Origin of the sequence: Kitasatospora purpeofusca, from assembly GCF_034043715.1 — a bacterium.
GTDB classification, from domain to species: domain Bacteria; phylum Actinomycetota; class Actinomycetes; order Streptomycetales; family Streptomycetaceae; genus Kitasatospora; species Kitasatospora purpeofusca_A.
Map to the genome: position 1 here is coordinate 1 of NZ_JAXCLC010000031.1, position 57,671 is coordinate 57,671.

The following is a 57,671-nucleotide window of genomic DNA, read 5'->3' on the forward strand; positions in this document are numbered from 1 at the left end:
GGGGACCCTGTGGGAGAGTAGGACGCCGCCGAACAAATTTTCTGGAAGAGCCCCCGCCGGTAATCGGTCGGGGGCTTTTCTGTTGTAAGGTCGACGTGAAAAGTTGCCGTACGTGACAGGAGGCCCCCGGGTGGAGGTCCAGGAGACGCGGGTCCAGACCGATCGCGTCCTCACCATCCCCAACCTGCTCAGCATGGGCCGGCTGGTCGGTGTTCCGCTGTTCCTCTGGCTGATCCTCTGGCCGGTGTTCGACGGTCCGAACAACGACGGGTGGGCGTTGCTGATCCTGATGCTCAGTGGCATCAGTGATTATCTGGACGGGAAGCTCGCGCGCAGGTGGGGGCAGATCAGCCGGGTGGGGCAGCTGCTCGACCCGCTGGCGGACCGGCTCTTCGTGCTTTCCACCCTGGTCGGCCTGACCTGGCGTGAGATCCTGCCGTGGTGGCTGACGGTCATCCTGTTGGCGCGCGAGGTGTTTATCGCGGGGCTGCTGCCGATTCTCAACCGGCACGGCTACGGGCCGTTGCAGGTGAGTTTCCTGGGGAAGGCCGCGACATTCAATCTGATGTACGCGTTTCCGCTTCTGCTGCTCGGCGCCGGGGACAGCTGGATCGCCCGGCCGGCCGAGATCGTGAGCTGGGCGTTCATCTGGTGGGGCGCAACGCTGTACTGGTGGGCCGCCATTCTTTACGCGGTCCAGGTGCGACAGATCGTCCGCGGTGGCCCGGCCTCCTCGCCGTCCACGGTCTGAGACGTGATCTGAGAGAAGTACCACCTCGCGACGGTGCGTCGGACGATATCTTCCGGGTACACCTCCACTGGAACGGTTTGATGGACCTGAACGGTCCACCACCGCGAAGGAGGACGCACCCGTAATGAAAGCCGTTGTTATGGCAGGGGGCGAAGGCACTCGACTTCGCCCGATGACCTCCAGCATGCCGAAGCCACTGCTCCCGGTCGCCAATATGCCGATCATGGAGCATGTGCTTCGTCTGCTGAAGCGGCACGGTCTCTCCGACACCGTCGTGACCGTCCAGTTCCTGGCCTCACTGGTGAAGAACTACTTCGGTGACGGCGAAGAGCTGGGCATGCACCTCACCTATGCGAACGAGGAGACCCCACTCGGCACTGCGGGGAGTGTCAAGAACGCCGAGGACGCCCTCAAGGACGACTCCTTTCTGGTGATCTCCGGTGACGCTTTGACGGACTTCAACCTCACGGAATTGATCGAGTTCCACCGCAGCAAGAACGCGTTGGTCACCGTCTGTCTCACCAGGGTGCCGAATCCCCTGGAGTTCGGTATCACGATCACCGACGAGGAGGGCCGGGTCGAGCGCTTCCTGGAGAAGCCGACCTGGGGACAGGTCTTCTCGGACACGGTGAACACCGGTATCTACGTGATGGAGCCCGAGGTCTTCGACTACGTCGCGGCCGGCGAGTCGGTGGACTGGTCGAGCGACGTGTTCCCCCAGTTGCTCAAGGAGGGCAAACGGGTCTACGGCTACGTGGCCGAGGGCTACTGGGAGGACGTGGGCACCCACGAGAGCTACGGCAAGGCCCAGGCGGACATCCTGGACGGCAAGGTCGAGGTCGAGCTCGACGGTTTCGAGATCTCGCCGGGCGTCTGGGTGGCCGAGGGGGCCGAGGTGGACCCGGAGGCGATCCTCCGGGGACCGCTGTACATCGGCGACTACGCCAAGGTCGAAGCGGGCGTCGAGATCCGCGAGCACACCGTGCTCGGCAGCAACGTCGTGGTCAAACGCGGTGCCTTCCTCCACAAGGCGGTCGTGCACGACAACGTCTACATCGGGCCGCAGAGCAATCTGCGGGGCTGCGTCGTCGGCAAGAACACCGATGTGATGCGGGCCGCCCGGATCGAGGACGGCGCGGTGATCGGGGACGAGTGCCTGGTCGGCGAGGAGTCGATCATCGGGGCCAACGTCCGGGTCTACCCGTTCAAGACCATCGAGGCCGGCGCGGTCGTCAACACCTCGGTGATCTGGGAGTCCCGGGGGCAGGAGCACCTGTTCGGGGTGCGTGGCGTCTCCGGGATCCTCAACGTCGAGATCACCCCGGAGCTGGCTGTCCGGCTGGCCGGGGCGTACGCGACGACCTTGAAGAAGGGTGCGACCGTCACCATCGCGCGTGACCACTCGCGTGGCGCGCGGGCACTCAAGCGGGCGATGATCTCGGCGCTGCAGACCAGCGCGATCGACGTCCGCGACCTGGAGAACGTGCCGATGCCGGTGGCGCGGCAGCACACCGCGCGAGGCAGTGCCGGCGGGATCTTCCTGCGCACCACCCCCGGCGTGCCGGACTCGCTGGACATCCTGTTCTTCGACGAGCGCGGTGCCGATCTGTCCCAGGCCGGACAGCGCAAGCTGGACCGGGTCTACGCACGCCAGGAGTACCGGCGGGCGTTCCCGGGGGAGATCGGTGACCTGACCTTCCCGTCGAGCGTCTTCGACAGCTATGCGGGCAACCTGCTGCGGGCCGTGGACACCACGGGTGTGCGGGAGGCCGGTCTGAAGGTGGTCGTCGACACCGCGCACGGCAGCGCGGCACTCGTTCTGCCGAGCATCCTCGGCCGGCTCGGGGTGGAGGCGCTGACCGTCTCCAGCGGGCTGGACGAGGCCCGGCCGACCGAGGACGCCGAGGAGCGGCGGGCCGGGCTGGCCCGGCTCGGCGAGCTGGTCGCGTCCTCGCGCGCCGCGTTCGGTGTGCGGTTCGACCCGGTGGGCGAGCGGGTGGCCTTCGTGGACGAGCTCGGCCGGGTGATCGACGACGACCGGGCGCTGCTGGTCCTGCTGGACCTGGTCGCGGCCGAGCGGCGCAGCGGGCAGGTCGCGCTCCCGGTGACCACGACCCGGATCGCCGAGCAGGTTGCGGCGTACCACGGCACGCAGGTCATGTGGACCACGACGACGCCGGACGACCTGGCCAAGGCGGCCGCCGCCGAGGGCACGGTGTTCGGCGGCGACGGCCGCGGCGGCTTCGTGGTGCCGGAGTTCAGCGGGGTGCTGGACGGGGCGGCGGCCTTCGTCCGGCTGGTCGGCCTGGTGGCCCGGACCCATCTCACCCTGAGCCAGATCGACGCGCGGATCCCGCAGGCGCACATCCGCCGCCGGGACATCGCGACGCCGTGGGCGGCGAAGGGCATGGTGATGCGCTCGGTGGTCGAGGCGGCCGGCAGCCGACAACTGGACACCACGGACGGTGTGCGCGTGGTCGAGGCGGACGGGCGGTGGACGCTGGTGCTGCCCGACCCGGCCGAGGCGGTCACCCACCTGTGGGCGGAGGGGCCGGACGACGCGGCCACCGAGGCCCTGCTCGACGAGTGGGCGGCAGTGGTCGACAGCGCCGGGCGCTGAGCCCGCGGCGGGGCGGAGCGGCGGTGGCCGCCCCGCCCCGCTGTCCGTTTCGGGCAGTTGGATCGCATTCCACCATATTTGGCATACTTGCAGCTCAGGGGGCGTGCGCGGGGCCCTCGCACGACATGGGACGATGGTCGGCATGTCAGCGACGTCGGGGCAGGGTGCCAGCAGTGGACGGTACAACCGTCCGGATGCCTCGATGTCCCTGCTGACCAATGTGATGGACCACAGCCTCGACGAGGGGTACGCCGAGGCGGCCGCCGCGCGGGGCGGGGACGGTCCGTACCGGATACCGGGAACGGTGCGCGGGCTGGTCACCCTGGGGGCCGGCCTGGCGCTGGTCGGCGCGGTCATCACGGTCGGGGCGGTGAACGCGCACAAGGCGGAGCCGACGCTGGCCAAGGAGCGCGATGCCCTGATCCACCGGATCAACGACGCCAACGGCTCGGCGGACCACGTCCAGCAGCAGGTCCAGGACCTGCGCCGGAAGGTCGACAGCACTCAGCGGCAGGCGCTCGCCCCGGGCGAGGGCGACCCGGCGGCGCTGGCCGGCGCGGTCGGCCTCGCCGAGGTCACCGGCCCGGGTGTGAAGCTGGTGCTGGAGGACGCGGCCGGGACGGGCGCCGGCGGGAACGTCGACCCGCGTTCCGGGCAGGGCTTCTCCAACAGCGGGCGGCTGCGCGACCGGGACCTCCAGCTGGTGGTGAACGGACTCTGGGCCTCGGGTGCGGAGGCGGTCTCCATCAACGGGCAGCGGCTCACCGCGCTCTCGGCGATCCGCGCGGCCGGCGAGGCCGTCCTGGTGGACAACCGGCCGCTGGTGCCGCCGTACACCGTGCAGGCACTGGGGGACGGGCCGCGGCTGCTGGGCGCCTTCGAGAGCGCCATGGCCGGTCAGTACCTGCGGCTGCTGCAGGAGAAGTACGGCATCAAGTCGACCCTGTCGGCCCAGAAGAGCATGACGCTGCCCGCGGCCGTCGGGGTGAGTCTGCGGACCGCGCAGCCCGCCGTGCCCGAGACCGGGCCGACCGGCGTTCCGACGGGTGGTGCGAGCGGCTCGCCGTCCGGGAGCCCGTCGCCGTCGCCGTCCGCCCCGGCCTCCTCCGGTCCGTCCGCCGGGGCCTCGCCGTCGGCGAAGCCGAGCGGGTCGACCCCCGCCAAGCGCTCACCGAGTACGCCGGCCAGAACCACCGCCTCGCCGCCCCCGGCGTCCTCCCCGCCCGCCAAGGGATCCTCCCGCCCGTCCACCACGACCACCGGGTCGTCCTCCGCAGCGACTGGAGCAGCTACACCGTGATTGCCGTACTGGGTCTCGTGATCGGCGTCGTCGTCGGACTCTTCGTCCAGCCCGAGGTGCCCGATGCCGTGGTGCCCTATCTGCCGATCGCGGTGGTGGCGGCGCTGGACGCGGTGTTCGGCGGCGTCCGGGCGATGCTGGACGGGATCTTCAACGACAAGGTGTTCATCGTGTCGTTCCTGTCCAACGTGGTGGTGGCGGCGCTGATCGTCTTCCTCGGCGACCAGCTGGGGGTCGGCTCGCAGCTGTCCACCGGTGTGGTCGTCGTCCTCGGCATCCGCATCTTCTCCAACGCGGCCGCGATCAGGCGCCATGTCTTCCGCGCCTGAGCCGGGCCGCGGGCGCGCGGCGGAGGAGGAAGTGGACGGATCGGCGGGAGAAGTCGTGCGGGACGAGAAGCAGGCGGAGCGGTCCCCGGACGGGACGGTGACCGCCGGGGCCGAGGACGGGGCGGGGGCGGAGAGCACCGGGGAGCGCGCGCGGCCGGTGGCCGGGCGCTCGGCCGAGCCGGTGGAGCGGACCCCCGGGCCCGAGGCCGGGTCGGAGGCCGGGGCGGAGGTCGAGCCTGAGCCTGAGCCGGAGGGTGTCCACGAGCGCGTCCAGGAGCCCGAGCGGGTGCCCGGGCCCGTGACGCGGCCGGTACCCGGGGCCGTGGTCGCACGCGCCCCCGAGGTGGCGTCCACGCCCGGCCCGGGCCCGGCGGCCGAGTCGGCGGCGAGGCCCGCGCCGAAGCCTGGGTCGGAGCCTGGGTCGAAGCCCCTGGCGGTGCCCGCGCCGGAGCTTCCGCCGGTGTCCGCGCCCGGGTCCGGGCCCGAGTCGGCGCCGGAGCCCGTGCTCGCGCGCGAGCCCGAGGACGAGCCCGGGTTCGAGGAGGAGTCGGAGGAGGTCGAGCCCGCGCCGATGTCGGTGTCCGCGCGCGCGGTGGACCGCCACTCCGGACGCCGGCGGCTCAAGGCGGCGCTGTGGCCGCCGAGGATGTCGCGCGGTCAGCTGGTGGTGGCCGTGCTGCTGTTCGCGCTCGGTCTGGGGCTCGCGATCCAGGTCCGCTCGACCAACGACCACCACAGTCAGCTGCGCGGCGCGCGCCAGGAGGACCTGGTCCGCATCCTCGACGAACTGGACAGCCGTCAGCAGCGTCTCCAGCAGGAGAAGGCGGAGTTGGAGCAGTCCCTGGCCAAGCTGGAGAACAGCTCCAACCAGGCCAAGGAAGCCCAGGAGCAGACCAGGAAGAAGGTGACGGAACTCGGCGTGCTCGCCGGGACCGTCAAGGCCACAGGTCCGGGCATCGTACTGACGGTCGATGATCCCCAAGGGCAGGTGAAGGCGGATATGCTGCTGGACACCCTGCAGGAACTACGAGCGGCGGGGGCGGAGGCGATTCAGATCAACGATGTGCGCGTGGTGGTCAACACCTACTTCACGGACGTGTCCGGCGGCGGTGTGCAGATCGACGGCAAGAAGGTCTCGGCTCCCTACCGCTTCACCGTCGTGGGGAACCCGCAGGACCTCACCCCCGCGCTGAACATCCCGGGGGGTGTCGTCCGTACTCTGGAGAGCCACCAGGCGCGTGCGACGATCTCCCAGCAGCAGAAGGTGTTCGTCGACGCACTCGTCGATCTGAAGACGCCGCAGTACGCCAAGCCGGCTCCGAAGTGACCAGCACACTCGGAGTGCCACTCCCGCCGGCCCGATCCACGACCGGGCCCGCAGCCTGTCCGAGGTTCTCACCCTGCCCCACGGGCGGGTCTGTCACACGCAAGGGGATTCGCCCGTGAGTTTCTTCTCGAAGTTGTTCGGTCGTCACAAGGGCCGCGACGCGGCCGCCGCGGAGGCGCCGACCGCGCTGCACCGCAGGGACGACGAGCCCGGTGTGCCGGGCATGCGCTCCGCCCCGGAGGGCGCCGAGTACGCCGAGCGCCCCATGTTCCGGGACGGTGCCGGGACCCAGTACGCGGGGAATCAGGCGGGCTACGGCGCGTCGGTTGACCCCTCTGGCGGGCCGCGCATAGGTTTCCCGTCAGCACCCTCAACCTCTGGTGGAGGGTTTGCTCCGGACCCGTACGCCGGGCACAACCCGTCGGGTGTGCCGCGCCAGGAGGCTGTGAACATGGCTGGCCCCACTCCGTGCCCCAGGTGCGGCAACCAGAACCCGGCCTCGGCCCGGTTCTGTTCCAACTGCGGTACGGCGCTGCGTGGTGGGCTGCTGCCCGAGGGATCGGCCGAGACCACCTCGACCATCTCGATCTCCGGCCTGGAGTCGTACGACCCCAACACCACGACCGGGACCGGCACACCGGCGCTCTCGGCCGAGGTGCTGGCGGCGATCGACGCGCTGCCGCCGGGCTCGGCCCTGCTGATCGTCCAGCGCGGCCCGAACTCCGGCAGCCGCTTCCTGCTGGACTCGGACAAGACCACGGCCGGCCGCCACCCGCAGGGCGACATCTTCCTCGACGACGTCACGGTCTCCCGCAAGCACGTGGAGTTCCGCCGGACGCCCGGGGGCGGCTTCACGGTCGCCGACGTCGGCAGCCTCAACGGCACCTACGTCAACCGGGAGCGGATCGACGAGGTCGCCCTGAACAACGGTGACGAGGTGCAGATCGGGAAGTACCGGCTGGTCTTCTTCGCCAGCCACAACCGGGGGTACTGAAACCAACGTCGGCGGGAGCCCGAGTGAGTCCGAACACCCCTTCCTCTCCTCTCGGGGCGGCCACCCCCGCGTCGTCCGGTCCCAGGCCGGACCAGGGCGCGCGGGGCGTGGTCGCGGCCCCCAGGCAGCCGCTCCGTCCGGACCGGCCCGCCGGGCGGCGGCGCGGCGGCGACGAGCTGCTGAGCATCGGCGCGGTGCTGGCCTTCCTGCGTGACGACTTCCCCGAGGTCACCATCTCCAAGATCCGCTTCCTCGAGGCGGAGGGGCTGGTCGAGCCGCAGCGCACGCCCTCGGGGTACCGCAAGTTCAGCCCGGCCGACGTCGAGCGGCTGGCCTACGTGCTGCGGATGCAGCGCGACCACTACCTGCCGCTGCGGGTGATCCGCGAGCACCTCGACGCGATCGAGCGGGGCGAGGCCCCGCCCGCGCTTCCCGCCGCGGACACCCGGCCGGGCCCGCTGGAGGAGGCGGACCGCGAGCTGGCCGTCGCGGCCGAGGCCGCCACCGGGGTGCGGCTGGGCCGGGCCGAACTGCTGGCGGCCGCCGAGGCCGGCGAGACCGCGCTGGCCGAGTGGGAGGCCTACGGGCTGGTCGCCCCGGGGCCGGACGGCGGGTACGACGGCGAGGCGCTGCAGGTCGCCAGGCTGGTCGCGGAGCTCGGCCGGTACGGGCTGGAGCCCCGGCACCTGCGGGCCATGAAGGCCGCCGCCGACCGGGAGATCGCGCTGGTCGAGCAGATCGTGGCGCCGCTGCGGCGGCACCGGAACCCGCAGACCAGGGCGCATGCCGAGGCGACGGCCCGGGAGCTGGCGACACTCTCCGTACGGCTGCACGCGGCGATGGTGCAGGCGGGTCTGCGGGCCCGCACGTAGGGCGCCCGGACCCGGGCCGCGCGGGCCGCGTCCGGGACCGCGTCCACCGCCCTCGCCGGGCCTCTGACCAGCGCCGTCGGCGCTGCGCTTTCATATCCGGGTCGGGAGCCATAGGGTTGCGTGTGTGAATGAGCTCGACGTCGTGGGTGTCCGGGTGGAGATGCCTTCCAACCAGCCGATCGTGCTGCTCCGCGAGGTCGGGGGCGATCGGTACCTGCCCATCTGGATCGGCCCGGGCGAGGCGACCGCGATCGCCTTCGCCCAGCAGGGCATGACGCCGGTGCGCCCGCTGACGCACGACCTCTTCAAGGACGTCCTGGAAGCCCTCGGCCAGCAGCTCACCGAGGTCCGGATCACCGACCTGCGCGAGGGCGTCTTCTACGCCGAGCTGGTCTTCGCCGGCGGGGTGGAGGTGAGCGCCCGGCCGTCCGACGCGATAGCGCTGGCGCTGCGCACCGGGACGCCGATCTACGGGAGCGAGGAGGTGCTCGCCGAGGCGGGCATCGCGATCCCGGACGAGCAGGAGGACGAGGTCGAGAAGTTCCGCGAGTTCCTGGACCAGGTCTCGCCGGAGGACTTCGGCGGCAGCGGCCCGCAGTAGTTCCGCCGCCGCCCCGCAGTGGCTCGGTGGTAGCCCGGCGGCGGCCCGGTGACGGTGGCCGCGCTCCGGTTTCGGGCTCGCGGGGCTATGGTCGTTTTGCCAAAAAACGCGCACCTACCCACACTGGGGGCACGAAAAACCACCCGCCTGAGTGATGTGGTCTGTTCGGCTCGGCGTGGCGATCGTTGACGGGCCATAGGGGACTGCCTACCGTCAGGAGGGGCTGCCCGGGTGTCCGACGCCCGCGGCCCGGTTTGCCCGCAGCACGAGTGGACGGAGGTAGGCATGACCGGCACTGGCGACGAAGTGGCCACGGGAGGCCTGTGCACCGTGCACCTGCCGCGCACCGCCCGCACGGTGACCGAGCTGCCCCGGACGGAGCTGCCGAGGGTGGGCCGGTTCCCGGCCGTACAGCCCGGCCAGCCGGCGATCGAGCGGCTCCCGCCGACCTCCGAGCTGATCGGCTACCGCGGGCCGACCGCCTGCACGGCGGCCGGCATCACCTACCGGCAGCTGGACTACTGGGCCCGCACCGGACTGCTGGAGCCGAGCGTGCGCTCGGTGTACCCGGCGAGCAGCCAGCGGCTCTACAGCTTCCGCGACATCCTGCTGCTGAAGATCGTCAAGCGGCTGCTGGACGCCGGGGTCTCGCTGCAGAACATCCGGGTGGCGGTCGCCCATCTGCGGGCCGCCGCCGAGGTCGCCGACCTGACCGGGCTGACCCTGATGTGCGACGGCGCGACGGTGTACGAGTGCACGACGCCCCAGCAGGTGGTCGACCTGATGAAGGGCGGCCAGGGGGTGTTCGGCATCGCGGTCGGCGCGGTCTGGCGGGAGCTGGAGCTGACGCTGGCCCGGCTGCACGCGGAGCGGACCGACACCGGTGAGACGCTGGTCGGCCACGATCCGGCGGACGAGCTGGCGCAGCGGCGCAACCGCGCGGTGTAGGGACTCACCCGCGGACTTCCCGCGGGCTCTCCCGCGCGGCGCGGGGACTTCGGAATGACGCCGGGGGCCCGGACGGGGAACCGTCCGGCCCCCGGCGTCGTCGTGCCCGGTGAGCCGAGACGAGGGAGGGCACGTGCGGTTCGGTTCCGGCATCCCCGGGCTGGTGGCGCGCAGGGCGGTGGGGTTCGGCCGGCGGCTGCGCCGGCGGCCGGCCCAGCGGCGGCTGTTCCAGCTCGTGACGCTCGGCTGCTCACTGGCGCTCGCGCCGAGCGCCTGGCTCTGGCTCTCGGCCGGCGACCGGGTGGGGACGGTGGCGAGCGCGCCGTCGGCGCCGGTGGCGGTGGTCTTCGGCGCCGGGCTGTTCGACGGGAAGCCCTCGCCGTACCTGGCGCACCGTCTGGACGCGGCGGTGGAGCTGTACGAGCGGCAGAAGGTCCGGGCGATCCTGGTGACCGGCGACAACGGCCGGACCGGCTACGACGAGACCGACGCGATGCGCCGGTACCTGGTCGAGCACGGGGTGCCGGAGGTGCGGGTGGTCGGCGACTACGCGGGCTTCGACACCTGGGACTCCTGTACCCGGGCGCACCGGATCTTCGGGGTCGACCGGGCGGTGCTCGTGAGTCAGGACTTCCATGTCCGTCGGGCGTTGGCGCTCTGCGAGGCGGCGGGGATCGAGTCGTACGCGGTGGGTGTGCCGGAGGTCAGGGACCTCACCTGGCTGTACGGCGGCTTCCGGGAGGTCCCGGGGGCGGGGAAGGCGCTGCTGAACGCCTGGCTGCGGCCGGACCCGCTGTTCCTCGGGCCGCGCGAGCCGGGCGTTCCGAGGGCGCTGGCGGACGCGGGCGCGGCCGGTACGGGTGGTGGCACGGGCGACGGTGCGAGCGACGGTGCGGGCGGTGGCGCCGGGGTCCGCTGACCCCCGGCGGCCGGGTTCGGAGGCGTTGTCGGACCCGTGCGGGATGATCGGCGGGTGCGGTCACTGCCGAGCATCATCCACCTCGACATGGACGCCTTCTTCGCGGCGGTGGAGCAGGCGTCCAAGCCGAGCCTGCGCGGCAAGCCGGTGATCGTCGGGGGGCTCGGCGGGCGCGGGGTGGTGTCGACCGCGTCCTACGAGGCGCGGAAGTTCGGGGTCCACTCGGCCATGCCGATGGCGCAGGCGCGTCGGCTCTGTCCGAACGCGGCCTTCCTCGCGGGCCGGTTCGAGGCCTACCGGCGGGCGAGCGGGCTGGTGATGGGGCTGCTGCGGGAGCTGTCGCCGCTGGTGCAGCCGCTCAGCCTGGACGAGGCCTTCGTCGACCTGGAGGCCGGTCCTTACGGGCCCGTGCTCGCGCAGGCGGAGCACGGGACGGGCGAGCGGTTGCTGGTGGCGCTGGCCGAGGACCTGCGCGCGGACATCGTGGAGCGGACCGGGCTGACCGCCTCGGTCGGGGTGGCCGGATCGAAGCTGATGGCCAAGATCGCCTCGGAGCAGGCCAAGCCGGACGGCCTGGTGCTGATCGAGCCGGGGCAGGAGCGCGCGGTGCTCGGACCGATGCCGGTGCGGGCGCTGCCCGGGATCGGCCCGGCCACCGAGCAGGTGCTGCGACGGGCGGGGCTGAACACGGTGGCCGAGCTCGCGGAGGCGGGCGAGGCGGAGCTGGTGCAGCTGCTGGGCAAGGCGCACGGCGTCGGCGTCCACGCGATGTCGACCGGGCTGGACGACCGGCCGGTGGTGGCGGACCAGGACGCCAAGTCGGTGTCGGTGGAGGACACCTTCGAGGTCGACCTGGCCGACCGGGACCGGGTGCTGCGCGAGGTGGAGGCGCTGGCGCTGCGCTGTGTGCGCAGGCTGCGCGGGGCCGGGCGCTCGGGGCGGACGGTGGTGCTGAAGGTACGGCGGTTCGACTTCTCCACGCTGACCCGGTCGGAGACGCTGCGCGGGCCGACGGACGACGAGGCGGTGGTCGTCGAGACGGCGCGACGGCTGGCCTCGCAGGTGGACATCACGGGCGGGGTGCGGCTGCTGGGCGTCGGGGTGGCGCAGCTGGCCGACTACACCCAGGAGGACCTCTTCGCGCAGGCCGTCCGGGAGGAGGCGGCGGCCGAGGCCGAGGCCGAGGCCGGCGTGGAGGAGGAGCCGGAGCCGGCCGAGGAGCAGGCGGCGCCGGTGCGCCGCTGGCTGCCGGGGCAGGACGTGCGGCATGCCGAGCACGGACCGGGGTGGGTGCAGGGCAGCGGGGTGGGGCGGGTGACGGTCCGGTTCGAGACGCCGTGGAGCGGGCCGGGCCGGGTGCGGACCTTCCGGATCGACGATCCGGCGCTGGAGTCGGCCCGGCCGCTGCCGCTGCGCCCTGGGTGGCCCGGGGCCGAGGACGGGGACGGGGACGAAGCGGGGGCGGAGGGTGTCGGGGACGGTCCGGGGGAGGGCTGAGCGGCTCCCCCCGGAGGGTGCGGGAACGAAGCGGCCCCACCCGGCGGGGGAGCCGGGTGGGGCCGCTTCGTTTCCGGGCCGTGGACGGTCGCGATGCCCTCGGCGACCGTCCTGGTCCGGTCCCCGCGCCCTGTCCCTGGGCGCGGGGCGGGACGCCTCGTCAGGCGTCGGTCTTGACCGGCTCGCGGCCGGAGGAGAGGTCCGCCGTCGTGTTGCCGGAGGCCACCGGGGTGGTCGGCCTGACGGTGCGGATCAGGAACGGGACGGCGCCGGCCACGATGCACACCACGGCGGCGGTCCAGAACGCGTGCTTGTAGGCGTCCAGGGTGGGCAGCGCGATCGGGATCGGCAGCTTCATGGTGTCGCCGGTGAGGATGGCGGCCATGACGGCGGTGCCGATCGCTCCGCCGACGGTGCGCAGCACGGCGTTCATGCCGTTGGCGATGCCGCTCTGCTCGACCGGGACGGCGCCGTTGATGTAGGCGGGCATCGCCGAGAAGGCGAGGCCGATGCCGAGGCCGAAGATGGCCGAAGACAGGTAGATGTCCCCCTCGTGGCTGTGCCGCAGGGCCAGGTAGGCCATCGCGACGGCGCCGAGGACGCCACCGAGGACCAGCGGCAGTCGCGGGCCGCGGCGGGCGATCAGCATCGCGCCGAGCGGGGCGGCGACCATCGAGCCGAGCGCGGAGGGCAGCAGCATCACACCGGCGTGCAGCACGGTGGCGGTGAAGCCGTAGTGGGCGAACTTCTCCGGGGTCTGGGCGAAGTTGCTGATCACCATGAACGAGCCGTACATGCCGAAGCCGATGAGCAGGCCGGCCAGGTTGGTGAAGGCGACGGCCGGGCGGGACATCATCTTCATGTCGACCAGCGGGTGCTTGACCTTGACCTCGATGACGCCCCAGAGGAGGGCGACCACGGCGGCGACGGCGAACAGGCCGAGCGTCTTGGTGGAGGTCCAGCCCCAGTGGTTGCCCTGGCTGACCGCGACCAGCAGGGCGGAGAGCCAGCCGGCCAGGGTGATGGCGCCGAGCGGGTCGGCGCCGCCCTCCTTGTCGGTGACCGGGTCGCTGGGCACCCGGAAGGCGACCAGGGCGATCGCGAGCAGGCCGAAGGCCAGGCCCATCCAGAAGATCGACTTGTAGCTCCAGTGCTCCAGCAGCAGGCCGGTGGCCACCAGGCCGAGGCCGCTGCCGACGCCCATCGAGGCGCTGATGGCGGCGACGCCGCCGGTCACCTTGTGCTTGGGCAGCTCGTCGCGGACGATGCTGATGGCCAGCGGGAGCACGCCACCGCCGGCGCCCTGGAGGACGCGGGCGACGACCAGCCAGGTGAAGGAGTGGGTCGAGACGGCGAGCGCGGAGCCCGCGACCAGGCCGATGAGCGAGATCAGCAGCATCGGCTTGCGGCCGCGCAGGTCGCCGAAGCGGCCGAGCAGCGGGGTGAGCACGGCGGCGGACAGCAGATTGGCCGTCATCAGCCAGGTGATGCTGGAGCCGGAGACGCTCAGTTCCTTGGCGAGCGAGGGCAGGATCGGAACGACCGCGGTCTGCACCACACTGAACGACAGCATCGCCAGGATGAGGGCCGGCAGGACCCGGGCGCTGCTCTGCTTCTCGGCCGCGGTGGTGGGCTGTGGTGCCTCACTCACGGTTGCTTCCTCCCGTATATAGTGAATGAACTGAAGTAACCATGCAGGGAGATACTTCAGTGTGTCAAATATTCATTGGTTAAGCCTTGGTAAAAAGGAAAGACCCCGGCCATGATCGGCCGGGGTCCAACGGTTCCGGGCGGGTCAGGCGAGCGGCCGCAGCGGAGCCGGGCGGGCCTGGTCCTCGACCGCCGGGTGGGCGGCCTGGCGGGCCGGCGCCTGGGCGGCGGACGGCACCGCGGTCGAAGCGGCCGCCGTGTTGTCGTGTACCTCGACGTGCTCGCGCCGCAGCTCGTCCCGGACCACCTCCTCGGCGGTGTACCGCTCCACCACCAGGCGGACCCGCTCGATCGGCGCCAGGTACTTGCGGACCACCGGGCGCTCCTCGCGAAGGGTCACCTCCTCCACCGCCTCGGCGATCTCCTTCTCGCTGAGCGCGGCCCGTTCCGCGTCGCCGACCGGAATCCGCTCGACCCGGACCCGCTCGCGGACCACCGCGACCCGCCGCTCCACCGGCTCGCTGGTGACGTACTTGCGCAGCTTGGCGGTGCCCAGCACATGCCACTCGGTGGAGATGTCCAGGCGCTCCTCGCGGCAGGTGATCTCCACCGGGCCGCTGGGGGAGGAGGCGGCGGGGTCGGCCCGGGGGTGCGCGGTGCCCGCGGTGGGAGCGGCGGCCGGCGGGGCTGCCGGGGCCGCCGGGGCGTGCGGGCGCGGCTCGGCGGCGGGTGCCGTGGTGGTGGGCAGGGGCGTGGCGAGGGTCCGCACGGGGGCCTCCGGGGCGGGGTCGGACGGCTTGCCGAGGTCGGCGGCCGGGCTCGGGACGGGAGGGGGGGACTGGTGGAGGCCGAGCGGCTTGGCCGGATTCGCGGTGCCCGTGCCGTTGGTCGTGCCGGTGCCGGTGCTGGTGCCGATGCTCGTGGTGTTGCCGGTGCTCGTGGCGTTGCCGGTGCTCGCGGCGTTGGCGGTGCCCGTGCCGTTGGCGGCGGCCGCGCCCACCGCAGCCGTGCCGACCGCCGTGCCCCGGCCGGCGGTGGTGCCGAAGTCGAGGTCGGCCGGTTCCGAGCCCGAGCCGTCGCCCGCGGACGGCCTGCCGTCCACCGGGGTGTCCAGCCCGTAGTAGCGGTAGAGCTGGAGCTCCTGGGCGGGCGACAGGTGCTGGCCGACGCCGAAGTCCGGTGACTCTTTCACCAGGGACTTGTCGTACGGCACCCGCAGCTCGTCGCCGGAGAACTCGCTCGTGGTCAGGGGGACGAAGGCGTCCCGGCCGAAGATGCCGGTCCGCACGGCCGCCCACTCGGGCCGGCCGGTGGCGTCGTCGAGATACACCTCGTCGATGGTGCCGATCTTGTCCCCGTTGCGGTCGACCGCCTTGTGGCCGATGAGGTCCCGGGGGTCGATGTCGGTCTGCACTCTTTCCTCCAGTGCGGTGATCCTGCGGCACGCCCGCAGGACGACGGCCGGCCCGCCCGTCCGGTCCGCCACTTCACACCAAAAGCCATGAACCGGACCCACGCGACCGGGGCGGGTCCGGACGGGCGTGACGCTGGGCCGTCCGGGGAAGCCGGGCGAGCGGGCCCCGGCGGCGAAGTGACCGGACGCACCCGTGATCGCCGGGCCTCCCGCTGGTACCCTGGGCGCGACCGCCGAGCCCGCGCGGGAGAGTCCCCGGCAGTGGAAACGGCTGGTCGGGGCGCCGAAGGAGCAACTCCTCCCCGGAATCTCTCAGGCATCCGTACCGTGCGGGATAGGTCACTCTGGAAAGCAGGGCAGGAACGCGGGCGAGGGAGCCGGCGGACCCCACCCTCACCGACGGTGCAAGCCGGCGGGGCGTCCCACGGCGCTCCGCGCGGGCGAAGCTCTCAGGTCCCGATGACAGAGGGGGAGGCCTGTCGGGTTCGTCCGACCGGGTCCTCCGCTGTTGTCCGCAGCGGCGAGGCAGCCCGGCGTGCGCACCCCCGCCGGTCCGTGACCAGGAGGCCTCGACCACCATGAACGCCCAGCCGAACTCGGGACGCCCCACCACCCCCGCGACCCTCACCGAGCTCGAACAGGCCAGCCCCTTCGAGAACCGCCACATCGGCCCCGACGCCGCTGCGCAGGAGAAGATGCTGGCCCACATCGGCTACGGCTCGCTGGACGAGCTGGCCACCGCCGCCGTTCCCGAGGCGATCCGCTCGATCACCGCGCTGGACCTGCCCGCCGGCCGCTCCGAGGCTCAGGTCCTGGCCGAGCTCCGCGAGCTGGCCGACCGCAACTCCGTCCTCCGGCCGATGATCGGCCTGGGCTACTACGGCACCTTCACGCCGCCGGTGATCCTCCGCAACGTCATGGAGAACCCGGCCTGGTACACCGCCTACACGCCGTACCAGCCGGAGATCTCGCAGGGCCGCCTGGAGGCGCTGCTCAACTTCCAGACCCTGGTCGCCGACCTGACCGGCCTGCCCACCTCCGGCTCCTCGCTGCTGGACGAGGGCACCGCGGCCGCCGAGGCGATGGCCCTGGCCCGCCGTGTCACCAAGGTCAAGGGCGGTGTCTTCCTGGTCGACGCCGACACCCTGCCGCAGACCGTCGCGGTGATCAACACCCGCGCCGTGCCGACCGGTGTCGAGGTGGTCGTCGCCGACCTGTCCGAGGGCATCCCGGCCGAGATCGCCGAGCGCGGCGTCTTCGGCGTGCTGCTCCAGTACCCGGGCGCCACCGGCGCGGTCCGCGACCTCGCCCCGGTGATCGAGCAGGCCCACGGCCTCGGCGCGATCGTCGCCGTCGCCGCCGACCTGCTCGCGCTCACCCTGCTGAAGTCCCCGGGCTCGCTCGGCGCCGACATCGCCTGCGGCACCTCGCAGCGCTTCGGCGTGCCGATGGGCTTCGGCGGCCCGCACGCCGGCTACCTCGCCGTGCGCGCCGACTACGCCCGCTCGCTGCCCGGCCGCCTGGTCGGCGTCTCCGTCGACACCCACGGCAACCGCGCCTACCGCCTGGCCCTGCAGACCCGCGAGCAGCACATCCGCCGCGAGAAGGCCACCAGCAACATCTGCACCGCCCAGGTGCTGCTGGCCGTGATGGCCTCGATGTACGCCGTCTACCACGGCCCCGACGGCCTGGCCGACATCGCCCGCCGCACCCACCGCTACGCCGCCGCGCTGGCCGAGGGCCTGCGGGCCGGCGGGGTCGAGCTGCTGCACGGCGAGTTCTTCGACACCGTCACCGCGGTCGTCCCGGGCCGCGCCGCCGCGATCGCCGCCGCCGCCCGCGCCAACGGCATCAACGTCTTCCAGGACGGCGAGGACCGGATCTCGGTCTCCACCGACGAGACCACCACCCGTGAGGACCTGGCGGGCGTCTGGGCCGCGTTCGGCGTCGAGGCCGTCGAGGTGGCGGAGAGCGCCGACTCCCTGCCCGCCGGGCTGCTGCGCGAGGACGAGTACCTGACCCACCCGGTCTTCCACAGCCACCGCTCCGAGACCGCCATGCTGCGCTACCTGCGCCGCCTGTCGGACCGGGACTACGCGCTGGACCGCGGCATGATCCCGCTGGGCTCCTGCACCATGAAGCTCAACGCGACCACCGAGATGGAGTCGGTGACCTGGCCGGAGTTCGGTCAGCTGCACCCCTTCGCGCCGGTCGACCAGGCCGCCGGCTTCCTCACCCTGATCCGCGGCCTCGAGCAGCAGCTGGTCGAGGTGACCGGCTACGACGCCGTGTCCATCCAGCCGAACGCCGGTTCCCAGGGCGAGCTGGCCGGACTGCTGGCCGTCCGCGCCTACCACCACGCCAACGGCGACACCCAGCGCGACGTCTGCCTCATCCCGTCCTCCGCGCACGGCACCAACGCCGCCTCCGCGGTCATGGCCGGCATGCGGGTGGTCGTGGTCAAGACCCTGGTCGACGGTGACGTCGACGTCGAGGACCTCAAGGCCAAGATCGAGCAGCACCGCGACAACCTGTCCGTGCTGATGGTCACCTACCCGTCCACCCACGGCGTGTACGAGACCCAGATCACCGAGATCTGCGGCCTGGTGCACGAGGCCGGCGGCCAGGTCTACGTCGACGGCGCCAACCTCAACGCCCTGGTCGGCCTCGCCAAGCCGGGCAAGTTCGGTGCGGACGTCTCGCACCTGAACCTGCACAAGACCTTCTGCATCCCGCACGGCGGCGGCGGCCCCGGCGTCGGCCCGGTCGGGGTGCGCGCGCACCTCGCGCCGTACCTGCCGAACCACCCGCTGCAGGCGGAGGCCGGCCCGGCCACCGGTGTCGGCCCGATCTCGGCCGCCCCGTGGGGCTCGGCGGGCATCCTGCCGATCTCCTGGTCCTACGTCCGGCTGATGGGCGGCGAGGGCCTCAAGCGCGCCACCCAGGTCGCGGTGCTGAGCGCCAACTACATCGCCAAGCGGCTGGCCCCGCACTTCCCGGTGCTCTACACCGGCCCCGGCGGCCTGGTGGCGCACGAGTGCATCATCGACCTGCGCCCGCTCTCCAAGGAGACCGGCGTGACGGTGGACGACATCGCCAAGCGCCTGATCGACTACGGCTTCCACGCGCCGACCATGTCGTTCCCGGTCGCCGGCACGCTGATGATCGAGCCGACCGAGTCCGAGGACCTGCACGAGATCGACCGGTTCTGCGACGCGATGATCGAGATCCGGGCCGAGATCGAGAAGGTCGGCTCGGGCGAGTGGGCCGCCGAGGACAACCCGCTGCGCAACGCCCCGCACACCGCCGCCACCCTGGCCGGCGACTGGGCGCACGGCTACTCGCGGCAGGAGGCGGTCTTCCCGGCCGGCGTGAACCCGGCGGACAAGTACTGGCCGCCGGTCGGCCGGATCGACGGCGCGTACGGCGACCGCAACCTGGTCTGCTCCTGCCCGCCGATGGACGACTACGGCGTCTGATTCCGGCGCGCCGTCCGGAGTGGACGGCGCACGGAACGGCCTGTGACAGGGTCCCGGCGGTGCTTCCGCCGGGGCCCTGCCCTGTTGTGCCTTGGGGTGCTCGGTTGTGGCCGTGGCTGCGGCGAGTGCGGCTGGTGCTGCCGGGGTGCGGCCGGTGCGTCGCCCCCCGGGTCGGCCCGGCGGCTCAGACCGCGCTGGCGGCGGGGCGGCGCGGGGCGATCACCCGGCCGTCGGGCAGCAGCTCACCGGTGTCCTCGAAGAGCAGGACGCCGTTGCAGAGCAGGCTCCACCCCTGTTCCGGGTGACAGGCCACCGGGACGGCGGCCTCGCGGTCCTCGGACTCGGCCGACGGACACTCAGGACGGTGCTGGCACATACGTACCCTCGCTTCGCTCCGCGATCTCCCCGTGATGCGGTGCCGCCGGATGGCCGTCGGGCGCCGCCGCGGCGGTCGGATCCTGTCCGGCGCCGGGCCAGGTGTGGACCGGCGCTCCAGTGGGTAGGACAGGAGGTCCTTCCACGCTGGTTCCCAGTGTCGGCATCCCGGGACCCGCGCGCAGCGATTTGGTGACACGCGCCACAACCCCCGGCCAGAGATCACCCGTTCAGGTGGTGAGTGGCCGGAATCGATGCCGTACGGGCCATGGGTCGGGCGGTCCGTCCGGGCCATGCCGGATGGCCTGGACGGGTGGGTCCGGACGGGTGACCGGTGAGGGTGGTCGGCGACGGGTGGTCGGCGACGGGTGGCCGCCGACGGGTCAGAGCGCCCCGGAGGCGAGCCGTGCCGGATCGGCGGGGGTGCCGAGCAGCACCGGGCGGGTGATCGCCGAGCGGGCGATCGGACCTCGGGCCAGGACTGGCAGGAGTTCGGCGGCCGGGTGGGCGCGGTGCGCGGTGACCCCCATCGGTGCCGGAGCCAGTGGGATCAGCAGATCGGCGCCGGGACCGCCGTCCGGACTGTGCAGCCACAGCGCCGTCGCGTACTGGCCGGGGAAGGTCAGCAGTCTCGGCTGGCAGCGGGTCCGGGAGGACTGGGCGAGCTGCCACGCCTGGCGCAGTGCTCTGACGGTCGAGTCCAGGTAGGGGCCGGCGGTGAAGTGCGAGAAGGCGTGGCCCTCGGGCCCCTGCACCACCTCGGCCGCTGCGGCGACCTCGGTGCCGTCCTTGATCAGGAAGCGCCATCCGGTCCGGCGGGCGGCGGCGAGTTCGGCCCGCGGGCCGTCCAGGACGTGGACGGCGAGCGGGTGAGCGGGGAGGAGCGGCCCGGTCGGACGGCGCAGCGCGGCGGCGGCGGGTTGGCGCAGCGCTGTCTCCGAGTCGAGCGCGGCGAGCACCGCGCGCAGGGCACTGGGCGGGGGCTGGGGGGTCTGCAGAGTCATGGCAAGGTCGCCTCTCCGTGCGAGATCGGCGTGCGAGTGCGGCATACCGGCATGGCGGGTGCGTCGGCGGTGACGGAACCTGGGCCTTGTCCGGTTGGGCAGGATCGCGGTGCCGGCGCGGCGACCGTCCTCGGGTCTCGGCGATGGCCGGCCGCGCCGTGGGCAGTGCGAATTCTACTCGAACAGGTGCGCAGGGTGACCTGTTTATCACAGGCGGTGGCGCCGGGCAAGTCGGCAGTTGAGCTGAAACAGCGTCAGTTCCCTTGCATTGCAAGCCATTCGAAGCATTCGGGTATCGATCTTCGGGGTGGGCATGATGCTTGCACGGTCGAGGGCCGGCCGGCTCAGGAGGAGGGGACCATGGGCGAGAAGGTCGTGGCGACTCGCGCGGAACTGTCGGACCGGCAGATGTACCGCCGCAAGCTCCAGTCCTGCCTGGAGGCCCTCGGCCGGATGCTCCGCGAGGACCGCTTCGACCGTCCGAAGGCCGTGATGGGCCTGGAGATCGAGCTCAATCTGGCCGACGAGCAGGGCCTTCCGGTGCTGAACAACGCACAGGTGCTCACCTCGATCGGCTCCGCCGACTTCCAGACCGAGCTCGGCCGCTTCAACATCGAGGTCAACATCGCGCCGCACCGGCTCGGCGGACACGTCTTCGAGGAACTGCGCGAGGAGATAGACACCGGCCTGCGCTACGCCGACCGGAGGGCCGTGGAGGCCGGGGCACGGATCGTGATGGTCGGCATCCTGCCGACTCTGGAGCTCGACCACACGGGGCTCGACGCGATGTCCCACAACCAGCGGTACAGCCTGCTCAGCGACCAGATCCTGGCCGCCCGCGGCGAGGACATCACCCTGGACATCGAGGGCGTGGAGCACCTCGAACTGGACTCGATCACGATGGTCGCCGAGGCCGCCGCGACCTCGCTCCAACTCCACCTCCAGGTGACCCCGGAGCGGTTCTCCTCGGTGTGGAACGCCGCCCAGGCGATCTGCGGGCCGCAGCTCGCGCTGGGCGCGAACTCGCCGTTCCTGTTCGGCCGGGAGCTGTGGCGGGAGACCCGGCCGGTGCTGTTCCAGCAGGCCTGCGACACCCGTTCGGCGGAACTCAAGGCCCAGGGCGTGCGGCCGATCACCTGGTTCGGCGAACGCTGGGTGGACTCGGCCTACGACCTGTTCGAGGAGAACCTGCGGTACTTCCCGGCGCTGCTGCCGATCTGCGACGACGAGGACCCGGCGAAGGTGCTGGCCTCCGGCGGAGTGCCGCGGCTCGCCGAGATGCGGCTGCACAACGGCACCATCTACCGGTGGAACCGGCCCGTGTACGACGTCAGCGGCGGCGTCCCGCACCTGCGGGTGGAGAACCGGGCGCTGCCCGCCGGGCCGACCGTGGCCGACACGCTCGCCAACGCCGCCTTCTACTACGGCGTGGTGCGGGTGCTGGCCGAGCAGTCCCGGCCGATCTGGACCAGGCTGCCGTTCGAGCTGGCCGACGAGAACTTCCGGCAGGCCGCCCGGTACGGCATCGACGCGGTGTTCCAGTGGCCCCGGTCCGGCCGGACCGGGCGCGGCGGCGGGACGACCACGATCTCCGCCGTCGACCTGGTGCTCAACGAGCTGCTGCCGATGGCCCACCAGGGGCTCGACGCGTGGGGCGTGGAGCCGGCCGACCGGGACCGCTACCTCGGCATCATCGAGCAGCGCTGTCTGCGCCGGACCAACGGCGCGGCCTGGCAGAGCGCGACCTTCCACCGGCTGCGCGATCAGTACGGGACGGACCGGCCGAGCGCGCTCGCGGCGATGACCCGGCGCTACATGGAGCACATGCGCGGCGGCGAGCCGGTGCACACCTGGCCGGTCGGCTAGGGCCCGCCCCTGACGCCTCCCGACTCCTCCCGGGCTCCTTCCCGGGGGCCGTGCGGCGGGCTGTGGAAGGATGACCGCTCCGGTCCGCCGCCGTCGTCCGCCGGCGGCCGGAGCACCGTCCGCCCGCCGCCGTCCGCGCTGGAGCACCCCCGTGACCACCGTTCCGACCGCACCGGAGACCGCGAAGCCGACCCGGCGGCTGCTCGGTGTGGAACTGCTGACCGTCCTCGGACTCTCGCTCGGGGCGAGCGGTGTCGGCGCGCTGATCAGTTTCACGGGCTCGCTCACCGAGACCCTGGAACTCGGCCGGCAGGTGGCCACCCTGAACGGCTCGCGCGCGCCCGGCCGGCCCTGGCTCGACCTGGTCTGGCAGCTCTACTACATCGGCCGCGGGCTGATGCCGGTCGTGCTGGTCGGGTACCTGCTGGTCCGCGAGGACGTGTCGCTGCGGGTGCTGGGCTTCGACCTCGGGCAGAAGCTGCGCGACCTCGGCCGGGGCGCGGCCGTGGCGGCGGCGATCGGCGGTTCCGGACTGGTGCTCTACCTGGGCTCGCAGGCGGCCGGCTACAACCTGACGGTCGCGCCGTCCGGGCTGCCGGACGTCTGGTGGCGGATCCCGGTACTGGTCCTCTCGGCCTGGCAGAACGCGATCCTGGAGGAGGTCGTCGTCCTCGGCTACCTGCTGCGCCGGGTGACGCAGCTGGGCTGGACGTGGCCGGCCGCGCTGGCGGCGAGCTCGCTGCTGCGCGGTTCGTACCACCTGTACCAGGGGGTCGGCGGGCTGGTCGGGAACATCGTGATGGGTGTGGTGTTCTGCCTGCTCTACCGGCGGTGGGGGCGGGTGATGCCGCTGGTGGTGGCGCACGCGCTGATCGACACGGTGGCGTTCGTCGGGTACGCGCTGCTGGCCGGGCACGTCGGCTGGCTGCCCACCGGCTGAGGGCTGCGCACCGGCTGATGGCTGCGCACCGGCTGACCGGGGAGGGCACCGCGGGGCCGCGACCGTCAGTCGGCTGCCCGGTACTCGACCCGGGACATCGCGCCGGGGCGCGGCGGGCGGGCCAGCAGTCGGTCGACGTGGCGCCGTTCGAGCCCCTCGCCGGGGTCGATCGGCAGCAGCACCCGGTCACGCCGCCAGAGTGAGCCGCGGACCAGACGGGGCGGAATGACGTCGTCGATCCAGGCGAACGGGCGGCCCGCCGCGTAGCGCAGCAGGGGTGCCCACTTGCGGGCGGAGAACAGCTCCATCAGCGGGACGCGCGGGTCGCCGGGCTGCGGGAGGTAGCCGGTGAAGCGGACGAAGGGCAGCTCGGGCAGGCCGATCGCCGGGGCGATGTGGACATTGGCGAGTTCTTCCCACGTGGTCGCCCAGACGAGTTCGTACGTCCCGGCCAGTTCGCGCAGCCAGCTGCCGTGGCGGTCCGAGAGAGCACGGTGTAGCCGAGCAGGGTGTGGGCGTCGAATCCGGCCCCGGGGTGGGGGCAGACCGGGTTGAGCACGCCGTCGACGTCCAGGAACAGCAGTGGCTTCGGCATCGGGCGCCCCCCAGGTCTCGTGCGTCGTCACCTGGTCGGACGAGCCGGGGCCCCCGGCGGTTGCCCGTCGGAGGGCGCACACGGGGGCGCACCGGGGGCGCTGGGAGTGAGGCCGCGATCCGGGCTCACTGCGCCGGGGCGGGCTCCGGGAGGATGTCGGCGGGCGGGGCGGCGGCGGGCGGCGCGGCGGGGCGTCGGGAGAGCCGGCGGACCTGCGGTTCCAGCAGGACGGCGGCGCTGAGCACCAGCGAGACCACCGCGCAGGTCCAGAGCGCGCCGGACAGGCCGAGCAGGTCGGCGGCCGGGCCGGCGAGGGCGGTGCCGAGCGGTGCCAGTGAGAGCGAGCCGAGCTCGTCGTAGGCGGCGACCCGGGAGAACGCCTCGGCCGGGATCTCCTGCTGCAGCGCGATCATCCAGTTGACGCCGAAGACGGTCACGCCGACGCCGGAGAGGAACATCGCCCCGCAGAGCACCGGCAGCGGGGCGGACACCGCCAGGGCCAGCGCGGGCACGCCGAACAGGAACACGCCCCAGTTGCCGACCAGCAGGATCCGGCGCGGCTGCCAGCGGACCATCAGCACGCCGGTGGCGACCAGGCCGACGCCGTAGGCCGCCATCGCCAGGCCCCAGTCGCGGGCGCCCCCGAGCCGCTCCTTCGCCACGGCGGGCCCGTACACCGCCTCGACCGCGCCGACGCAGGCGACCAGCACCGAGAACTGGAGCACGATGACCCAGAGCCAGCGGCGGGAGGAGAACTCGTGCCAGCCCTCGCGCAGGTCGCGGAGCATCCCGCCGCCCTCGGCCGGGGCGCTCGGCGCCTGCGGTTCGAGCAGGAAGCGCAGCGCGGCGGCGGCCAGGAAGCAGGCGGCGTCCAGGGCGAGCACCCATCCGGCGCCGACCGCCGCGGTCAGCGCGCCGCCGAGCGCGGCGCCGCCGATCTGCGCGCCGTTGAAGCCCATCCGGTAGACCGAGAAGGCCCGGGCGGCGTGCTCGGGGGTGACGCTCTCCAGCATCATGCCGCCGGAGGCGGGGGAGTAGAAGGCGTAACCGGCGCCGGCGCCGGCCGAGAACAGCATCAGCTGCCAGAGCGTCGGCTCTCCGGTCAGGACCAGGAGGGCGAGGGCGCCCTGGGAGACGGCGCTGAACAGGTTGGCGCCGACCATCACATGGTGGCGCGGCAGCCGGTCGGCGAGGGCGCCGCCGATCACCAGCAGCAGGACGGTGGGCAGCAGCCGGGCCGCGGTGACGTAGCCGACGTCGGCGGTCGAGCCGCCGCCGTCGAGGATCGCGAAGGCGGTGGCGATGGGGGCGCCGGCGTTGCCGAGCCCGCTGACCACGGTGGCGGCGGTCTGGATCCGGAAGTTGCGGCTCGCCCAGGCGAAGCGGCCGGTGGGCGGGGGCGGGGGTTGGCTCTGCACTCCGCGACTATGCCGGGGCGGGTGGTCGGTGTCCATCCGATAAACGGACCGACGCCGGGGCGCCCTCGGGGGCTCAGCCCAGATGGCCCCAGAGGAAGGCCGACGTGCGCTTCCAGGCGATCGCCGCCTGGAGCGGGTCGTAGGTGCCGAGCAGGTTCTCCTCGTTCATGAAGGCGTGCCCGGCCGGGTAGAAGTGGAACTCCGGGCGGATGTCGGTGGCCTCACCGATCCTGGTCGCGGCCTCGTCGACGGCGGCCATCGGGAGGGACCGGTCGTGCTCCCCGTAGTGGCCGAGGACATGGGCGGTCAGGCCCCGGTACTCGAAGTCCGGGTCGGGCGGCAGGCCGTAGAACGGGACGGCCGCCGCGACCCGGTCGCCCTCGGCGGCGGCCAGCAGCAGGGCGAAGCCGCCGCCCATGCAGAAGCCGGCCACCCCGACCGCGTCGCCGACCACGCCGTCCAGGCCGAGCAGCAGGTCGACCGCGCCGCCGAGGTCCCGCACCGCCCGCTCGACCGGCAGCTCGCGCTCGAGCCGGGCCGCCTCGGCGCGGTCGTGGGTGGTCGCGCCGCCGAAGAGGTCCGGCGCGAGGACGGTGAAGCCCTCGGCGGCGAACCGGTCCGCCACGCCGGCCAGGTACGGGGTGAGGCCCCACCACTCCTGGACCAGCACCAGGCCGGGGCCGACGCCCTGGGGAGGACGGGCCAGGTAGCCGTGGGCCTGGTGGCCGCCGCTGGGGAAGGTGACGTTCTGCCGGGAGCCGCCCTGCTCAGGCATGGCTTCCTCTCGGGGGACGGGCCGCCGGGCGCGGCGGCGGGCCGGTGGCCGGTGGGCCGGGGGTCTGGTGGGTCGGCGGGGCCGGTCGGTGACGGGCCGACGGGTGGTCGGGCGGGCGGTCGGGCGGGCGGTCGGTCAGCCCATCTCCTCCAGGGCGCGGCCCTTGGTCTCCTTGATGCAGAAGGCCACGAACGGGATGGAGAGCAGGGCGAAGACCGCGTAGATGACGTAGGTGGCCGAGAGGTTCCAGTCGGCGAGGTCGGGGAAGCTGACGGTGATCGCCCAGTTGGCGATCCACTGGGCGGAGGCGGCGACCGACAGCGCGAGCGCGCGGATCCGGTTGGGGAACATCTCGCCGAGCAGCACCCAGACCACCACGCCCCAGGAGAACGCGAAGCAGAACACGAAGACGTGCGCGGCGACCAGCGCGACCGTGGCGTGGGTGTCGTCCAGGGTGGCCGAGTCGCCGGTGCCGTGCCGGTAGGAGAACGCCCAGGCGGCGGTCGCCAGGGCGGCGGCCATCCCGGCCGATCCGGCCAGGGCGAGCGGCTTGCGGCCGATCCGGTCGACCAGGGCCATCGCGAGCACAGTGCCGATCACGTTGACGATCGAGGTGGAGAGGCTGATCAGCAGCGAGTTCGACTCGTTGATACCGACCGACTGCCACAGGAAGGACGAGTAGTAGAAGATCACGTTGATGCCGACGAACTGCTGGAACACCGAGGCGCCGATACCGACCCAGACGATCGGCAGCAGCCCGAACCGGCCGCCCAGCAGGTCCTTGGGCCGGGGCTTGTGGGTGGACGCCAGCACCGCGCGGATCTCGGCCACCCGGGCGTCGAGGGCGACGCCCTCGCCCTCGACCTCCAGCAGCACCTTGCGGGCCTGCTCCTCGCGGTTGTCGGCGATCAGATAGCGCGGCGACTCCGGGATGGACATCGCCATCAGTCCGTAGACGAGGGCCGGGATCGTCTCCACGCCGAGCATCCACTGCCAAGCCTGGATGCCGCCGAGGTGGCCGGTGGACTCGCCGCCGGCGGCCTGGTTGAGCGCCCAGTTGGCGAGCTGGGAGACGGTGATGCCGAGCACGATCGCCATCTGCTGGAACGAGGCCAGCCGGCCCCGGTACGCGGTCGGGGCGACCTCGGCGATGTACGTCGGCGCGATCACCGAGGCGATGCCGATCGCCATGCCGCCGAGCACCCGCCAGGCGGCGAGCACCTCCAGGTTCGGCGGGAACATCGAGCCGAGGCCGCTGACCGCGAACAGGGCCGCGGCCAGCAGCATGGTGCGCACCCGGCCCAGGTGGTCGGCGAGCCGCCCGGCCACGACCGCCCCGACCGCCGAGCCGAGCAGGGCGATCGCGACCACGAAGGCCGTCGTGCCGTTGCCGACCCCGAAGTGCTTCTGGATGCCCGTCACCGCGCCGTTGATCACGGCGCTGTCGTAGCCGAACAGGAACCCGCCCATCGCGGCGGCGGCCGAGATGAAGACGACGTGCCCGAGGTGCGCCTCGCCGGATGCGGGATGGGTCTGGGTCCTTGACACGCACGCTCCCCGGGTCGACGGTCCCGTCCGCGCGGCCGAGCGGGCAGGGTTCGCCTCACATTCGACCAGTGCCGGGGTGCCGGCGCCTCGATGAATGGGCCGAACGGGTGACGCGGCGTCAACTGCCGACGCGGTCCGGGGGGACGGGGCCGGGGCGCGCCGTGCGGATCACGCCGGAGCGGCGGGCGTTGCGGCGCAGCAGCTGGGCGCGGGCCCCGGCATCCGCGCCCCGGTCCCGCTCGGCCAGCCGGTCGGCCATCGCGTACTGCTCGGCGGCGGGCTTCTTGTCGTCGTACTTGAACTTGGCGCGGACCTCGCGGACGGTCAGGCGCAGCGCGGTCAGGCCGGGGAGCAGCCGGGCGAACTCCCCCTCGCCGGGGGTGACCCGGACGTCCGGGCGCTCCGGCTGGAAGTGGGCCAGCTGGCGGTTGAGGATCTCCGCCTTGCCGGTCGGGTCCGTGACGAGTGACGCGGTGGCGTGGAAGTGCACCGAGGCGTAGTAGCTGGTCGGTGTGCCGGGCTCGCCGCGCCAGTGGCCGGGGGCGAAGGCGTAGTCGTCGGTGACCGCGAGGGTGACCTCCGGGTCGGCCCGGACGGCCGCGAGCAGGGGGTTGGGGGCGGCGAGGTGGAGCAGGATCTCGCCGCGGTCGGCGTCCAGCAGGAAGTGGGTGGGGACGAGCACCGGGCCGTGGCCCGGTCCGCCGTTGGCGGCGAGCAGGCCGAAGTCGCGGCCTTCGGCGAGCCAGGCGCGCCATTCGGCTTCGTCGCCCCGGTCCCAGGAGCGGATCAGCATCGGGGCCTCCGGTCAGCCGGCGGAGTGGGTGGAGTCGTCGCCGCCGTTCCTCGGCTCGGGGGCGAGGTGGGGGGCGGGAGCCGGGTCGGGCTCGGTGGCGGTGGCGGGGTCGGGGTTCGGAGCGGTGAGTGCGCGCAGGTTCGCGGGGAGCGGCACGGTGGTGGAGGCGTCCGGCCGGGGCGTGCCGTAGCCGCTGGTGACCGGGACCAGGCCGGCCCAGTACGGCAGGTCGAGGTCCTCGGCGTCGTCGTCGGCGAGGTCGGCCCGGCTCTTGGCGGAGACCTCGTCGAGGTCGAGCCGGATCACCGCGGTGGCGGCGAGTTCCTTGGCGTTGGCGGGGCGGACCTCGGCGGAGCGGCCGGGCACGACCTGGTCGACCAGGGCGTCCAGCGCGATGCCCAGCTCCTCGGGGTCGGTGACCTGGTGCGCGGTGCCGTGCGCCACCACCGAGCGGAAGTTGACCGAGTGGTTGAACGCCGACTTGGTCAGCACCAGTGCGTCGACCAGCGTGACGGTGACGCAGACCGGCAGACCCTGCTCGCCCCGGGCGCCGCGCAGCGGCCGGCTGCCCGTGGAACCGTGCACGTAGAGGCGGTCGCCGACCCGGGCGTAGATGGTGGGCAGTACGACCGGCGCGCCGTCGACGACGAAGCCGAGGTGGCAGAGGTAGGTGGCGTCCAGGACCGCGTGGATCGCCTCCCGCTCCCAGGTGGCCCGGTCCTTGTAGCGGGTGGGGGTGGTGCGCGGGGTGCGGGCGTAGGACGTGTCGCTGTCCGGTACGGTCGACATGACAACCTCTATGTACTAGTGCATACTCTGTTTTGTGCTAGGAGACTATCGGATCACCGGTCGGCGAGCCAGCGAGATCGCGGCCGAGATCGAGCGGGGCGTCAGCGGCGGACAGCTCGCCCCCGGGACGCCGTTGCCGCCGCTGCGCGACCTCGCGGCCGAACTCGGCGTCAACCCCAACACCGTGGCCGCCGCCTACCGGCTGCTCCGCGACCGGGGAGTGATCGAGACCGCCGGCCGCAAGGGCAGCCGGATCCGTCCGCGCCCCGCCCACACCCCGCGCGACGAGATCCGGCTGGCCGTCCCGGCGCACGCCCGCGACCTCTCCCACGGCAACCCCGACCCGGCGCTGCTGCCCGACCTCACCCCGGCCCTCGCGGCCGCCGCCGAGGCCGCCCGCCGCGAACCGGTCCGCTACGGCGACCCGGCCGCCGACCGCGGACTGCTCGCCCTGGCCGGCGCGGCCTTCGCCGCGGACGGCCTGCCCCCCGGGCCGATCGCCGTCGCCTCCGGCTCGCTGGACACCATCGAGCGGATCCTGGTCACCCGGCTGCGCCCCGGTGACGCCGTCGCCGTCGAGGATCCGGGCTGGGGCAGCCTGCTGGACCTGCTGGCGGCGCTCGGCCTGCGCGCGGCGCCGGTCCGGCTCGACGACGCGGGCCCGCTGCCGGGAGCGCTCGCCGAGGCGCTGGACGGCGGCGCCCGGGCGGTGGTCGTCACCAGCCGGGCGCAGAACCCGACCGGCGCCGCGGTCACCGCCGCGCGGGCCGAGGAGCTGCGCGCCGTCCTGTCGGCCCGCCCGGACGTGCTGCTGATCGAGGACGACCACGGCCACGGCATCGTCGATCAGCCCTACCGCCCGCTGGCCGGCGCGGGCTCGCGGCACTGGGCGGTGGTGCGCTCGGCGGCCAAGGCCTACGGGCCGGACCTGCGGCTCTCGGTCGCGGTGGGGGACGAGGACACCGTCGGACGGGTGCTCGGGCGCCAGCGGCTGGGGGCCGGGTGGGTCAGCCATCTGCTCCAGCACACGGTGGCCGAGCTGTGGCGCACGGACGCCGCGCCGGTGGGGCGGGTGGCCGGCGCCTACCGGTCGCGCCGGGAGGCGCTGATCGGCGAGCTGGCCGCGCGCGGCGTCGCGGCGCACGGGGCGAGCGGGCTGAACGTCTGGGTGCCGGTGCCGGACGAGGCCGTCGCACTCGCCGCCCTGGTGCAGCGCGGCTGGGTCGTGGCGCCGGGCGCGCGCTACCGGCTCCAGTCGCCGCCCGGGCTGCGGGTCACGGTCGCGCAGCTGGACCCGGCCGACGCCGGGCGGCTGGCGGAGGACCTGGCGTCCGTGCTGAGCGGATGGCACGGGATCACGGGGGCGGGGGCGGACGCGGCGCCGTCGCGGTCGATCTGAGGCTGATCCGATTCGGCCCGGCTCCACCCGGGGGAATGGAACGGCCCTTTATTCCAGGTCAATGGCTGTGCCAATTTCGATTCGATCCGGATCGAATCGAAATTGGCACAGCCATTGCTGAGTAAAAATGATCCGAGCCGATCAGTACCGATTGGTAACAAGCCGAGAAATTCACTGCAGATACCTAGCGGTAACAAGCGTGGGCGTGTCATGTTCATCGCGCCACCGGCCGGCGGCCTACCCTCACCCCGTGTCTCCCCGCCCCCACCTGCGGGCGAGACCGATCGTTGGAGTTCCGTCGTGCCCGAAAACCGTTCGAGCATTTACCGCACCACCGCCCGGTGGCGCGGACGGCTGCTCGCCGCCGCGCTCGCCCTGCCGCTCGCCGCCACCGGACTGGTGGCGGGAACCGCCGCCCCGGCCCGGGCCGCCACCCCGAGCGGCCCGACCGCCAGCGTCAGCCTCGGCGACAGCTACATCTCCGGCGAGGCCGGCCGCTGGAAGGGCAACTCCGTCACCAGCGGCGGCAACCGGGCCGGCACCGACCGGGCCTGGACCGGCAGCGGCTACGACCCGAGCCGGATCTACGGCGCCACCTACGCGAGCGGGTGCGACCGCTCGGACGTGGCCGAGGTGCGCAGCGCGCCGAGCGTGGCCCAGACCCAGATCAACCTGGCCTGCTCGGGCGCCGTCGCCGCCAACGTCTTCCGCGCCGCCAACGGCGGGCAGTCGTTCAAGGGCGAGGCCCCGCAGGCCGACCAGCTCGCCGCCGTGGCCCGGCAGAACAACGTCAAGCTGGTCACCCTGTCGATCGGCGGCAACGACCTCGGCTTCGGCGACGTGATCTCGACCTGCGTCCAGGACTACCTCGTCTGGTACTCCTACTGCAACGACGACCAGCAGAACGCGGTCGACGGCCGGATGCCGGCCGCGATGGCCGGAGTCGGCAAGGCGCTCGACGAGATCCGCGCCGTGATGGCGGGCGCCGGGTACGCGGCCGGGGACTACCGGATCGTGCTCCAGTCCTACCCCTCGCCGATCCCGCGCGCCGCCGAGATCCGCTACCCCGAGAGCGGTTGGAGCCGCTCGGACACCGGCGGCTGTCCGCTCTGGAACGGCGACGCGGACTGGGCGCGGGACTCGCTGGTGCCGCAGATCTCCCGGGCGCTCGCCGGGGTCGCCAAGGCCAAGGGCGTGCAGTTCCTGGACCTGAGCGACATGCTCCAGGGCCGTGAGGTCTGCTCCAGGGCGACCCGACAGGCCGGCTCGACCAGCGCGCCGTCCGCGACCACCAGCGAGTGGGCGCGGTTCCTGGACGGCGGGCTTAACACCTCGCAGGGCACTCTCCAGGAGTCGCTGCACCCCAACTACTACGCGCAGCAGGCGCTCGGGCGCTGCCTGACCCTGCTGTACGGGCGGACGAGCGGCGACTGGGGATGCCGCAACACCGCCGGACAGGACGAGAGCGGGATGTACCTGACGGCGAAGTAGCCGCCGGAACGGGACGTCGCCCTGTCCCTCGCCCGTGCGGCGGGGCAGGGCGACTCCTCGTCCCCTCAGCCCTTGGCGAGCAGCGCCTGGGTGTGCTCCTTCACCTGGTCCCGCGTCAGGTAGGCGTCGGTGTACTCGAAGTCACGGAGCCGGGCGGGCTGGCGGGCGAGGAACCCGGTGCGCACGAAGTCGTCGCCGGCCGTCGCGTTGAGCAGCCAGTTCGCACCGACCCGGAACTTGGCGACATTGGTGCGCATCGCCATCAGGTGGTAGCCGCGCGCCACCAGTTGCGCGGGCACGCCGCGCAACTCCACCCCGACCGGCTTGGAGACGGCGTCCTTGCCGCCCAGGTCCACCACCAGGCCCAGGTCCTTGTGGTAGTAGGGCTCCAGCGGCTGGTGGCGGAGCGCGGCGATCACGTTGTTGGCCACCACCCGGCCCTGGCGGGCCGAGTGCTGGGCGGTCGGCGGGCACATCGCGCCGTCACCCTTGGCGAGGTCGGGGACGGCGGCGGCGTCGCCGAGCGCGAACACGCCCTCGAACGGGGGCACCCGCATCTCCGCCGTCACCGCGATCCGCCCGCGCACCGTCTCCGCGTCCAGGGTGGCGATCAGCGGGCTCGCGGCGACGCCGGCCGTCCAGATCAGGGTCCGGCAGGGAAGTACCCGGCCGTCGGTGAACTTCACCGACTCGGCGCCGACCTCGGCCACCGACACGCCCAGCGAGACCTCGATGCCGCGCTCGCGCAGTACCTCCAGGGCGGCGGTGCCGAGGGCGTCGCCGAGCTCGGGCATCAGCTTGGGCGCGATGTCGATGAGGTGCCACTTGATCTGCCGGGCGTCCAGCCTCGGGTAGCGGTGGGCGGCGGCCGTGGTGAGGCGCTGGAGGCAGGCGGCGGTCTCGGTGCCGGCGTAGCCGCCGCCGACCACCACGAACTGGAGCCGGGACTCGCGCTCCCGCTGGTCCGGGGTGGCCGAGGCGAGGTCCAGTTGGGCGATCACATGGTCGCGGACGTACGCCGCCTCGGCGAGGGTCTTCATGCCGCGCGCGTAGTCGGTCAGCCCGGGGATGTCGAAGGTGCGGGTGACGCTGCCGGGGGCCAGCACCAGGTAGTCGTACTTCTGCGCCACCACCTCGTCGGTGATCTTGCGCACCACGCAGACCTTGGCGGCCGGGTCCACCCCGATCGCGCCGCCGGGGACGATGTGGGTGCGGCGCAGCGAGCGCCGCAGCGAGACGGCCACCGACTGCGGTGTGAGCACGCCTGCCGCCACGTGCGGCAGCAGCGGCAGATAGAGCTGGTAGCTGAACGGGGTGACCAGGGAGATCTCCGCCTCCGCCGGCGAGAGCTTGCGCTCCAGCCGGCGCGCGCACTCCAGTCCGGCGAAGCCGCCGCCCACGATCAGGATCCTGGCTCGTTCCATCGTGCGTCCCTCACAGTGCAGGTCGTTCCGCCGCGGATCGTGGCGCCGAGGGCCGTTCCGCCACGGCGCGGCCGGGTGGGCGCGGAGGTGGCGGTGCGGACGCGGCGGTGCGAGTGCGGTGGTGCGGGTCATGGCCGATGCGGGTCGTGGCCGGTTGCGGGTCGTGGCCGTAGCGTGCCCCGGCTACTGTCCGCCACGCTCGCACGGAGTGGCGGGGTCTGCCACCGGAGCGACCCGGGCGGGCCAGCGACCCGGGTGGGCGAGCGGGCCGGCGGGTGGGCGAGCGGGCCGGCGGGCGGGCGACCCGGGTGGTCGGGCGGGCGACCCGGGCGGTCGGGCGGGCCGGGCGACACCCGCCCCGTGCATATGCCCGATAGGCTGTCGGCCGTGCTCCCCGAGGTGACGGCGGTCCGATATGTGACGCCACTGCGAGAAGGCGGCTCGATGCCGGGCCTGGTCGAGGCCGACGACCGGCGGCTGTACGCGCTGAAATGGGTCGGCGCGGCACAGGGCCGCAAGGCGCTGGTGGCGGAGGTGCTGGCCGGGGAACTCGGCCGGCGGCTCGGCCTGCCGGTGCCCGAGCTGGTGACCGTCGATCTCGATCCGGTGCTGGCCCGCAGCGAGCCGGACCCGCAGATCCAGGACCAGATGCGCGCCAGCGGCGGGCTCAACCTGGGGATGGCCTTCGTCAGCGGCGCGCTCAACTTCGACCCGCTCTGCTTCGAGGTGGACGCCGGGCTGGCCGGGCAGGTGCTCTGGTTCGACGCCCTCATCGGCAACGTCGACCGCTCCTGGCGCAACCCCAACCTGCTGGTCGCCACCGGTGGACTGCGGCTCATCGACCACGGCGCGAGCCTGATCTTCCACCACCACTGGGCCGGTGCCGCCGCCTGGATCCGCCGGCCGTACGACGCCTCCGACCACGCGCTGCTGCGCGCCGAGCCGGACCTGCCGGCCGCCGACAAGGCACTCGCGCCGCTGGCCGAGGCGGCGATCGAGGAGGCGGTGGCGCTGATCCCGGACGTCTGGCTGGTGGACGAGCCCGGCTTCGACTCGCCCGAGGCGGTGCGCGCGGCGTACCGCGCCCAGCTGACCGGGCGACTGGCCGGTCCGCGCGACTGGCTGCCGGAGGTGTCCGCATGACCGAGTCGATCCGGTCGGCCCTGCCGGCCGTCGCCGAGTTGCACGACTACGAGTACGCGGTGATCCGGGCGGTGCCCCGGGTGGAGCGCGGTGAGTGCGTCAACGTGGGCGTGCTGCTGTACTGCCGGCAGACCGCCCACCTGGCCGCCCGGACCCATCTGGACCAGGCGCGGCTGCTGGCGCTGGACCCGGTGGCCGACGTGTCCGGGGTGCGGCGGGCGCTGCAGGGGATCGAAGCGGTCTGCGAGGGCGGACCGCAGGCCGGTCCGGCGGCGTCGGACAATCCGGGGCAGCGGTTCCGCTGGCTGACCGCGCCGCGCAGCGCGGTGGTCCAGCCGGGGCCGGTGCACACCGGGCTGACCTCGGACCCGGAGGCCGAGCTGCGCCGGCTGTTCGACCAGCTGGTGCTCTGAGGGTCCGGGCTCCGAGGGTTCGGGCTCCGAGGGCTCGGGCGGCGGTCGGGGGGTCGGGCGTTTCCGGCCGGCTGTCGGGTGCGGCGGTTGACTGCCGGATCTTTGCTGTGATCAAAGCTTGAGTTACTGAAGCACTCGGTCGTAGGCTGACCTCATGGGTTCCACAGCGACCACGACCGTACCGACCAACGCCGAGCTGATGGAGGCGCTGGCCGCCGTCGGTGCCGCGTACTTCCAGGACTTCGCGGCCGCCGCCGCCAGGCACGGTCTCTCCTCCTCGCAGGCCAAGGCGCTCGGCGCCGTCCAGGAGCCGGTGCCGATGCGCGCGCTGGCCGGGCGGCTCGGCTGCGACGCCTCCAACGTGACCGGGATCGTCGACCGCCTGGAGGCCCTGGGCCTGGCCCGCCGGGAGGCCTCGGCGGGGGACCGACGGGTCAAGATCGTGGTCATCAGCGAACAGGGCCGGGAGATCCTGGCGCTGGTCCGTGGCGAGATGAGCCGCACCCACCAGTCCTTCGAGACCCTCAACGACGAGCAGCGCGGCGCGCTGCACTCGATCTGCCTCCAGGTGCTCCCGGTGCTCAGCGGACGGCAGTAGGACCGGCCCCCGTCCGGGGGCCCCGTCCGGGGCTCCGCACGGGTGTTCCGGGTGTTCGCCGGCTGCCCCCGCCGTCCGCGTGTCGCGCTGGGCCGATCCGGCGCAGTTCCGGCTGACCTCGGCTGTTAGGCTTGCGAAGCGTGAGCGCGAAGCCCCAGATCCCCAATGTCCTGGCCTCCCGGTACGCCTCGGCGACCCTGGCCCAGCTGTGGTCCCCCGAGCACAAGGTGGTCCTCGAGCGCCACCTGTGGCTCGCCGTCCTGAAGGCCCAGCAGGACCTCGGCGTCGAGGTGCCCGCCACCGCCGTCGCCGACTACGAGCGGGTGATCGACCAGGTCGACCTCGCCTCCATCGCCGCCCGTGAGCGGGTCACCCGGCACGACGTGAAGGCCCGGATCGAGGAGTTCAGCGACCTCGCCGGCCACGAGCAGATCCACAAGGGCATGACCTCCCGGGATCTGACCGAGAACGTCGAGCAGTTGCAGATCCGGCAGTCCCTGGAGCACGTGCGCGACCGCACGGTCGCCGTGCTGGTCCGCCTGGGCCGGCTCTCCGCCGAGCACGCCGAGCTGGTCATGGCCGGCCGCTCGCACAACGTGGCCGCGCAGGCCACCACCCTCGGCAAGCGCTTCGCGTCGGTCGCGGACGAGCTGCTGGTCGCCTTCCGCCGGCTGGAGGAGCTGATCGCCCGCTACCCGCTGCGCGGGATCAAGGGCCCGGTCGGTACCGCCCAGGACATGCTGGACCTGCTCGGCGGCGACACCGAGAAGCTCGCCGAGCTGGAGCGCCGGGTCGCCGGCCACCTCGGCTTCGACAACGTGCTGATCAGCGTCGGCCAGGTCTACCCGCGCTCGCTGGACTTCGAGGTGCTGACCGCTCTCGTCCAGCTGGCCGCCGCGCCGTCCAGCCTGGCCAAGACCATCCGTCTGATGGCCGGCCACGAGCTCGTGACCGAGGGCTTCAAGGAGGGCCAGGTCGGCTCCTCCGCGATGCCGCACAAGATGAACACCCGCTCCTGCGAGCGCGTCAACGGCCTGGCCGTGATCCTGCGCGGCTACGCGTCGATGACCGGCGAGCTGGCCGGCGACCAGTGGAACGAGGGCGACGTCTCCTGCTCGGTGGTCCGCCGGGTCGCGCTGCCGGACGCCTTCTTCGCCTTCGACGGTCTGCTGGAGACCTTCCTGACCGTCCTCGACGAGTTCGGCGCCTTCCCGGCCGTGGTCGAGACCGAGCTGGACCGCTACCTGCCGTTCCTGGCCACCACCAAGGTGCTGATGGGCGCGGTGCGCGCGGGCGTCGGCCGGGAGACCGGGCACGAGGTCATCAAGGAGCACGCCGTCGCCTCGGCGCTCGCGATGCGGGCCGGGGCCCGGGAGAACGAGCTGCTGGACCGGCTCGCGAACGATGACCGGATCCCGCTGGACCGGGCCGGGCTGGACGCGCTGCTGGCCGACCGGCTGTCCTTCACCGGTGCGGCCGGCGCCCAGATCGCCGAGGTCGTCCGCCAGGTCGAGGCCGTCGCGGCCGCGTACCCGGAGGCCGCCAAGTACGCGCCGGGCGACATCCTCTGACGGTCGCCCGACCCCGGTTGCCGGGCCCCGTCGCCGTCGAGGCGGCGGGGCCCTCGGCGTGTCCGGGGGTGGTTGCGGGTGGTCGCGGGCCTGATTCCGGTCGGTGGCGGTCGCCGGTGGGGTTCTGGTCGATGGTGGTCGCCGGTGGGGGGTTCTGGTCGGTGGTGGGGCGGCTCAGCCCTGTTCCGGGGCGGGGTGGCCCGGGTCGAGGGGTGGGGCGTTGGTGCCGCAGGCGTAGCGGCAGTCCGGTTCGGCCACCGGGTGGTGGTCCTCCGGGGCCAGGATGTTGCCGTGGACGGTGGCCAGGGCCGTGAGTCCGCCCGCCACGAGCAGCCCGGCGCAGATCAGCATCGCGGTGTGGAAGGCGGAGTCGACCGCCGCCGGCACCCGGTAGGCGTCGCCGCTCAGACCGGCCAGCGAGGGCAGTGCGGCGACCGCCAGCAGACCGGCCGCCCGGGCCGCCGCGTTGTTGACCCCGCTCGCGATGCCCGCGTGCCGCACCTCGACCGCCGCCAGCACGGTCGCGGTCAGCGGTGCGACCAGCAGCACCATCCCGCTCCCCATCACCGCGACGGCGGGCAGCACGTCCGCCCAGTAGGAGGCGTCGGGCCCGATCCGCAGCATCAGCAGCACGCCCGCCGCGCACAGCAGCGGGCCGACGGTGAGCGGCAGTCGCGGGCCGATCCGTTTGCCCAGCCGGCCCGCGCGGGCGGAGAGCGCCAGCATGATCACGGTGATCGGCACCAGGGCCAGTCCGGAGACCAGCGGGGAGAAGCCGGAGACGATCTGCAGTTGGACGACCAGGAGGAAGAACACCCCGCTGAACGCCGCGTACACGGCGAGCGTGACCAGGTTGACGGCGGTGAACAGCCGTGAGGAGAACAGGCCCAGCGGCAGCATCGGCTCCGGGGTGCGGCGCTCGACCACGACGAAGGCGGCGCCGAGCAGGAGGCCGGCCGCGCCGGTGACCCAGACCGTGGCGGAGAGGCCGTTCCCGGCGGCGGTCAGCGCGTAGGTGATCGAGCCGAGCGTGAGGGCGGCCAGCACCGCGCCGAGCACGTCGAAGCGCCCGGTCGAGCTCTCGTCCCGGCTCTCCGGGACGTGCCGGGCGGCCACCGCGATCACCATCGCGGCCAGCGGCAGGTTCAGCAGGAAGATCCAGCGCCAGCCCGGGCCGTCCACGAGCCAGCCGCCGAGGAAGGGGCCGACCGCCGCCGACACCCCGCCGAAACCGGACCAGAGGCCGACCGCGGCCGAGCGGTCGTCCGGATGGAACACCGCCTGGAGCATCGCCAGTGAGCCCGGGGTGAGCAGCGCCCCGCCGACGCCCTGCACGGCGCGGGCTGCGATCAGCACCTCGATGGTCGGCGCGGCGGCGCAGGCGGCCGACGCGGCGGCGAACCAGACCACGCCCAGCAGGAAGATCCGGCGCCGCCCGTACCGGTCGCCGAGCGCGCCGCCGAGCAGGATCAGACCCGCCAGGGTGAGCAGATAGGCGTTGAGCGTCCATTGCAGGGCGTCGAGTTGGGCGCCGAGATCGGTGCCGATCCGCGGCAGGGCGACGTTCACGACGGTTCCGTCGAGCATCGCCATGCTGGAGCCGAGCACCGTCGCCAGAAGTACCCAGCGTCCCTGGGCGGTGCTCAACCGCAGAGTGCCGGCATGGGTGGTGGTCACGGCCCATGGTGGGGCTCCCGGGGCCGAAGTGACAAGGGTCACCGGGGGTGTGTCGGAGATGTCCGTTCCGTGAGTGATCGTGTGCGCACTGATGTCGACATCGGCGGAGGGTGGTGGATCACGTGCGCGCAGTGAATGGATTGTGTGCGTACTGTGCATGCCCCTCATGCGGAGCGTCACGGTGTTCCGGACTTTGGTCCCGGGTTTCGGAGATCGACATTGCTTCACCCGAACGGATGGGTTTTAGTTCAGCGACCGCCCGGCGTCAGCCCGGGTGGCCACCGGGTGGAACGCCTAGTCCTGCCGCTGCCCGGTGGTTCGCAACGAACTCTGTACGGCAGGAGCGGGGGACCCACAGGTAAGTCGCCGGACCCGAATTGACGGTCCGGCTTGGGGTGAAGCCGTATTTCTCTACGGCCGGGCAACTCCAGCCCGAACCCGACAGCTCACCTCGCAGGCGTCGGAGAGGACAGCTTCCATGCCCGCACAGGCTCGTCGTATCGCCATGCCCCGCGCCGTCCGCATCGGCATCGCCACCGCCGTCACCGGCGCCGCCTTCGCCCTCCCGCTGGTGACCACCGTCACCGCCCAGGCGCACGAGGCCCCGGCCGCCGGCCACGCCCAGCAGAGCAGCACCTGGACCGGCGCCACCAGCGTCGATGCCGCTCCGGCCGCCGCCGAGAACGCTCCGGCCGCCCCGGCCGCTCCCGCCGCCGAGGCCGCTCCGGCCGCCCCGGTCGACTACAAGGTCGTCGGCGGGGACACCCTGTCGAAGATCGCCGACGCGAAGAACGTCGAGGGTGGCTGGAAGGCGCTGTTCGAGCACAACCGCTCGGTCATCGGCGCCGACCCGAACCTCATCTACCCGGGTCAGCAGCTCGCGCTCGGCGCCAAGGCCGCCGAGGCCGCCAAGCCCGCCGCCCCGGCTCAGGCTGCCAAGCCGGCCGCCCCGGCGCAGGCTGCCAAGCCGGCCGCCCCCGCTGCCAAGGCGCAGACCTCCCAGGACTCGGTGAAGCCGGCCGCTCCGGCCGCTCCGGCTGTGAAGCCCGCCGCCAAGCCTGTCGCCAAGCCCGCGGTTCAGCCCGCCGTCCAGGCCGTCGTCGCCCCGGTCGCGAAGCCGGCCGCCGCCACCTCCGGCTTCTTCGCCCCGCTGGCCAACCCGAAGCTCGGCACCGCCTACGGCGTGGCCGGCTCGATGTGGGCCTCCGGCCACCACACCGGCGCGGACTTCGTCGCTGCCACCGGCACCCCGCTGCGCGCTGTCGCGGCCGGCACCGTGGTGAAGGCCGGCAACGGCGGCGCCTACGGCAACGAGGTCGAGATCAAGCTCGCCGACGGCAAGTACGCCGAGTACGCGCACCTGTCCTCGATCGGTGTGTCCATCGGTCAGACCGTCACCGCCGGCCAGCAGATCGGCCTCTCCGGTGCCACCGGCAACGTGACCGGCCCGCACCTGCACTTCGAGATCCGCACCGGCTCGGAGTACGGCTCGGACATCGACCCGATCGCCTACCTGCGGGCGCACGGCGTCGCGATCTGACCCTCGGTCGGATCATCTGCCACCGCTGGGTGCGGGGCGAAACGACCTCCCGGGATGGTCATGTCGGGTGACCGCTCGACCGGGTGGACGCCGCACCCCAGTGGATCGACGGGCGCGGGACACGCCCGTCCTGCCGGCCGGCCCGGCTCGCGAGATCACTCTCGTGGGCCGGGCCGGCCGTCGTCGTATCGGGGGGCGGAGTTGGTCGGCGGAGTTGGTCGGCGGAGCTGGTCGGGGGAGAGCTGATCAGGAGTCAGTGATGGTGGGGGACCGGCTGGTTCGGGCTGATGTGGGGATGGCCGGCTCGGCTGCCGATGGATTCAGGACCGGTGGACGGCCGGCTCCTGCTCGGCGGCGGACAGCAGTTGGTGCACCCGGTGGCCGAACTCGTCGGCGTCGCGGGCCGGTTCGAGGAAGACCAGGCGGACGTCGCGATGGCCGTGCGGTTGGTCCAGGCGGAGCACCAGGCCGTACCGGTCGAGGGCGAGCGGGCGGATGTCCGGACGGTCGGCGAGCAGTGCCGGGTCGAGCAGCCGGGTGAGCACGGCCAGCGCGTCGGCGTGGTCGTCGGCGAGGTGGGTGAGCAGTCCGGCCTCGTACCGGGCCAGCGGGTCCGGGGTGGCCGCCGCGAGGTCGGCGTCGGTGATCGCGGTGGTGCCGTACGGGGTCGAGAGCACGGCGTGCGCGACGTCCAGGCGGAGGTGCACGCTGAGGCCGTCGTCGGCGAGGTGGGCGAGGTGGAGCCGGCCGGCCAGGGTGAGACGCCCGCGGACCCGGTCGCGGACGGCCACCGGGGCGATGTCGGTGAGGTCGAGCACGACGGCGAGTCCGTCCTGCTCGCGCGCGGCGGCGGAGGTCACCGGGGAGTCGAGCGGCGCGCGCAGCCGGAGCCGGGAGCCGTGCACCGAGACGGGGGTGGAGAGTTCGTGGCGCTCGCCGCCGACGCGGAGGACCACGGAGGAGGTGGCCGTCAGCAGGCTGCCGATCCGTTCGGCGGCGGTGGGCTCGGGACTCCCGGCATCGTGCTGCGGGTGCGGGCTCATGGGATCGGGACCTCCGGCGGACGAGCTGAGGATGTAGTTAGGTGAGCCTAACCTAATGACCTGAGGCGGCGACGGCAAGGTGTCGTCGCCGGGCCGGGGCCGGACATGCGTGAAGGGCCCCGACGCGGAGTCGGGGCCCCTCTGGTACGGATGGTGGGTGCGGGTCAGGCGACGACCGCCTGGGCGTCGATCTCCACCAGCATCGGCTCCTGCGGGAGCTCGCAGAAGATCGTGGTCCGGCAGGGCTTCACGCCGCCCGGCGGGATGTTCTCCTCGATGAACGCGGCGTAGACCTCGTTCATCAGCGGGAAGTCGGCGCGCTTGGTGAGGTACACGCGGAACATCACCACGTCCTCGACGGTCGCGCCGCCCGCTTCGACGATCGCCTTGACGTTCTCCAGCGTGCGGCGGGTCTGCGCCTTCACGTCGCCGTGGTGGAGGTACTTGCCGGTGGCCGGGTCCTGCGGGCCCTGGCCGGACACCTGGAGGATGGGGCCCTTGCGGACGCCCTGGGAGAACATCCACGCCGGGGCGGGGGCGCCGTCGGTACGGATCTCGGTCTTGCCGTGCTGGACGCTCATGCGTGCTCACTTCGTCGGGGGGAAAGGCGGTCGTGATGGTGAGGGGGTGAGGCGGTGAAGTGGTAGGGGCTGGTCAGTGGCGCGGGGGCTGGCCGCAGTCGGCGGAGATCGCCCGTGCGGTGGCGAGCAGTTGGGGCAGTAGCTCCATCACCTGCTCGTAGGGGAGCACGACGTCCGGCACGGAGATCGAGGCGGCGGCGACCACTCGGCCGCTGGCGTCGCGGATCGGCGCGGCCACGCAGTTGATGAACGCCTCGTGCTCGGCGTGGTCCTGTGCCCAGCCCTGGGCGGCGACCTTCTCCAGCTCGGCCAGCAGCGCCTCGGGCGTGGTGAGGGTGCGCGCGGTGTGCGGGGTGAAGTCGATGCCGGCCACCACCCGCCGCCGTTCGGGCGTGGGCAGGTCGGCGAGCAGCACCTTGGACACCGCGGCGCTGTGCAGGGCGGCCCGGAGGCCGATTCGCGAGTACATCCGCACCGGGTGCCGGGAGTCGTACTTGTCGATGTAGACCACCTCGCCACCCTCGTACGCGGCCAGGTGCACCGTCTGGCCGGTGCCGGCGTTCAGTTCGGCGAGGTGCGGCGCGGCGATCCGGCGGATCCCGCGCTGTTCCAGGGCGAGCCCCGATAGCGCGAACAGGCCGGCGCCGAGGTGGTAGCGGTATCCGGCGTCGCGGTAGACGAATCGTTCCTCTTCGAGGCTCTGGAGCAGCCGGAGCACGGTCGTCTTGTGCACACCGAGGACCTCGGCCAACTGGTCCAGGGAGCGCTCGCCCTCGCCCAGTTCGGCGAGGATGCGCAGGGCGCGGGTGACGGTCTGGCTCATGGCGCTCCAAGGGCCGGGGTGGCGGCCGGTCGAGGGTCGGGCGCACCGCCCCCCGGTGCGACGGGTGCGGAGCGGTGGGTGGGGGAGGCGTGTGTGGGGGCGGGGGAGGGCAGGTCGATGAGGGGCGGGGAGGGCAGGTCGGTGGGGGAGGCGTACATGCTGGTGGGTGCTGCGGGGAGAGCAGGGGACACGATGCCATCCGCCGACACCCGGGTGGCCGCCCAGGCCTCGGGTGAGGCGTCGAGCAGGGCGTCGACCACCGAGTCGGGCGGCAGCTCGGCCTGGTCCCCGGGGGTGGTCAGCGCGCAGGCCGCGCTCAGATGGCCCAGCCGCAGGCGGCGCCGCTGGTCGAGGCCGCGCACGGTGCCGGCCAGGTAGCCGGCGGCGAAGGCGTCACCCGCGCCGGTCGCCTCGACCACCTCGACCGTCAGCGCCGGTTCGGCGACGGTCGTGCCGTCGCGCCCGATCGCGGTGACCAGCCGGGCCTCGTCCTTGACCACAACGGTGGCGGGCGACGGGAAGAGGCGGCGCAGGGCGTGCGGCTCCCCGGTGCCGAAGGCGGCCTCGGCCTCGTCGGCGCCGAGCAGGAGCAGGTCGGCCGCGTCGAGGAGGGGCGGCAGCACCGAGAGGTCACGGTCGCGCCAGAGCGCCGGGCGCCAGTTGAGGTCGAAGCTGACCAGTCGGTCGGAGCGGCGCTCCGCCAGCAGTGCGCGGAGTAGGGCGAGGCAGTCGTCGGAGAGTGCGGCGGTGATGCCGGACAGATGGAGCAACCGGGCACCGGTCAGCAGGCGGGCGGCCGTCGGGTCGTTCAGCAGCTCGGGGGAGAGTGCGGCGGCGGCCGAACCGCGCCGGTGGTAGTGCAGCCGGCTCCGCCCCGGGCCGAGGTCGTGGCGGTCGCCGGTGGTGCCGCCGACCTCCTTGAGGTAGACGCCGGTCGGGCGGTGCGGGTCGACCGCGACGGCTGAGACGTCCACGCCTCGGGCGGTCAGTTCGCCGAGGAGGCGGCGGCCGAAGCCGTCGTCACCGACCCGGCTGATCCAGGCGCTCGGCACGCCCAGGGCGGCCAGGGCGCCGGCCACATTGGATTCGGCGCCGCCGACGGAGAGCCGGAAGTTCTCCACGGACTCCAGCGGGCCCGCGCGGTCGGGGAGGAGCACGGCCATCGACTCGCCCACGCAGACGGCCAGGGGGGTGGGGGGTGGGGTGGGCGTGGCGGCCGTCGATGCCTGGGGCGCGGGGAGTGCCCGGGGCGGGGTCGGTGTCGGGGTCGGTGTGGGGGAGGGCGTCGGAGGCGGGGAAGGTTCCGGGGCGGCCGGTGTGCGGGGCGGTGCGGCCGTCGGATCGCCGGGCGACGGGGTGGCCTCGCTCGCGGCGGCGTCCTGGCGTGGCATCTGCTGGGCTCCTCGGAGTACTGCGGCCCGGCCGGGGTGGGGGTGCTGCGGCGAGCCTGGCTGACCCGCGTGCGGCGGGCGGCTGTCGTTGACCTTCGTCCGGCGCCGATGCTAGAACCGTGTTGCCAGCATGTGCAACCCTCGTTGCACATGTTGCAATATGGCAGATGGAGGAAGACGGTGGACCAGACCTTCGCGAGCAGTGGCAGTGGCAGCAGTGGCAGCAGTGGCGGTAGTGGCAGCAGTGGCGTTGATGGCAGCGGCAGGGGTGGCGGTAGCCGTCCCGGTGGCGGCGGTCCCGGCATCGATGCCGACGCGGTGGCGGAACTCGCCGAGGAGGTGCTCGACTGGCGGTTCAAGGCCCTGCCGTCGGCCGCCACCGGCCTGACCGTCAGCCAGTACCTGGCCACCGAACCCACCCTGGCCGACCTCGGCACTCCGCTGCTCACGCTCGACGAGGGCGCGCTCGACCACAATCTGCGCACCATGGCCCGCTGGTGCGCGGACGCCGGCGTGGCGCTCGCCCCGCACGGCAAGACCACCATGGCCCCCGCGCTCTGGCAGGCCCAGCTGGACGCGGGCAGCCACGGCATCACCCTCGCCAACCTGCCGCAGCTCCGGGTGGCCCGAGCTTTCGGTGTCCGGCGGCTGCTGCTCGCCAACTCCCTGCTCGACCCGGCGGGCCTGCGCTGGCTGGCGGGAGAGCTCGCCGCCGACGCCGACTTCGCCTTCGCCTGCTGGGTCGATTCGGTGGAGAGCGTCCGGCTGATGGACGAGGCACTGCGCGCGGCCGGTGCCGAGCGTCCGGTCGAGGTGCTGGTCGAACTCGGCGGCCCCGGTGGCCGCACCGGCGCCCGCACCGTCGACGGTGCGGTGGAGATCGCGGATGCCGCCCGCCGCGCGCCGACCCTCCGGCTGGCCGGCATCGGCGGGTACGAGGGGGCGTTGGCCCACGACGCGAGCGAGGGCGGGCTCGGCGCCGTACGCGGGTACCTGCGGTCGCTGGCCGAGTTGCACGGGCGGCTGGCCGGTCGGTACGCCGAGGATGCGGCGCCCGTGGTCACGGCCGGAGGCAGCGCCTACTTCGACCTGGTGGCCGAGGAGTTGGGGTCGCTGCCGGAGGCCTTCGTAGTGCTGCGCTCGGGTGCGTACCTCGCGCACGACGACGGCTTCTACCGGGGGATCTCGCCGCTCGCCCGGGGTGCGGAGGAGTCGGGGGCCGGCGGTGGGGGTGCGCTGCGTGGGGCGTTGCACGGGTGGGCGCGCGTGGTGTCCCGGCCGGAGCCGCAGTTGGCGCTGCTGGACGCGGGCAAGCGCGACCTGCCGTTCGACGAGGGCCTGCCGGAACCGCATCTGGTCCGGGGCGGGGCGGAGTTGACGGGTACGGCTGCGCGGATCACCGCGCTCAACGACCAGCACGCGTTCCTCCGGGACGCGGGCGACCTCGCGCCGGTCGGCGCCGTGCTGCGGCTCGGCATCTCGCACCCGTGCACCGCCTTCGACAAGTGGACGCTGATCCCCGTGCTGGACGATGCCTCGGCGGCCGAGCCGAAGGTGACCGGGCTGGTCAGGACGTTCTTCTGATGAGCGCCAGGGGCGGCGGGAGCGTGCTGTTCCGTGGCGCCACGGTGGTGGACGGCACGGGGGCGGGACGGTTCCGGGCGGACGTCCGAATCGCCGGCGGGGTGATCGTCGAGGTCGGAGCGCCGGGGGGTGCGGTGGTGCCGCGTGGTGCGGGTAGCGGCCGTGCTGGTGGTGGCGTCGGTGGCGGTGGCGGTGGCGGTGGCGGTGGCGTCGGTGGCGGTGCCGGTGGCGTCGGTGGCGTCGGTCGGTCGGGTGCTGGTGCGACGCGGACGGTCGACGCGGACGGGCTGGTCCTGGCGCCCGGGTTCATCGACATGCACGCCCACTCCGACCTCGCCCTGCTCCGCGAACCGGAGCACCCGGCCAAAGTCACCCAGGGCGTGACCTGCGAGGTCCTCGGCCAGGACGGCCTGTCCTACGCGCCGGTCGACGACACCACCCTGCCCGCGCTACGCCGCCAGATCGCCGGCTGGAACGGGGACCCGGACGACCTCGACTGGGACTGGCGTACCGTCGGCGGCTACCTGGACCGGCTGGACCGAACCGGCCCCGCCGTCAACGCCTGCTACCTGGTGCCGCACGGTTCGTTGCGCATGCTCGCCATGGGCTGGGAGAACCGGGCCCCGAGTGTCGCCGAACTAGACCGGATGCGCGAGCTGTTGGCGCAGGGGCTGGTCGAGGGCGCGGTCGGGATGTCGAGCGGCCTGACGTACACCCCGGGGATGTACGCCGGAACGGCCGAGCTGGTCGAACTCTGCCGGGTCGTCGCAGGCTTCGGAGGCTTCCACGCCCCCCACCAACGCTCCTACGGGGCAGGTGCGTTGGAGGGTTACGCGGAGATGGTCGAGATCGCCCGGCGGTCCGGCTGCCCGCTCCATCTGACCCACGCCACCATGAACTTCGGCGTCAACGAGGGCCGCGCCGGGGAACTGCTGGCCCTGCTCGACCGGGCCCTCGACGACGGCGTCGACCTCACCCTGGACAGCTACCCCTACCTGCCCGGATCCACCACCTTGGCGGCCCTGCTGCCCAGTTGGGCCACCGAAGGCGGACCGCAGGCCACCCTGGAGCGGCTCGGCGACCCGGTGGCGCGCGAGCGGATCCAGTACGAGGTGGAGGAGAAGGGCAGCGACGGCTGCCACGGCGTGGTCACCGACTGGACCACCATCCAGCTCTCCGGCGTCCGGGCCCCCGAACTCGCCGATGCGGTCGGCCGGACCATCGCCGAACTCGCCGCCGAGCAGGGCCGGAGCGGCACGGAGCTGTTCCTCGACCTGCTGCTCCAGGACGAGTTGGCCACCACCATCCTCCAGCACGTCGGCCACGAGGCGAACGTCCGGGCGATCATGCGCCACCGCGTGCACACCGTCGGCAGCGACGGACTGCTGGTCGGCGCGCGCCCGCACCCGCGGGCCTGGGGCACCTTCCCCCGCTACCTGGCCCGGTACGTCCGGGAGTCCGGCGTGCTCACGCTGGAGGAAGCGGTCGCCCGGATGACCGGGCGGCCCGCGGCCCGGTTGCGGCTGCACCGACGTGGGCGGATCGCCCCCGGGTTCCACGCCGATCTGGTCCTCTTCGACCCCGAGCGGGTCCAGGACACCGCCACGTTCGAGCAGCCGAGGCGGCCCGCCGTGGGCGTGGAACACGTCTATGTGAACGGTGTGGCCGTGGTGGAGCAGGGCCGCACCACGGGCGCGCGTCCCGGTCGGGCGCTGCGCCGGACGGGGCGCGGGGCGGAGGCGATATGACAGCCGCGTGCTGTGGAGCCGAGCCCGCCGGTGGTGCGTGCGGTGGTGGGTGTGGTGGGTGTGGTGGGTGCGCGGTGGTGGTGGGGGCCGGTGCGGGGCCGGTTCCCGTGAATCCGGGTGCCCCGTGAATCAGAGCGCCCCGTGAGTCCGGGCGCCCAGGCGAATCCGAGTGGAATGGAAGCGAACGCCGTGAATTCGAGTTCAGTTGATCCGTGGTCGGTCGAAGCGAGCTTCGTGGCTCGGAAGCCTGCGGGCCCGAGTCCGGGTCCGGGTCCGGGTCCGGGGAGCCCGGGCGCCGCGGCCCGTACGCCCTCTGCTGCCGCCATGGCGGAGGCGGCGCGGGCCGCGCTCGCCGCCTCGCCGGTGGTCGCGGTCGTCCGGGCGCCACGGATACCGGACGCCGCCGCGCTCTGCGCCGCGCTCGCCGAGGGCGGTATCACCTGGACCGAATTCACGTTCACCACCCCCGATGTGACGACCCACCTGCACAGGGCGGCACAGGCCGGCCACCGGGTCGGCGTCGGGACGGTGCTCACCGCCCAGCAAGCCGAGCAGGGGCTCGCCGCCGGGGCGTCCTTCCTGGTCACGCCCGGCTTGCGGCCCGATGTGGCGGATGTCGCGCACGCGGCAGGAGTCCCGGTGATCCTCGGCGCCCTTACCGCGACCGAGGTCGCCCAGGCGGTGGACCTCGGCGCCGCGGCGGTGAAGATCTTCCCGGCCCGGGCGTTCGGCCCCGGCTACTTCAAGGACCTGCGGGGCCCGTACCCCGATGTCCCGCTGGTCGCCTCCGGCGGTGTCAATGCGAGCAACGCGGCGGAGTTCCTCGCGCATGGAGCGCTCGCCGTCTGTGCGGGGACGGATGTGGTGCCGCCGGAGGCCGTCGCGGCCGGGGACTGGGCGGAGATCACCCGCCGGGCCCGGGCGTTCACGGAAGCCTGCGCGCCCCGGTAGCGGGGGTGACCGGGGCGACTGTGTCGGCGTCGGCGTCGTCCACTCCGGGGGGGCCGGTCATGGGGAGACTCCGGTCGCGGGCGGTTCCGTGCGCGGGGCGGTGAGGAGGTGGCGCCGCCCCGCAGAGGGCCTGCCAGGATTGGACGCGCGTTGTCGCGAGGCGCTCGACGCGCGCCATGGCCGCAGTGCGGCATCTGGTCAGCCGTAGGTCCGACACGGTGGGTGCCAACGCGGGGCGCGAAGGAGTGGGAGGGGCTCGGGAGGGCGCGCGGTATGGCTGGGGGCTCCTTCCGGGAGTCACACGCCGGTCAGGGAGTGGCCGAGCCGGACTGTTGGGGCGACGGGGATTCGACGAGAATCGGTAGCCCCCCGGCACCCGGTAGGAGGATCCCACCCATGACCTCGACCCGCCCCGGCCCCGACTGGCTGACCGACGCGGTGCTGTACCAGATCTACCCCCAGACCTTCGCCGACTCCGACGGCGACGGCATCGGCGACTTCGCGGGCATCACCGAGCACCTCGACCACCTCGCCTGGCTGGGCGTGGACACGGTCTGGCTGAACCCGTGCTTCGCCTCGCCCTTCCGTGACGCGGGCTACGACGTCACCGACTACCTCACACCCGCCCCGCGCTACGGCACGGCCGACGACCTCGCCGCCCTGGTCGAGGCGGCGCGCCGCAAGGGCATCCGGATCCTGCTGGACCTGGTCGCCGGCCACACCTCCGACCAGCACCCCTGGTTCCGGGCCTCGGCCGAGGACCCGTCCGACCACCGCTACATCTGGTCCGACCGGCCGGCGGACGGCTTCGTCGCCTCGCCGGGCAGCCGGGCCGGGTGGTACCGGCCGAACTTCTTCGAGTGCCAGCCGGCACTCAACTTCGGCTATGGGCGCGAGGACCCCCAACAGCCCTGGCGCCAGCCCGTCGACGCCGAGGGGCCTCGTGCCAACCGCGCCGCACTGCGCGGGATCATGGCGCACTGGCTCGGCCTGGGACTGGCGGGTTTCCGGGTCGACATGGCCTCCTCCCTGGTCAAGGACGACCCGGGCTTCATCGAGACGGGCAAGCTCTGGGCCGAGCTGCGCGACTGGCTCGACTGCGACCACCCGCAGGCCGCGCTGTTCGCCGAGTGGGGCGACCCGGCGGCCGCCGTCGCCGCGGGCTTCCACGCGGACTTCCTCCTCCAATTCGGCGGCACGGACCACGGCCTGCCGCTGCGCTCGCTCTGGAACAACAACGCGGGGACGGTGGAGGATTTCTGGAAGCAGGGCCCGTGCTATTTCGAGGCCGAGGGACGCGGCACGCCCCAGGTGTTCCTGGACGCCTGGCGCTCGGCGGCCCAACTGACGGAGGGTGCCGGGCACATCGCCCTCCCCACCGCCAACCACGACTTCTCCCGGCTCGCGACCGGACCGCGCACCGCCGAGCAACTCGCCCCGGCCTTCGCGCTGCTGCTGACCTGGCCCACCCTGCCCGCGGTGTACTACGGCGACGAGATCGGCATGCGCTATGTGCCGGACCTTCCCGACACCGAGGGCAGCGTGCTCGGCCCGACGTACAACCGGGCCGGCTCGCGCACACCCATGCAGTGGGCGCCCGGCCCGAACGCGGGCTTCTCGACCGCCCCGGCGGACCGGCTCTACCTCCCGGTGGATCCGGACCCCCACCGGCCGGACGTCGGCACCCAGCGGGCCGACCCGACCTCGCTGCTGCACACCGTGCGGCGGCTGATCGCACTGCGCCGCAAGCACCCGGGGCTCGGGACGCGAGGCTCGGTGGAGGTCCGGCACGCGGGGTACCCGCTGGTGTACACCCGGGCCGGGCGGTACCTGGTGGTGGTCAACCCGCGGCGGGAACCGGCGGTTCTCCCGCTCGACGGTCTGCTGGACGGCATCGGCGCGGCCGACCGGGCCGATCGGGTGGGTAGGGCGGGTCGGGTGGGTCGGGTCACCCCGCTGGAGGTCCAGGGTGTGCGGGTCGGAGCGGCAGGTGAGCTGCGGGCGGACGGGTTCTCGTACGGGGTCTTCGACCTGGGGTGACGGGTGACGGGCTTGGGCTGACGGACCTCGGGTGACGGGCCTGGCGCTGGTGACGCCGCTACTCCCGATGCGAGCCACCCCCTACTCCTGGTCGCGAGGGCCAACTCGTACCTGATCGGCCGTCAACTTCGCGAGCGAGCTTCACCCGGTGACAGAGGCATCGACTCCGGGGAGGGACCGGAGGCCCGCGACCGGCTCTGGACAAGCCGGTTGCGGGCCACAGCCGTCGAGACGCGCCCCGCCGCCCCGGCGCGGTGGATCGGCTGACCTGCGTGGCGGCACGGCCCGCTGCCCCCCGGATGGCAGGATCGGGCGTGCTCTGCCGACGGGGGCCGCCGCCCCGTCCGTTCGCCGTCCCCGAGGAGTACCGCCGTGCCTCGACCCTTCCGCCCTGCCCGTAAGTGCCCGGCGCCTCACGGCTCCTGCGCGGTCCATGCGTCCTCCGCCACCCGTCCACTCCGTACCGCTCTTGCCGACCGGGTGCTGGGAGCGATGCCGGTCACCGTCATCACCTTGGCGCTGCTCGCCGCGACCCCGGCCGTTGCCGTCGCGCCGCCGCTCTCGCAGCCCCGGATCGTCGCCCACTTCGATCTGGCCCAGGGCCGCCAGCCCGAGAACATCGCCGTCCAACCCGACGGCTCGGTGGACCTCACCCTCTCCTTCGCCCGCCAGGTCGTCCACCTCGACCGCGCCGGCCGGGTCGTCGTCCTGGCCGCCATGCCCGCACCCGCACACCCCGCGACCCCGGTCATCGGCGCCGCCGCCGTCTCGGGCCTGGCCCGCGCCCACGACGGCACGCTGTACTTCGCCTACGCCACCGGCACCGAGGACCTCACCGGTATCTGGAGGCTCTGCCCCGGCGGTGAACCGGAACGCATCGCCGCCCTCCCCGCGAACAGCCTGCCCAACGGCCTCGCACTGGACGAGCATGCCGGCGTGCTGTACTCCGCAGACTCGGCGCTCGGCCTGGTCCGGGTCGTGCCGACGGCCGGCGGCGCCCCGGTGGTCTGGTCCGACGACGCCCGCCTCAAGCCCACCGGTGCGTTCGGAGCCAACGGCCTGAAGGTGCACCGCGGTGCCGTCTGGGTCGGCAACACCGACAGTGGCTCGCTGCTGCGAATCCCGATCGGTCGGGACGGCTCCGCCGGCCCCGTCGAGCTCCGTGCCGACGGGCTGGCAGGGCTCGACGACTTCGCCTTCGTCGGGATCGGTGACGAGTTGATCGCGGCGCTCAACACCTCCAGCGAGGCCGTCTACCTCCGCGGTGACGGTACTCGGCACACCGTTCTCGACGCTTCGGACGGTCTCTCCAACCCGACCTCGGTCGGCATCCGGGGTGACCGGGTGTACGTGGCGAGTGCGGCCTTCTACTCAAGGAGCGACCCCAACCTGCTGGCCGCCACACTGGAGCGGTAGCTCGCGCCGGGACTGTGCGTGGGTCCGTCGGGACTGTGCGTGGGTCCGGGCGTCGGGCCCTCTGCTCGCTCCTTTCGACTCAGGGGCGGCGCGGTGGACGGGTGAAGCAGCAGTCACCGCAGACGCCTGCCTGCGGACCGACCCGGTAGTAGAGACAACAACTGGTGCGTCGGAACCCGCTGCCGGGCTGAGCACCGCCGACGGTCAGGGTCCCCGTGCCGGCCAGAGGCGGGTGGTCGAGCACGTGGGCGACCAGGATCCGGGCCAGTCCCGGATCCATGCAGGTCTTGTCGGGGGCCGCTCGCGCGATGTGGGTGTCCAGCATGCGCAGAGCACCGGCCAGGGCGGAGGCCGCGTTCCCCCGGAGCAGCCGGTCGGAGAGCGGGACCGTGGAGCGAACGGCCACCGCCAGCTCCGTCAACTGCCCCTCGACGACGGTTCGGTGGAACCGGTCGGCGAGCCGACCTGGATCGGCCGACGTGAGCGTGACCTCCGAGGCGGGCTGTGCCGTCGACGTGGGCGGGTAGGGAGCCCAGAGGTCGATCGGCCCCTGTTCGGGGACGCGGACCCACGCTTCGTCGGGGGTCAGGTCGGGGACGTCGCCGAGCAGCACGGCGGTGCCGAGGCCCACCGAGCAGAATCTGGCGGCGAGGCCCAGGTGCAGGATCGAGGCCGCGACGCGTGCCTCAGTGGTGCCGAGCCTCCGGCCGACCTCCCGAACCCGGGCCGCCAACGGGCTGTCCCGGCCCGGGGCGTAGAACTCCCGCAGCGGCCGGAAGCCCGGTGGCGGGCCCTGCCCGGGAACGTCGCCGGTGTCGAGCGCGAAGTACGGGCCGACGGCGGCGAGCCGTCCGAGGCCGGGCGCGGCACTCATCGGCGGCCGACCGTCGTCGTCGCGGCGGTGCGGCCGACGGCGGGTGACGGGGCGAGGTGTGACCGGACGGGGTCGGAGGGCGGGCGATCACTGGTGGGCATCGGGTTGGTCCTCCGGATCCGTGCGGCGAGCTGGGGCGAGTGGTGGCGGCAGCGGTACGCGGCAGCGGCTCGGCCCGGTGCGCCGGCCGAGGAGGCGCCGGTGCCGGTCCCGATGAAAGGTACCGCGCCCCGGTGGCTCCGGGCGGGTGCCCCGAAGGCAGGTAGGAGTCGGCCGGGGCGGGCGTGGTGCTGGTGCGGAAGCGCATGGGAGGGCGTCCTCTCCTGGGCCTGGTCGAGCCGGTCCGGCTCTCTGTTCGGTCACGGACTAACATCCCCCCTTTCTGGAGCTCGTACCTCCCTCGGACGAGGGAGTTTGACCTTGCTTGTGGTGGATTCGGCTCGTTTCGAGAGGAGTTGGCCAGGGGCGGGGGCCGTCGGCCGGCCGACAGTGCGCCCTTAGGCTCGGACGTATGCCTGCCGATTCCCCGGTGGACACGGCCTACGGCCGGTCCGCCGTTCCCGCCCTCGCCGTCCCCGCGTCCCGCAACGGTGCGGGTCGTCTCGCGGCGCTCCGTGGACCGGTGGGAGCGGTGGCCGCGTTGTTCGTGCTCGCGCCCGTCCTGCTGGCGCATCCAGGTCAGCGTTCCGTCGCGCTCCTGTTGGCCGGCACGGCCGCGACGGCGGTGCTGGTGGCCGCGGTGCCGTGGCCGAGAGGCCGGGTGTCGCTCGCCGGCGCGGTGGGAGGGGTGGCCGCCGCCTCGCTGCTGCTCGACCTGGTCTACTCCGGCCCGTACCGGCTGGCGGCCTTCTGGCTGCCGTTCGAGTGGGCGGCCTTGCTGATGCTGGCGGGCCGGGTGGTCCGGCGGGCCCGGGGGCGGTGGGCCGGGCCGGTGGGTGTCCTGGCGGCCATGGCGGTGGTGGCCGTGCCGCTGCGTTTCACCGTCCGGACCCCGAACGGTGGTTGGACGGCCTCCTTGCTGGCCGTCCTGACCTCGGGGGTGCCACTGGCCGTCGTGGTCGGCGCGAGCCTGTATCTGCGGGTCCTGGACGCGCGGCGCGAGCGCGCGGTGGCGAAGGCACGGCGCGAGCAGCGCCTGGAGGTGGCGCGGGGGTTGCACGACTTCGTGGCGCACGAGATCACCGGCATCGTGCTGGAGGCCCAGGCCGGTCAACTGCCGGGTGGTCAGGAACCTGAGGAGACGGCGGCACTGTTGCGGCGGCTGGAGGAGGCCGGCCTGCGCGCGCTGGACTCGATGGACGCGATGGTGGGGGCGCTGCGGGAGCCGCCCGAGGACGGTGGCGGTCGCGATGGGGACGGCGGGGACGGCGGGGCGGACTCTGGAGGCGGGATCGGGAGCCAGGCGGGTGCGGCCGGTGCGACCCGGGTGTACGGGTTGGCCGACCTGCCGGAGCTGGTGGGCCGTTTCGACCGGACCGGTCCTACCCGGGCCCGACTCGAGGCGGCGGAGGAGGCTGCTGGTCTGCTGTCGGGGGAGGCGGAGGGCGCCGCGTACGCGGTGGTGCTGGAGGCGCTCACCAATGTGCGACGGCACGCTCCGAACGCCGCGGAGGCGGTCGTTCGGCTGGAGGTCCAGGCAGCCGAGGGCGGGAGGGCGGCGGTGGTACGGGTGTCGGTGAGCAGTGACGGCAAGGCGGCAGGCGGTATCCGTGGGCTGCGTCGCCTTCGGGACAGCGGCGGGACCGGCCTGCCGGGGCTCGCCGAACGCCTCGCCGTGTACGGCGGAACGCTGGAGTCCGGACCGCTGGAGCCCGCTCCGCTGCGGCCGAAGGGCTGGCGGACGAGCTGCGAACTGCCGGTCCGCTAGGCCGAACGGCAGGGGCGCGGAAAGAAAGCGGAAAGAAATCGGCCGTAGAAGTGTGCCGATCGGCAGATGGCAGCGGCTCGGTGAGCGGCGATGCTCGTAGTCGTGATCGACCGTATCCCGTGCCAGTAGGAGGGCCTGCCATGGTCGCCGAACCCGCTTCGTCCCCCACCGGTTCCGCTGTGACCGTCCGCCAGGGCGTCGAGGGGCCGGGCCCGCCTACGGCCGGCCGTGCGAGACTTCCGTGCGTGACGAGTCCGAGCCCGGATCCCATCCGTACCCTGATCGCGGACGACCAGGAAGCCGTCCGCCGGAGCGTGCGGCGAATCCTGGAGGCCCAGCCCGACATCACCGTGGTCGGGGAGGCGGCCGACGGGATCGCCGCGCTCGAACTCGCGGCGGAGCTACGCCCGGACGTCGCGCTCGTGGACATCCGGATGCCCAGGATGGACGGCCTGGAACTCACCAGGCGCCTGGCAGGTCCGGGGGCTGTCACGCCCGTGCGGGTGGTGGTGCTGACCACCTTCGACCTGGACGAGTACGTCTATCCGGCCCTGCGGCACGGCGCTTCCGGGTTCCTCCTGAAGCGGTCCGGTCCGGTCCTGCTCGCCGAGGCGGTCCGGGCGGCGGCGGGAGGGGAGAGCCTGATCAGCCCGGCGGTCACCGTGCGGTTGCTCCAGCATGTGACCGCACCCCGGAGGGTGGACCGCCGATCGGCCCCCGCGGCGCCGTTGACCGAACGCGAGGTGGAGATCGCCGGTCATGTGGCGGCCGGCCGGACCAATGCCGACATCGCCGCCGAACTCTTCATCTCCCCCGGCACGGTGAAGACGCATGTGGCGAGCATCCAGCGCAAGCTGGGTGTGCAGAACCGGGTGGGCATCGCCGTGCACGCGTGGGAGATGGGGTACACGGTGCCGACCGCACCGTAGCGGGCGGAAGCCGGCGCCTGACCAGTGGTGGGTCGACGCAGGACGTCCGGCCGGCGAGGGGTCCGGCCGGACATGCGGAACCTGCGAGGTAGGGGGTGGCCTCCGGACATCCCGTCCTCCGGCCAATAGTTCGATCGTCGACCGAGGTACCAGCGGCAGACCCTGATCCGTCTCGATCTGTCGCCACTGCCTCCTGCGGTCGAACCTCCGCGGCTACCTCACAGGCCCACCACCATGATGCGCCTAGGGTGAGCGCCACACCAGGGGTATCCGGAAAAAATTCCACAAATCGGGCATTTTTCTGACTCTGATCGAACCATCTCGGGTCGGACACTCAGGTGCGGAGCGCGTCCTTGCGGAGGAACCGCTTGAGGCGCTGCCACGGCCAGGCGTTGATCACGTCGTCGACAGTCAGCCATGCGCGTTGGGCGGTGCCGATCCCGTACCTGGGATAGGCGAGGTGGGGCACCGCGTGCGCGTCACTGTCGATCGAGAACTTCACGCCGTGGCGCTTGGCCCGGAGCACGTCCTCGTCCCGCAGGTCGAGGCGCTGGGGCGAGCTGTTGATCTCGATCGCGGTCCCCGTCCGGGCGGCAGCGGCGAAGACGGCGTCCAGGTCGACGTCGATCGGTCCCCGCCGGCCGATCCGGCGGGTGGTGAGGTGGCCGATGATGTGCACGTGCGGGTTCTCGCAGGCGCGGATCAGCCGACGGGTCTGGGCCTCCCGGCCTGCGCCGAAGTGGGAGTGGACGGACGCCACACAGACATCGAAGCCGGACAGGAACTCGGCCGGCCAGTCGACAGTGCCGTCCGGTCCGATGTTCAACTCGGTGCCGTGCAGCAGCCGCATCCGCCGGTGCCGTCCGGCCAGGTCCCGCAGCCGCTCACGCTGGGCGAGCATCTTCTCGGCCGTCATCCGCTGCATCACCAGGTCGGGGGCATGGTCGGTGACCGCGTAGTACGCGTAGCCGCGGGCGGCCGCGGTGTCGATCATCTCCTCCAGGGTGGCCAGCCCGTCGGTCAGATCGGTGTGGGTGTGCAGGTCGCCGCGGAGGTCCGCCTCGGCCACCAGCTCCGGCAGTTCGCCGCGCAGGGCCGCCTCGATCTCGCCCCGGTCCTCGCGCAACGGCGGGGCGATCCAGGGCAGGCCGAGCGCGGCGTACACCTCGTCCTCGCTCGCCGACACGATCTTCTCGCCGCTCTCGGCGTCGAAGAGTCCGTACTCGGAGAGCTTCAGGCCGGCCCGCACCGCCATCGTCCGGAGCTTGATGTTGTGCGCCTTCGAGCCGGTGAAGTAGACGAGGGCCGCGCCCCAGTCCTCCTCCGTGACCACGCGCAGGTCGACCTGGATCCCGTCCGTGGTGCGGATCGAGGTCTTGGTCGGCCCGGTGCCGATCACCTCGGCCGTGTAGGGAAGCGTCGTGAGTGCTGTCATCAGGGGCGCCGAATCCTCGGCGGTGGCCAGGATGTCGATGTCGCCGACCGTCTCGCGCATCCGGCGCAGCGAGCCCGCGTACGCGCAGCGGGTGCACCCCGGTACGGCCGTCAGTGCCGCGACGATCCGTTCGGCCAGCGCGGTGGCGGCGTCCAGCAGCGTCCGGCCGCCGGACTGTCGGATCAGTTCGATGCCGTGCAGGATCTTCTCGCCGCTGCGTTCGCCCAGACCGGGGACCTCGCTCAGCCGGTCGGCGCGGATCGCCTCGGCGAGTTCGTCGACGGAGGCGATACCGAGGTCACGGTAGAGCGCGAGCGCGCGCTTCGGTCCCACGCCGGGGACGGACATCATCGCGCGCACTCCGGTCGGGATCTCGGCCCGGAGCGTTTCCAGTGCCTCGATCCGCCCGCCGGTGAGGTACTCGGCGATCTTCTCGGCGGTGGACCTGCCGACCCCGGGGATCTGCTGGAGCTCCTTCACGTCCAGGCCGTCGATGTCCGCGGGGTGGCCGCCGATCGCTCGGGCGGCCTTCTCGTAGGCGCGGGCGCGGAAGGCGTCGCCGCCGGTGATCGAGATCAGCTCGGCGTACTCCTGCAGCAGTTCCCTGACCTTGTCGTTGAGCCTGGCCATGGGGTCAGTCTAGGTTCGCCGGGCGGATCGGGCCGGGTGTCCGCCGCCATCCGTCGGCGGGTGCCGGAGACGGGCGCCGCCAGTGCGGCGAAGGGATCGACGGCAGGATGGGGGGCGCGTGCGGACCGACGTGCGCCGGTCTGGTGCTCCCACCGGTTGCCGGAGGGCGGCCCCGCTGATCGGCGGGGTAACAGCGGCTGGTGTGGCCCCGGGGCCGGATTGTCACCCGGGCGGCGGGGGCGCAGGCTTGGCGCAGGGCCGGGGAAGCGGCCCGCACCGGTTCGCCACGGGGTGGCGGA

General features: G+C 73.1%; 45 protein-coding genes, 1 pseudogene and 2 riboswitches. Of the genes and pseudogenes, 28 read left to right on the forward strand and 18 right to left on the reverse strand.

Annotation, left to right across the window (positions count from 1 at the left end; all coding sequences use genetic code 11):
- Nucleotides 1–130: 130 nt before the first annotated feature.
- The 11 genes from SM793_RS17665 (at nt 131) to SM793_RS17715 (ending at nt 12,158) form a co-directional block, all read left to right on the forward strand.
- Nucleotides 131–751, forward strand: a complete 621-nt coding sequence (locus SM793_RS17665) for a CDP-alcohol phosphatidyltransferase family protein (protein ID WP_320439151.1) — start codon at nt 131–133, stop codon at nt 749–751.
- A 124-nt stretch (nt 752–875) separates the two neighbouring features.
- On the forward strand, nt 876–3,371 hold the full coding sequence (locus SM793_RS17670; RefSeq protein WP_320439152.1) for a mannose-1-phosphate guanyltransferase: 2,496 nt from the start codon (nt 876–878) through the stop codon (nt 3,369–3,371).
- Between the two features lie 142 nt (nt 3,372–3,513).
- Nucleotides 3,514–4,671 (forward strand): DUF881 domain-containing protein, encoded by a 1,158-nt coding sequence (locus SM793_RS17675; RefSeq protein ID WP_320439153.1) that lies wholly within the window; start codon nt 3,514–3,516, stop codon nt 4,669–4,671.
- Nucleotides 4,668–5,000, forward strand: coding sequence for a small basic family protein (locus tag SM793_RS17680; protein ID WP_030062488.1), 333 nt, complete (start codon nt 4,668–4,670; stop codon nt 4,998–5,000). Before SM793_RS17675 ends, SM793_RS17680 begins: the two co-directional genes overlap by 4 nt.
- Before the next feature lie 460 nt (nt 5,001–5,460).
- Nucleotides 5,461–6,327, forward strand: coding sequence for a DUF881 domain-containing protein (locus tag SM793_RS17685; protein WP_320439154.1), 867 nt, complete (start codon nt 5,461–5,463; stop codon nt 6,325–6,327).
- A 451-nt stretch (nt 6,328–6,778) separates the two neighbouring features.
- Complete coding sequence (locus tag SM793_RS36455) at nt 6,779–7,321, forward strand: FHA domain-containing protein (RefSeq protein WP_030303564.1); 543 nt, start codon at nt 6,779–6,781, stop codon at nt 7,319–7,321.
- 179 nt (nt 7,322–7,500) lie between these two features.
- A complete protein-coding gene (locus SM793_RS17695) occupies nt 7,501–8,193 on the forward strand; it encodes a MerR family transcriptional regulator (protein WP_320439217.1) in 693 nt (230 codons plus the stop codon).
- A gap of 124 nt (nt 8,194–8,317) precedes the next feature.
- Entirely contained in the window at nt 8,318–8,794 is a 477-nt protein-coding gene (locus SM793_RS17700; RefSeq protein WP_030303568.1) for a bifunctional nuclease family protein, read from the forward strand.
- A 285-nt stretch (nt 8,795–9,079) separates the two neighbouring features.
- On the forward strand, nt 9,080–9,742 hold the full coding sequence (locus SM793_RS17705; protein WP_320439155.1) for a MerR family transcriptional regulator: 663 nt from the start codon (nt 9,080–9,082) through the stop codon (nt 9,740–9,742).
- 163 nt (nt 9,743–9,905) lie between these two features.
- Entirely contained in the window at nt 9,906–10,661 is a 756-nt protein-coding gene (locus SM793_RS17710; protein ID WP_320439218.1) for a vancomycin high temperature exclusion protein, read from the forward strand.
- A 54-nt stretch (nt 10,662–10,715) separates the two neighbouring features.
- The gene (locus tag SM793_RS17715; protein WP_320439156.1) at nt 10,716–12,158 is read left to right on the forward strand and encodes a DNA polymerase IV; all 1,443 of its coding nucleotides are present in this window, start codon (nt 10,716–10,718) and stop codon (nt 12,156–12,158) included.
- A gap of 160 nt (nt 12,159–12,318) precedes the next feature.
- On the opposite strand, the gene SM793_RS17720 is transcribed toward SM793_RS17715, so the two are convergent.
- Together SM793_RS17720 and SM793_RS17725 are read right to left on the reverse strand one after the other, a co-directional pair.
- Nucleotides 12,319–13,809 carry an MFS transporter gene (locus tag SM793_RS17720; RefSeq protein WP_320439157.1) on the reverse strand — a complete coding sequence of 497 codons (1,491 nt, stop codon included), beginning with the start codon at nt 13,807–13,809 and terminating at the stop codon, nt 12,319–12,321.
- A 144-nt stretch (nt 13,810–13,953) separates the two neighbouring features.
- Nucleotides 13,954–15,222, reverse strand: a complete 1,269-nt coding sequence (locus tag SM793_RS17725; protein ID WP_320439158.1) for a PRC and DUF2382 domain-containing protein — start codon at nt 15,220–15,222, stop codon at nt 13,954–13,956.
- A gap of 234 nt (nt 15,223–15,456) precedes the next feature.
- Nucleotides 15,457–15,560: riboswitch (glycine riboswitch) on the forward strand.
- Between the two features lie 240 nt (nt 15,561–15,800).
- Here SM793_RS17725 and gcvP point away from each other — a divergent pair.
- On the forward strand, nt 15,801–18,701 hold the full coding sequence (gene gcvP / locus SM793_RS17730) for an aminomethyl-transferring glycine dehydrogenase (RefSeq protein WP_320439159.1): 2,901 nt from the start codon (nt 15,801–15,803) through the stop codon (nt 18,699–18,701).
- A 184-nt stretch (nt 18,702–18,885) separates the two neighbouring features.
- On the opposite strand, the gene SM793_RS17735 is transcribed toward gcvP, so the two are convergent.
- Together SM793_RS17735 and SM793_RS17740 are read right to left on the reverse strand one after the other, a co-directional pair.
- Entirely contained in the window at nt 18,886–19,077 is a 192-nt protein-coding gene (locus SM793_RS17735) for a DUF5999 family protein (RefSeq protein ID WP_266273201.1), read from the reverse strand.
- A 382-nt stretch (nt 19,078–19,459) separates the two neighbouring features.
- Nucleotides 19,460–20,080 carry a hypothetical protein gene (locus tag SM793_RS17740; protein ID WP_320439160.1) on the reverse strand — a complete coding sequence of 207 codons (621 nt, stop codon included), beginning with the start codon at nt 20,078–20,080 and terminating at the stop codon, nt 19,460–19,462.
- A gap of 360 nt (nt 20,081–20,440) precedes the next feature.
- On the opposite strand from SM793_RS17740, the gene SM793_RS17745 reads away from it, so the two are divergent.
- On the forward strand, nt 20,441–21,946 hold the full coding sequence (locus tag SM793_RS17745) for a glutamate--cysteine ligase (RefSeq protein ID WP_320439161.1): 1,506 nt from the start codon (nt 20,441–20,443) through the stop codon (nt 21,944–21,946).
- Nucleotides 21,947–22,097: 151 nt separating this feature from the next.
- Nucleotides 22,098–22,886 (forward strand): CPBP family intramembrane glutamic endopeptidase, encoded by a 789-nt coding sequence (locus SM793_RS17750; RefSeq protein ID WP_320439162.1) that lies wholly within the window; start codon nt 22,098–22,100, stop codon nt 22,884–22,886.
- A gap of 65 nt (nt 22,887–22,951) precedes the next feature.
- Here SM793_RS17750 and SM793_RS17755 read toward each other — a convergent pair whose 3' ends face one another.
- The 6 genes and pseudogenes from SM793_RS17755 to SM793_RS17780 all read right to left on the reverse strand — a co-directional run.
- A complete protein-coding gene (locus SM793_RS17755; protein WP_320439163.1) occupies nt 22,952–23,512 on the reverse strand; it encodes an HAD domain-containing protein in 561 nt (186 codons plus the stop codon).
- Between the two features lie 94 nt (nt 23,513–23,606).
- Entirely contained in the window at nt 23,607–24,899 is a 1,293-nt protein-coding gene (locus SM793_RS17760) for an MFS transporter (protein ID WP_320439164.1), read from the reverse strand.
- A 73-nt stretch (nt 24,900–24,972) separates the two neighbouring features.
- Complete coding sequence (locus SM793_RS17765; RefSeq protein WP_320439165.1) at nt 24,973–25,674, reverse strand: dienelactone hydrolase family protein; 702 nt, start codon at nt 25,672–25,674, stop codon at nt 24,973–24,975.
- 135 nt (nt 25,675–25,809) lie between these two features.
- On the reverse strand, nt 25,810–27,222 hold the full coding sequence (locus SM793_RS17770; protein ID WP_320439166.1) for a sugar porter family MFS transporter: 1,413 nt from the start codon (nt 27,220–27,222) through the stop codon (nt 25,810–25,812).
- A gap of 118 nt (nt 27,223–27,340) precedes the next feature.
- Nucleotides 27,341–28,015: an FMN-binding negative transcriptional regulator gene (locus tag SM793_RS17775; RefSeq protein ID WP_320439167.1), complete on the reverse strand. Its 675-nt coding sequence runs from the start codon at nt 28,013–28,015 to the stop codon at nt 27,341–27,343.
- A 135-nt stretch (nt 28,016–28,150) separates the two neighbouring features.
- A pseudogene (locus SM793_RS17780) lies at nt 28,151–28,804 on the reverse strand (pyridoxamine 5'-phosphate oxidase family protein); the annotation flags it as partial.
- A 34-nt stretch (nt 28,805–28,838) separates the two neighbouring features.
- Here SM793_RS17780 and SM793_RS17785 point away from each other — a divergent pair.
- Nucleotides 28,839–30,203, forward strand: a complete 1,365-nt coding sequence (locus SM793_RS17785) for an aminotransferase class I/II-fold pyridoxal phosphate-dependent enzyme (protein ID WP_320439169.1) — start codon at nt 28,839–28,841, stop codon at nt 30,201–30,203.
- Nucleotides 30,204–30,503: 300 nt separating this feature from the next.
- Nucleotides 30,504–31,694 carry a GDSL-type esterase/lipase family protein gene (locus SM793_RS17790; protein ID WP_320439170.1) on the forward strand — a complete coding sequence of 397 codons (1,191 nt, stop codon included), beginning with the start codon at nt 30,504–30,506 and terminating at the stop codon, nt 31,692–31,694.
- A gap of 65 nt (nt 31,695–31,759) precedes the next feature.
- On the opposite strand, the gene SM793_RS17795 is transcribed toward SM793_RS17790, so the two are convergent.
- Nucleotides 31,760–33,118, reverse strand: a complete 1,359-nt coding sequence (locus SM793_RS17795) for an NAD(P)/FAD-dependent oxidoreductase (RefSeq protein WP_320439171.1) — start codon at nt 33,116–33,118, stop codon at nt 31,760–31,762.
- Nucleotides 33,119–33,505: 387 nt separating this feature from the next.
- Here SM793_RS17795 and SM793_RS17800 point away from each other — a divergent pair, with 387 nt between their 5' ends.
- The 4 genes from SM793_RS17800 to purB all read left to right on the forward strand — a co-directional run bounded on the left by SM793_RS17800 (nt 33,506) and on the right by purB (nt 36,843).
- Nucleotides 33,506–34,261, forward strand: a complete 756-nt coding sequence (locus SM793_RS17800; RefSeq protein WP_320439172.1) for a HipA family kinase — start codon at nt 33,506–33,508, stop codon at nt 34,259–34,261.
- Nucleotides 34,258–34,674: a DUF3037 domain-containing protein gene (locus tag SM793_RS17805; RefSeq protein ID WP_320439173.1), complete on the forward strand. Its 417-nt coding sequence runs from the start codon at nt 34,258–34,260 to the stop codon at nt 34,672–34,674. The genes SM793_RS17800 and SM793_RS17805 overlap by 4 nt, the downstream gene beginning before the upstream one ends.
- A gap of 154 nt (nt 34,675–34,828) precedes the next feature.
- Nucleotides 34,829–35,272: a MarR family winged helix-turn-helix transcriptional regulator gene (locus tag SM793_RS17810; protein ID WP_320439174.1), complete on the forward strand. Its 444-nt coding sequence runs from the start codon at nt 34,829–34,831 to the stop codon at nt 35,270–35,272.
- 131 nt (nt 35,273–35,403) lie between these two features.
- Nucleotides 35,404–36,843, forward strand: coding sequence for an adenylosuccinate lyase (purB, locus tag SM793_RS17815; RefSeq protein ID WP_320439175.1), 1,440 nt, complete (start codon nt 35,404–35,406; stop codon nt 36,841–36,843).
- Between the two features lie 174 nt (nt 36,844–37,017).
- Here purB and SM793_RS17820 read toward each other — a convergent pair whose 3' ends face one another.
- The gene (locus SM793_RS17820) at nt 37,018–38,520 is read right to left on the reverse strand and encodes an MFS transporter (protein ID WP_320439176.1); all 1,503 of its coding nucleotides are present in this window, start codon (nt 38,518–38,520) and stop codon (nt 37,018–37,020) included.
- Between the two features lie 311 nt (nt 38,521–38,831).
- Nucleotides 38,832–38,995: riboswitch (cyclic di-AMP (ydaO/yuaA leader) on the forward strand.
- A gap of 3 nt (nt 38,996–38,998) precedes the next feature.
- Between SM793_RS17820 and SM793_RS17825 the strand changes: the two genes are divergently transcribed.
- Nucleotides 38,999–40,060 carry a LysM peptidoglycan-binding domain-containing M23 family metallopeptidase gene (locus tag SM793_RS17825; RefSeq protein WP_320439177.1) on the forward strand — a complete coding sequence of 354 codons (1,062 nt, stop codon included), beginning with the start codon at nt 38,999–39,001 and terminating at the stop codon, nt 40,058–40,060.
- 320 nt (nt 40,061–40,380) lie between these two features.
- On the opposite strand, the gene SM793_RS17830 is transcribed toward SM793_RS17825, so the two are convergent.
- From SM793_RS17830 to SM793_RS17845, 4 genes are all read right to left on the reverse strand, one after another.
- Nucleotides 40,381–41,103 (reverse strand): DUF2470 domain-containing protein, encoded by a 723-nt coding sequence (locus SM793_RS17830; RefSeq protein WP_320439178.1) that lies wholly within the window; start codon nt 41,101–41,103, stop codon nt 40,381–40,383.
- 164 nt (nt 41,104–41,267) lie between these two features.
- On the reverse strand, nt 41,268–41,684 hold the full coding sequence (locus SM793_RS17835; RefSeq protein WP_320439179.1) for a RidA family protein: 417 nt from the start codon (nt 41,682–41,684) through the stop codon (nt 41,268–41,270).
- Nucleotides 41,685–41,757: 73 nt separating this feature from the next.
- The gene (locus tag SM793_RS17840) at nt 41,758–42,507 is read right to left on the reverse strand and encodes an IclR family transcriptional regulator (protein ID WP_320439180.1); all 750 of its coding nucleotides are present in this window, start codon (nt 42,505–42,507) and stop codon (nt 41,758–41,760) included.
- Entirely contained in the window at nt 42,504–43,898 is a 1,395-nt protein-coding gene (locus SM793_RS17845; RefSeq protein ID WP_320439181.1) for a sugar kinase, read from the reverse strand. Before SM793_RS17845 ends, SM793_RS17840 begins: the two co-directional genes overlap by 4 nt.
- A 180-nt stretch (nt 43,899–44,078) precedes the next feature.
- Between SM793_RS17845 and SM793_RS17850 the strand changes: the two genes are divergently transcribed.
- From SM793_RS17850 to SM793_RS17870, 5 genes are all read left to right on the forward strand, one after another.
- Nucleotides 44,079–45,482 (forward strand): alanine racemase, encoded by a 1,404-nt coding sequence (locus tag SM793_RS17850; protein WP_320439182.1) that lies wholly within the window; start codon nt 44,079–44,081, stop codon nt 45,480–45,482.
- Nucleotides 45,482–47,230, forward strand: coding sequence for a D-aminoacylase (locus SM793_RS17855; RefSeq protein WP_320439183.1), 1,749 nt, complete (start codon nt 45,482–45,484; stop codon nt 47,228–47,230). Before SM793_RS17850 ends, SM793_RS17855 begins: the two co-directional genes overlap by 1 nt.
- Nucleotides 47,231–47,554: 324 nt before the next feature.
- On the forward strand, nt 47,555–48,181 hold the full coding sequence (locus tag SM793_RS17860) for a bifunctional 4-hydroxy-2-oxoglutarate aldolase/2-dehydro-3-deoxy-phosphogluconate aldolase (protein ID WP_320439184.1): 627 nt from the start codon (nt 47,555–47,557) through the stop codon (nt 48,179–48,181).
- A 396-nt stretch (nt 48,182–48,577) separates the two neighbouring features.
- A complete protein-coding gene (locus SM793_RS17865) occupies nt 48,578–50,221 on the forward strand; it encodes an alpha-amylase family glycosyl hydrolase (protein WP_320439185.1) in 1,644 nt (547 codons plus the stop codon).
- A 492-nt stretch (nt 50,222–50,713) separates the two neighbouring features.
- A complete protein-coding gene (locus SM793_RS17870; RefSeq protein WP_320439186.1) occupies nt 50,714–51,637 on the forward strand; it encodes a hypothetical protein in 924 nt (307 codons plus the stop codon).
- Nucleotides 51,638–51,716: 79 nt separating this feature from the next.
- On the opposite strand, the gene SM793_RS17875 is transcribed toward SM793_RS17870, so the two are convergent.
- Nucleotides 51,717–52,511: a (2Fe-2S)-binding protein gene (locus tag SM793_RS17875; RefSeq protein ID WP_320439187.1), complete on the reverse strand. Its 795-nt coding sequence runs from the start codon at nt 52,509–52,511 to the stop codon at nt 51,717–51,719.
- A gap of 511 nt (nt 52,512–53,022) precedes the next feature.
- Between SM793_RS17875 and SM793_RS17880 the strand changes: the two genes are divergently transcribed.
- Nucleotides 53,023–54,378, forward strand: a complete 1,356-nt coding sequence (locus tag SM793_RS17880) for a sensor histidine kinase (RefSeq protein ID WP_320439188.1) — start codon at nt 53,023–53,025, stop codon at nt 54,376–54,378.
- Nucleotides 54,379–54,623: 245 nt separating this feature from the next.
- Nucleotides 54,624–55,307, forward strand: coding sequence for a response regulator transcription factor (locus SM793_RS17885; protein ID WP_320439189.1), 684 nt, complete (start codon nt 54,624–54,626; stop codon nt 55,305–55,307).
- Nucleotides 55,308–55,641: 334 nt separating this feature from the next.
- Here SM793_RS17885 and polX read toward each other — a convergent pair whose 3' ends face one another.
- Nucleotides 55,642–57,372, reverse strand: coding sequence for a DNA polymerase/3'-5' exonuclease PolX (gene polX, locus SM793_RS17890; RefSeq protein WP_320439190.1), 1,731 nt, complete (start codon nt 57,370–57,372; stop codon nt 55,642–55,644).
- Nucleotides 57,373–57,671 lie beyond the last annotated feature (299 nt).

Bases quoted from the DNA above. Each gene is read 5' to 3' on its own strand.
- SM793_RS17670 (WP_320439152.1), top strand. From the start codon at position 876: ATGAAAGCCGTTGTTATGGCAGGGGGCGAAGGCACTCGACTTCGCCCG.
- SM793_RS17675 (WP_320439153.1), top strand. From the start codon at position 3,514: ATGTCAGCGACGTCGGGGCAGGGTGCCAGCAGTGGACGGTACAACCGT.
- SM793_RS36455 (WP_030303564.1), top strand. From the start codon at position 6,779: ATGGCTGGCCCCACTCCGTGCCCCAGGTGCGGCAACCAGAACCCGGCC.
- SM793_RS17705 (WP_320439155.1), top strand. From the start codon at position 9,080: ATGACCGGCACTGGCGACGAAGTGGCCACGGGAGGCCTGTGCACCGTG.
- gcvP (WP_320439159.1), top strand. From the start codon at position 15,801: ATGAACGCCCAGCCGAACTCGGGACGCCCCACCACCCCCGCGACCCTC.
- SM793_RS17735 (WP_266273201.1), bottom strand. From the start codon at position 19,077: ATGTGCCAGCACCGTCCTGAGTGTCCGTCGGCCGAGTCCGAGGACCGC.
- SM793_RS17740 (WP_320439160.1), bottom strand. From the start codon at position 20,080: ATGACTCTGCAGACCCCCCAGCCCCCGCCCAGTGCCCTGCGCGCGGTG.
- SM793_RS17745 (WP_320439161.1), top strand. From the start codon at position 20,441: ATGGGCGAGAAGGTCGTGGCGACTCGCGCGGAACTGTCGGACCGGCAG.
- SM793_RS17765 (WP_320439165.1), bottom strand. From the start codon at position 25,674: ATGCCTGAGCAGGGCGGCTCCCGGCAGAACGTCACCTTCCCCAGCGGC.
- SM793_RS17775 (WP_320439167.1), bottom strand. From the start codon at position 28,015: ATGCTGATCCGCTCCTGGGACCGGGGCGACGAAGCCGAATGGCGCGCC.
- SM793_RS17795 (WP_320439171.1), bottom strand. From the start codon at position 33,118: ATGGAACGAGCCAGGATCCTGATCGTGGGCGGCGGCTTCGCCGGACTG.
- SM793_RS17805 (WP_320439173.1), top strand. From the start codon at position 34,258: ATGACCGAGTCGATCCGGTCGGCCCTGCCGGCCGTCGCCGAGTTGCAC.
- SM793_RS17810 (WP_320439174.1), top strand. From the start codon at position 34,829: ATGGGTTCCACAGCGACCACGACCGTACCGACCAACGCCGAGCTGATG.
- SM793_RS17825 (WP_320439177.1), top strand. From the start codon at position 38,999: ATGCCCGCACAGGCTCGTCGTATCGCCATGCCCCGCGCCGTCCGCATC.
- SM793_RS17830 (WP_320439178.1), bottom strand. From the start codon at position 41,103: ATGAGCCCGCACCCGCAGCACGATGCCGGGAGTCCCGAGCCCACCGCC.
- SM793_RS17835 (WP_320439179.1), bottom strand. From the start codon at position 41,684: ATGAGCGTCCAGCACGGCAAGACCGAGATCCGTACCGACGGCGCCCCC.
- SM793_RS17840 (WP_320439180.1), bottom strand. From the start codon at position 42,507: ATGAGCCAGACCGTCACCCGCGCCCTGCGCATCCTCGCCGAACTGGGC.
- SM793_RS17845 (WP_320439181.1), bottom strand. From the start codon at position 43,898: ATGCCACGCCAGGACGCCGCCGCGAGCGAGGCCACCCCGTCGCCCGGC.
- SM793_RS17855 (WP_320439183.1), top strand. From the start codon at position 45,482: ATGAGCGCCAGGGGCGGCGGGAGCGTGCTGTTCCGTGGCGCCACGGTG.
- SM793_RS17860 (WP_320439184.1), top strand. From the start codon at position 47,555: ATGGCGGAGGCGGCGCGGGCCGCGCTCGCCGCCTCGCCGGTGGTCGCG.
- SM793_RS17865 (WP_320439185.1), top strand. From the start codon at position 48,578: ATGACCTCGACCCGCCCCGGCCCCGACTGGCTGACCGACGCGGTGCTG.
- SM793_RS17870 (WP_320439186.1), top strand. From the start codon at position 50,714: ATGCCGGTCACCGTCATCACCTTGGCGCTGCTCGCCGCGACCCCGGCC.
- SM793_RS17875 (WP_320439187.1), bottom strand. From the start codon at position 52,511: ATGAGTGCCGCGCCCGGCCTCGGACGGCTCGCCGCCGTCGGCCCGTAC.
- SM793_RS17880 (WP_320439188.1), top strand. From the start codon at position 53,023: ATGCCTGCCGATTCCCCGGTGGACACGGCCTACGGCCGGTCCGCCGTT.
- polX (WP_320439190.1), bottom strand. From the start codon at position 57,372: ATGGCCAGGCTCAACGACAAGGTCAGGGAACTGCTGCAGGAGTACGCC.